Raw genomic sequence first — 41,162 nt, forward strand, 5'->3', positions numbered from 1 at the left:
GCGCACCGGCGGCGTAGGTCCGGACGCGCGCCCCGCCGCGGTCGAGGGGGTCGCCGCCGGCGTCGCGGTTAACGTCGAGGAGCCGCACGGCCTCGTCCGCGACCGCGTCCCCGCAGCGCTCGCTGAGCGCCCCGTACAGCCGGTGCCGGCTCGGGGTGCGGAGGCGAACCGCCTCGCCCTCCGCGAGGAGGCCGTCGTAGCGCTCGCGGAGCGTCGTGTCGGCGCCGATCCGGCACCACGTGCCGTGCGCGCCGTCGCCGTCGCGCTCCGCCTCGTGCCCCCGGTCGCCGTCTCGCTCGCCGGCGGCCCCGACGAGCACGCAGCCGTCGGAGCGCCCCGCGAGAACGGCGTTCGGCTGCGGTTCGGCGAGCGTTCGCAGGTCCCAAGCCCCCGCCTCGACGAGCGCCGCGAGCCGGCCCGCCGGACGGAACCGGTCGGTGAGCGCGTCGACCGCGCGGTCGCTCGCCAGCACCGTCAGCGTCGGGAGGTCGGCGACCGGCGACAGCGGATCCCCCTCCGCGCGGGCGGCGGCCCGCAGCGCGTCGAGACCGGGGTCGACGGCCTCGAGCGCGGCCTCCCGGTACGCGGCGGCGAGTGCCGCAAGAAGTCGGGGGTCGGGGTCGACGGCGATCGGATCCGTGAACGACCCGAGCGCGGTCGGCCCGTCCGCGAGCGGGAGGGTCGGTGGTGAGGGAGACGCCACTGCTCAGACTCTGCCCCGCGGGCGGAATAAGCGTGGTGGCGACGCGTTCGGTCTCTCGGGCCGATAACTTTCTGACCGCCCCTCACGCCACCTGCAGACGAGTGACGTGGCCGCCGCAGCCGCACCGCTCGACGTACTCCGGATCGAGGCCGTACTTGTCCTCGATCGCGTCGTAGAGGAACTCCTCGGGGTGGCAAAGGTCGCCGTGCGAGACCAGGTTGACGTGATTGCCCGCGGTCGTGTGGTCGATGGCGGCCAGCGCGTCGCGGGCCGCCGACGCGGCGTCGACCGCGAGGCCGCCGTCCGTCGCCGGGCGTTTGCGGGCGATCTCGTAGCGCCCGTGCGCCTCGCCGGCGAACTCGACGCAGACGGTTCCGGTGAACGCGCCCTTTTGTCGTCGGGGACGGAACCGACCGGTATGCCACCGCTCGAACTGCCGCTCGGACTCGGCACCTCCGGGCTCGACGACCCCGCGGAGTGTCGCGCCACCGTGACCGCCGCCCTGGAGGCGGGGTACCGCCACGTCGACACCGCGCAGATGTACGGCAACGAGGCGGCCGTGGGCGAGGGGATCGCCGCGGCCGACGTGGACCGCGAGGACGTGGTCGTGGCCACGAAGGTCCATCCCGACAACCTCGCGTCCGAGAGCGTCCGCGAGACCGCCCGGGAGAGCCTCGACCGACTGGGGGTCGACCGCGTCGATCTCCTGTACGTCCACTGGCCGATCGGAGCCTACGACCCGGACGAGACCCTCCCGGCGTTCGACGCGCTCCGGGAGGCGGGGCTCACCGACCACGTCGGCGTCTCGAACTTCACGCCCGAGTTGTTGCGCGAGGCCGAGGGGGTCCTCGACGCGCCGATCGCCGCCCATCAGGTTGAGTGTCACCCGCGGTTCCAACAGCCGGACCTCCGGGCGATCGCGGCGGAGCGCGACCACGCGCTGGTCGGGTACTCCCCGCTGGCGCAAGGGGAGATCCTCGACGACCCCGACTTCGCCGGTATCGCCGAGGAGCACGACCTCCGGCCCGCGGTCCTCGCGCTCGCGTGGGGGCTCGCCCGGGACGTGACTCCGATCCCGAAGGCGACCGGCGACCACGTGACCGAGAACCTGCGCGCGGTCACCGCCGAGGTCCCCGAGACCGCCCTCGACGCGGTCGACGCGCTGGAGGGCGGCGAGCGTCGGATCGACCCCGACGCCGCGGCGTGGAACCGGTGACCCGCCCTTAGAAACCGTTCACACCGCGTCCAGCCGCGCGCGCAGTTCGGTCTCCGCCCGCTCGACGAGCGACTCCAGCGGCTCGTCGAGGTACGTGGTCCACTGGTCGATGAACCCCGACCGGCCGAGCATCCGGACGACCTCGTACACCGGCCGCCGCTCGGCGAACCCCGGGGGGAGCCCGCCGGCGCGGTCGCGGTACCCCTGATAAAGGGCGTCGGCGTACCGCTCCGGTCCCTCGCTGTCGAACCCGTTGAGGAGCTGGTCCTCCGCGCGGACGAGGTCGCGGGCCGGGTCCCCGACGTGCGCCAGCTCCCAGTCGATCGGGACGATCCCGTCGGGGCCGGCGTCAGCGACCGAATCGGCGTCGGCGACCGTATCGGCGTCGATTCCCGCGTCCCCGCCGTCGACCGCGAACAGGTTCGGCTTCGCCACGTCGCCGTGGAGGAGCGCGGCCGGAGCGCCCTCCAACCGGTCCCGGTTCCGCTCGACGCAGTCGAACACGGCGTCGTAGTGGGCCGCCAGCCGCTCGGAGGTGCCGATCTCCCGGGTGCGCTCGATCGTCGCGCGGAGCACGTCTGGCCACGGGGCGCGCTCGATGTCGAGTCCGCCGGGCGCGTCGCGCCCGACTATCTCCCCGTGGGCCTCGAACCGCTCCGCGTGGAGGCTCGCGAGCGTGCCGCCGACCCGCCGGAGGAGCGCCTCACGGCGCGGCTCTCCCGCCGTCGCCCAGGCGTCGAGCAGTTCGCGCCCCGGCGCCGGCGCGGTGACGAGGGACGGGACGTCCGCGTCCGGGTCGGCGGCCAACACCGCGGGCCCCGTTACCGACCGCTCCGCGTCGAGGTAGCGCAGCACGGCCAGTTCGCGCGCGATCCGGTGCCCGTCCCCCGAGACGGCGACCTTGCAGAACGCGCGGCTCCCGTCGGCGAAGGCGACGCCGACCGTCTCGTTGGCGCCGTTCCACGAGGGCCCGACCCCGAACGTCTCGTCGACGGTCCGCCCCGGAAACGCGTCGCCGAGCGCGGTCGCGACCCTCTCGTCCATACCCGCATCTCGCGGACAGCGGATGTTAAAGTTGCTGTCACACCACTGGAGCACGGGGATATAACCCGGGTACTATCGGTCTAATACCGACTGTATCCGGGCTGACCGACAACGTCATACCTATCGTCGGATTATCAGATATCCGTGAGCGACGACGGGATCGACGGCCGGATCGGGTTCGAAGTGGAGGGCCGAACGCTGCGCATCCGCGATGCCCTCGAGGGCGAGGAGCTCCCGCTCTGCTTCGATCAAGAGCCGCGGCCACAGCCGGCACTGGACGAACTATTTCCGGCTCCCGTCGATCGAGCCGTCAGCTTCGAGGCCGAGTCGGTCTCGATCTCTTCCTACCATTCTATTTTACTCCGCGAAAGCGACGGGGAGCTCGTCGCCCGGCTCAACGAATCGATGGACTTCCAGCGCCAGACGTACTTCATCGAACTCAACGGCGTGACAAAGGCGTTTATTCGCACTCCCGACGTGGCGATCTCCGCGACAGGAATAACGGATTCACCGACCGTTGAGCTGAGCTTCGACCGCCCGACCACCGTCACGGTCGGCGCGCGGTCGCTGCACACCCGCCCGGAGGCGACGATCAGCGTTCCCGACGACCCGACCGCGCTCGCCGAGGCGGTGTCGGTGCTCGGCTCGTCGATCAAGGAGTTCACCCCCGAGCGCTCGTGGCCGACCCTCCGCGGGTACCCACCCCGGATTCGCGTCGGAACCGAACTCGACGTTCCGAGCCCGCTCGTCACCCCCGACACCGGCGTCGAGGTTGTCGTGCGCCCCACGTACGAAGACATCTACCGGCTCTCCACGCTCGCGTACTACCTCGGTGCGAACGTGGTCGTCGGCGACGGGCCGGCGATCCGGCTCGACAACGGCTACGTCGAGTCGCTCCCGACCGAAGGAGTCGCGTTGGAGGAGCGCGCCGAAGAGTTGCTCCGAACGTGGTTCTTCCTCGACACGCTGGCGCGGACGGAGGGGTACGTCAAGTCCGATCGGTACGAGTACGAACAAGTGGGGTCGGAACTCCCGTTTTATCCGCCGAACTTGGCCGACAGTTCGATGAGCGAACGGTTGATGGAGTACTTGGAGGTTGATCCGGAGACGGTCGCACCGTACACACCGGAGTGGCCGACCGAGGCGGTGCTTCGACCGGTACCCGCCGCCATGGAACTCCTCCCGCACCTCGCGCACGTCCTCGCACCGGTTCGCGTTCGCGGAACGGCGGATCCAGCGGCGGACGCTCCGATCGCGCTCGCAACGTCCCCGTGGATGAATCACGATCGAGACGGTTCGGATACCGATACGACCCCCGTGCCGGATGCTACCTCAACTCCATCAGGAACGACAATTCTGACGCCGAAAAGTTACGAGAACTCGCTCACCAGAGCGACGACAGCGCGGGGTGAGATCCGACTCGTCGTCCTGACCGATTCCGCAGCGCGTGCGAAGAGACTCAGTGATGCGATTTCCGACCCAGCGGTACCGGGTGGGATCGGCTCGTGGGAGGTGGTAAACAATCCTGACGTAGAGACCGTTACGGCGACCCTTTCCGATCCGGAGACCGACATCGCCTACTGCTGCCTGCCGATCGAAAACGGCGAGGTCGCCGCTTGCGATGGAGTGGTGTCGCTTGACGCTCCCGACGATTCACCGACGCTGTCTGTATTTGAGGGGGTTACGGATCCTGCGTTCGGGTACCGGATCGTCGAAAACGGTGGATTATCGGTGATCACTTCTGGGTCACTTTCCAGTCCAGAGAGATTCCGGTCGCTGATCGGGCTGCTGTCATCGGGGGTCTCGATAGCTCCGAGTGTCAGTTTATCAGGTGACAGCGCAGCAACCCGGATGCGGATCGTCGGCGATCCAGGTGTCGAAATCGCCTCTCACAGCCATGTGCTGATGCATGTGTACCGGGCTTGGTCAGAAAGCTCCGATTCACACCGCATCAAGCGCCGATCCATGCTCTCGCTGTCGGCACGGCCCGGAATCGAAGATAGTCAGCTGTATGACGGGTTTCAGCCGATGGAGGAACTGTCTGGCAAGAGTTGGGTTGAGGGCCCAACGATCGACTCCTCTGATCTCCTCACCGTGCTCGAGCAGGACGACTCGGTCGTCCAGCTCAACGGGCGCCTCCTGTTGCCGGAGGATGTCCAGACGGAGGCCGACATCGCGCGATTGGCTCGTCAACACCGCTCCGAGGACGCCGAATCCGCGGACAGCGCGTCTGAGCGTAGTTCCCAGTGACGACGCCGCGACCGCGCCCCCTCCCCGTTCTCACCGATAGTTTTTATTCGGCTTGCCGACGAAGCGTCAGGTATGCCCCAGATCCACCTCGACGAGGAGACGGTCGAACGGCTCGACGCGCTCCGGATGGACGACGAGGAGTACGACGAGATCGTCAGCGAGCTGATCAACATCTACGAGGCCGAGGAGCTGACGCTGTTCCGCGGCAGCGACCTCGAATAAGGCGTCGCGGGGAGTTCGCTCCCCGTTCGCCGCCCGAACTCACTCCTGATACGCGACCCGAACTTGCTCCCACTTACCGACGTCTTCCAAGTGCGCCTGTAGCTGGTCGGCGTACTCCTGGACGAGCCGCTCGGCCGCGTCGAGCTCCTCGTCCGAGGGGCCGTCGTCTCCGCCGCCGAGCCCGAGCGCGCCCTTGATCGAGTCCACGAGCCCGCCGCCGGACCCGCCCCTCCCGCCGGCGTCGCCGCCGGGGGCCCCGCCCATCGCCGCCACCTGCGACCGGACGTTCTCCAGCTCCGGCATGATCGCCGGGAGGCTGGAGGTGTCGGCGACGATCCGGGCGGCCTCCGGGTCGTCGGCGTCCTCGATCTCGAACTCGGTCGCGGTCATGATCAGCCCCCACTCCTGACTGGAGAACCGCGAGGCCGACACTCGGTCGGTGAACTGGTTGTCGACGGTCATACGCTCGCCGACGATCGCGTCGGTCCATTCGCTCATACGCCCTCCTTCGGCGGTAGCGGTAAAAGCCCCTTCCCTCGCGGTCCCGCCCGCCGGTCGCTCCCGCTCGACGGCGTTCGAGAGGGCATTTATACCGCGCACCGCGTCGATCCGGTATGACAGACCGACGCGTGACCAACCGACGCGCGACCGACCGACGCGTGACCGACTCGACCCGCCGCGCGGCGCTCGCCGGGACGGGGATCGTCGCCGCCGCGGCGCTCGCGGGCTGTCTCGACGCCGCGGTCCCGGGCGGCAACGAGGGGAGCGATCCGGAGCCGGTCGACCGGACGGGCGAGGAGGCGGTGACGGTCGCCGTCGGCGCGGACGCGGGGTTCGCCTTCGCGCCCGCGAACGTCGTCGTCACCGCCGGAACGACGGTGGTCTGGGAGTGGACGGGCGCCGGCGGGGCCCACAACGTGGTCGGTACGGACGGCGCCTTCGAGTCGGCCCTCACCGGCGAGGAGGGGCACACCTTCGAGCACGACTTCGACGAGGCGGGCGTCTTCGAGTACGTCTGCACGCCGCACCAGACGCGGGGGATGGAGGGGACGATCGAGGTCGTGGAGTGACCTGGCGGGGCGGCGAGGCCGGCGCGCCACCCGAGACTCCCGCACGGCCCGCCGCCGCGGAGCTACGGGAGGTCGGCGAAGGCGTCGCCCGCGAGGCCCGGACCGCTCGGCACCGCCATCGCGCCCGCCGTGACCGGACAGGGGTCCGGAGCGAGGTCCCCGTCGAGCAGCGAGCCGGTGGCGAGCCCGCAGGGGGCCACGTCGGGGACGGCGGCGGCGACGTGGACCGCCGCGGTGCGCGCGACCACCGCGTCGACCGTGGTGGTGACGACCGGCTCGACCCCGGCCGCTCGCGCGCGCGACGCCGCCGCCACCGCCCGGTCCGGCCCCCCGAGCGCCATCGGCTTCAGGACGACGGCGTCGGCCGCGTCGGCGTCGAGGACCGCGTCGAGCCCTCGGGCCGATAGCGACTCGTCGAGGGCGATCGGGACCGGCGGGTCGGCGTCGGTCTCGGGGTCGACACCGACAGTAGCGGCAGCGGTACCGGACCCGACCCCTCTGAGCGCGGCCGCCCCCTCGAGGTCGTCCGCCGGCAGCGGCTGTTCGAGGTACGCGAGATCGAGCGGCGCGAGCCCGGCCACCGCTTCCCGGGCGGTCTCCCGGTCCCACGCGCCGTTCGCGTCTGCTCGGAGGGCGACGCCGCCGCCGACCGTCCGCCGCACGGCCCGGAGGCGCTCGACGTCGGCCGCGAGGTCGCGCGCGCCGACCTTTATTTTTAAACAGTCGAACCCCCCGTCGACCGCGCGCTCGGCTGCGCTGGCGGTGGTCTCCGGGTCGCCGTCGCCGATCGTCGCGTTGACCGGAACGCTCTCGGCGGGCGCCGGCAGCCCCTCGCTCCGGGCGAGCCGCTCCGAGAGGGACCGGCCGGCGTCGCGGGCGGCGGCGTCCGCGAGCGCGAGCGCGAGTCCGTGTCGCGCGGCCGGGGTCTCTGCGGGGTCGAGCCGGGAGAGCGCGTCGCCCGGGATCCCCTCGTCACACCCGCCGCCGCCGCCGCCGTCCCCGTCGCTGTCGCCTCCGGTTCGGACCCCCCGAAGCGCCGCCTCGCAGGCCGACCGCGACTCGGTCCAGCCGGGGAGGGGCGTCGCCTCGCCGATCCCGGGTCCGGGGACGGCCTCGCCGTCGACCTCTGGGTCGACGGCGACGAGGAACCCCTCGCGCCGGTCGATGGCGCCGCGGGCGGTTCCGAGGGGGCTCGACAGTCCGAGCGAGAAGGCGCGGAGCCGCATCGATCAGACCGCGAGCCCGACGGCGAACGCGACCGCGTACGCCGCGAGGAGTTTCCCGGTCGATTCGAGGGCCGGGTTGAGCGCCTCGCCGGCCGTCTCGGTCAGCACGGTTCGGGCGACGCCGGCCGCGAGCGGGAGGGTCACGAGCGGGAGGAGCGCGGCGAGCCCGTCTCCCTCGGCGAGGAACCAGAAGGGCGTGAGGTACGCGAGCGCGAGCAGCGCGAGGTACTGCCCCCGCGAGAACCCGTAACCGAACCGGACCGCGAGGGTGCGTTTCCCCGTCTGCGCGTCCTCCTCCAGGTCGCGGACGTTGTTGACCACGAGGATGTTCGTCGAGAGCGCGGCGATCGGGAGGCTCGCGACGACGGCCGCGAGGGTGACGGTCCCCTCGGGGACCCACAGGGGGAACGTCTCGCCGGCGAGCGCGGCGGCCTGCACGTAGTAGGTGCCCGTGACGGCGATCACGCCGAAGAAGACGAACACGAACAGGTCTCCGAGCCCGTGGTAGCCGAGCGGGTAGGGGCCGCCCGTGTACGCGATCCCGGCCGCGACCGAGGCGAGTCCGATCACGAGGATCGGGACGCCGCCCACGTACACGAGGTAGCTCCCGACGAGGATCGCCGTCCCGAAGGTGAGCCACATCGCCCGCTTCACCTCTCCGGGGTCGATGAGGCCGCTGGCGACGACGCGGGTGAACCCCTGCCGGTCGTCGGTGTCCGCCCCCTGGATGGCGTCGTAGTAGTCGTTCGCGAAGTTGGTGCCGACCTGGATCAGCGCCGCGCCGACGAGCGCCGCGAGCGCCGGGAGCGGGGCGAACGCCCCCTCCCGAACCGCGAGGCCGACGCCGACGATCACCGGGGCCGCCGCCGCGGGGAGCGTCTGCGGCCGCGCGGCGATCACCCACGCCCGCCGCCGCGACACTTCGGTACTCATTGTCCGGTGTAGGGCCGTGCCGTCCCTTAACCTTACCATCCGGGCGGGCGGGGCCGGCGGAATCGGCCGGAGCGACCGACAGATACGACTTGGGCCGACCCGTACCACACGTATGAGCGACGCGACGGGGAGCGGTGGAAGCGGTATCGACGCGCGCTACGAGGAGACCGACGGTGAGCGACTGCTCACGTTTTCAGCCGACGGTCGCGAGGCGACCGTCGCCCAGAACGTCGACGGCTACGCGATGTTGAAGGTCAGGCCGGGGCCGACCGGCGACGAGTTGGAGCGGTACTACGGCTTCGACATGGCGCTCGACCACGCCGCCGAGCTGCTCGGCGTCGCCGTCGCCGACCTCCCGGTTCCCGAGGCCGCGGCGGACATGGGCATGTGACCCCGTTCGCGGACGTGAGCCCGCTCGCCGCCCTCAGATTCCGAACGTCGCGCGCAGCATGTCGCGGCTCCCGGGGCCCAGTCCGACCGCGAGCACGGTGATGAGCAACAGCAGCGTGTAGCGCGGCGACTCGTCGAACAGCTCGCCGTTGAACACCCAGACGACGAACGTCGCCGCCGCGAGCTTCACCAGGAGGAACGGCCACGCGTCCCCGGTCACGGAGACGATTGACTGCGGGAGCAGCCGGCCGGTCCAGTCGACGATTAGCGCGTTGACGACGTGCTTCGGGACGAGGTTCGCGGTTCCCGTCAGCGCCGGCATCCAGTTGAGCCCGATCACGTTGGCGACGCCGTCGATCGCGTGCCCCCAGATGATGACGATCCCGGCCGCGCCGGTCCCCTGTCGCACGTCGGGGACGAACGCGGTCGCGAGCTTCCACGTGACCGCGGTCGCCGCGGTCGCGATCCCCAGCGTCAAGACGAGAATGATCGGGTAGAACTGGACGTAGTCGGTCGCGACAGAGAGGAACGAGAGGTAGCCGAACGCCAGCGCGAGCGCGGCGGCCCCCATCGCGAACAGCGGGCGGGCGTAGTCGTCGACGACGCCCCGGTCCTCGAGCGAGTACGCCGCGAGGACGCACGCGAGCGTCACGCCGAAGACGGTGAAGTAGATGAAGGGGCTGATCAGCAGCGCGCTCGCCGGGAACGGGATCAGCGGCTCCACGCCGGCCCGCATCGCGGCGACGCCCGAGTCCTCGACGGTGCGGAGGGCGCCGCCGAGCAGCATGAACGGGAACAGCGCGTAGAAGAAGCGCAGCTCGGTGCCGATGTCCAGCCGGCGGAGGAGGAAGACGACGCCGATCAGCATCGCCAGCAGTATCACGACGTAGCTCACCGTCGAGACCGTGGTGTACCCCGGCTCGGCGACGACCTCGCCGGCCTCGACGGCCGCCGTACACGCCGCCGAACTCCCGAGCAGCTCGGTGCCGCCCGCGTCGCGGACGGCACACTGCGCGCCCTGCCCGTCGGCCGCGACCGGCCCCCAGAAGTACCGCCAGAGGAACCGGTCGTACACGATCCGCGGGAAGACGGCCGATCCGACGGCGAGAAGCGCCGTGACCCCGCCGATCACCGCGGCCCACGCGCGCACCGGCGACAGCCCGAACCGCTCCTCGACCCGTGTGCTCATGCTCTCCGTTGGGGGAGTCCCCGAATTGAGGGTTCCGGTCCCGCGTCGGCCCGCGCCCGGCGGGAGACGCTCAGACCGGCGGCCCCTCGGACGCGTAATCGGTTCCGAGGATGATCATCGTCTGGGACCGGGCGAACCCCTCCATCTCCGCGACGCGGTCGAACATCACCTCGCGGAGGCTGTCCGTGTCCGAGGCAACGAGCTTGAGCATCACGTCCCACTCGCCCGTGGTCAGGTGGATCTCGCAGACGCCGTTGATCTCTCGGAGCCGCTCCAAGGCGTCCTCCTCGCGCCCCTGTTCGACCCGGAGCCCGACGAAGGCGCTGACGCCGTAGCCGACGGACTTCGGATCGATCGACGCGTGGTACCCCTCGATGACCCCCGCCTCCTCCATGCGGTTCACCCGGTCGTGGACGGTCGCGCTGGACATGTCGATGCGGCGCGCGACCTCCGAGAACGGCGTCCGGGCGTCCTCCTGTAAGATGCGGAGGATCGATCGGTCCGTCTCGTCGAGTTCCATGCGCGGGCTACGTTGTCGGCGGACTTTGCACTTCCGACGCCGACGCCCCCGAATCAGTCAGCGAGCGGACGTGTCGTCCGCGGTCTCGGCGTTCGGGCCCTCGTCGTCCGGGGTCGAATCGCCCGGGGCCGATTCGTCCGGGACCGAATCGTCGGGCGTCTCGAATGACCCCTCGCGGATAGCGGCCTCCGCCTCGGCGAGCGCCGCCGCGGCGTCGAACGAATCGATCGCGTCGCGACGCGCCGCGGGGGACGCGTCGGCGAGGTCCCGCGCGTGGGCCGTCACGTTCGGCACCGCCCGGAGCAGGTTGTCGACGATCGGGATGTCGGCGGTGCGGGGCGACCGGCTACCGGGATTCAAGTCGACCACGATCTCCGTCTTCCCCATCGCGTCGAGCGCCTCGGCGCGGTCGCCGTCCTCCAGCGGGACGACGACCACGTCGGCCGTCTCGATCCCGTCGGCGTCGACGACGCCGCGGGCGTGGTCCAGTCCGGGGATCTCGCCGTCCCCCGCGAGGCCCTTCACCTCGTCGGCGCCGTGTTCGCGGAGGTGGTCGGCGATCCGGCGGACGCGCTCGTCGGTGTGGTTGAAGAGGTTCACCTCGACGTCGGCGCCGACCGCCTCGGCGAGTTCGACCGTCTCCGCGGGGGCGAGCGCCGCGACGTTGCCGTTCACCGAGAGCACCGGGCGGTCGGCCGAGAGCAGCGTCGCCGCCGCGGCGCGCGCGGCGCGGTCCGCGCTCGGGAGCGTCCGCTCGCCGAGGAGGTAGTCGAACGCCTCGCCGCGGCCCTGCGCGATGAGCCCCTGCTTCGAGGTGATCCCCTTTTCGACGCCCGCTTCGATCCGGTGGCGCGTCACGAGCGACGCGTAGCGCGGGTGATCCTCGGGGATCTCCGTCTCCGTCATACCGCGACGTGGGAGACGCGCCGATTAAAGTGGTCCGTTCGCGGCCGCCGTGTGTGGCCTTCGTGCCAGATAACCTAAACATTAACACGGATCACTGCGTAGCGTCAACCGTGATGGGACGGACTGGCAAGTACACCGTCGTGAGAGCGTGCAACGACCACGGAGCGATCACGCTCCGTGAATATCCGCGCAACGGGACGCTGTACGTCGTCGAGTACGACGACCCGGACGTGGAGGCCGAGCTGTCGTCGCTCGACGCCGGGTCGGTCGTCGAGCTCAACCTCCGGCGGGCGGGCCGCCGGGGCAACGCGTGGTGCGCGGAGTCCGCCCAGCCCGTCGACCCGGCGTAGCGCACGGGTCGCGAAGTCCGTCCGGTCGGTCCGTTTCCTCGTCCCCGTTTTCCCGTTCGCGGCGCTTCGATGCCCCGTTCGCCGATACACGCCGCCCTGCGGTGTTCGGTGTTTAAATGGCTGCGAACGGCGGCGGCGCTGCGCGCCGGCTGCCAGCGGCGCGAGCCGTCGCGGCAGTGGCATTGGAAGATGTTCACCGTCGATCCGGCGTCGGTCGCGCGTGAAACCACGCCGCCGACCGCCGTCACGCACGTCCGCCACCGCTCAGGGATCGGTCCGAATCGACTCGGTGTCCCCGACTGCAACTCGCCTGCAGAGCCGGGCTGTAACGGCGCCGCGCTCGCTCAAGCCACCCCGATCCGCTCGCGGTAGGTCCCGTACTCCGCCTCGAACACGGCCATGATCTCGCCCATCGTCGCGTACGCCTTCACCGCCGTTACGATCGCGGGCATCACGTTCTCGTCGGCGTCGATCGCCGCCCGGAGGTCGTCGAGCGCCGCCTCGACGGCGTCGTCGTCGCGCTCGTCTTTCACCGACTCGAGCCGGTCGAGCTGCCGCTCCCGGGTCGTCTCGTCGACGTGGAGCAGGTCCGGGCGCGTGTCGTCGTCGATCTCGTAGGCGTTGACGCCGACGACCGTCTCCTCGCCGCTGTCGACGCGCTCCTGGTACTCGTAGGAAGCCTCCTGGATCTCGCGGTGGAAGTACCCCTGCTCGATCCCGCGGAGGACGCCGTCGCGGACGGAGCCGTCGCCCATCTCTCGGATCTCCTCGATGTACGCCGTCGCCTCCGCCTCGACCTCGTCGGTGAGCGCCTCCACCGCGAACGACCCGCCGAGGGGGTCGACGATGTCGGCGGCGCCCGACTCCTCGGCGATGATCTGCTGGGTGCGGAGCGCGACCCGGACCGCCTGCTCGGAGGGCAGCGCCAGCGCCTCGTCGAAGGAGTTGGTGTGGAGGCTCTGCGTGCCGCCGAGCACGCCCGCCAGCGCCTGGAGCGTGACGCGGACGACGTTATTCAGGGGCTGCTGGGCCGTCAGCGACTGGCCCGCGGTCTGGGTGTGAAACTTGAGCCGCTTCGAGGCGTCGGCCTCGGCGTCGTACCACTCGCCCATGATCCGCGCGTAGATCCGGCGGGCGGCCCGGAACTTCGCCACCTCCTCGAAGATCGAGTTGTGCGAGTTGAAGAAGAAGGAGAGCTGAGGGGCGAACGCGTCGACGTCGAGCCCGCGGTCGAGGCAGTCCTCGACGTACGCGAACCCGTCGGCGAGCGTGAACGCGAGCTCCTGGACCGCAGTCGAGCCCGCCTCGCGGATGTGGTACCCCGACACCGAGATGGGCTTGAACTTGGGCGTCTCGTCGACCGCGAACTCGATCGTGTCGGTGACCAGATCGAGGGAGGGCTTCGGGGGGATAACCCACTCCTTCTGCGCGATGAACTCCTTGAGCATGTCGTTTTGCAGGGTGCCGCGGAGCTCCTCGCGGGGGACGCCCTGCCGGTCCGCGATGGCGACGTACATCGCGTAGATCACCGGCGCGCTCGGGTTGATCGTGAACGAGGTCGAGACCTCGCCCACGTCGATGCCGTCGAACAGCACCTCCATGTCGCGGAGGGTGTCGACAGCGACGCCCTCCTTCCCGACCTCGCCGAGCGACATCGGATCGTCGGAGTCGAGCCCCATCAGCGACGGCATGTCGAAGGCGGTCGAGAGCCCGGTCTGGCCCTCGTCGATCAGGTAGTGGAAGCGCTCGTTCGTCTCCTCGGCGGTGCCGAAGCCGGCGAACTGCCGCATCGTCCACGTCCGCCCGCGGTGCATCGTCGGGTAGACGCCGCGGGTGTACGGCTCCTCGCCCGGGAACCCGAGGTCCTCCTCGTAGTCCGTATCGGCCACGTCTTCGGGGGTGTACAGGCGTTCGACCTCGTGGTTCGACACCGTCGCGAACCGGTCCTTCCGCTCGCCGTGTCGGTCGAGGGTCTGGTCGAGCGTCTCCGCCTCCCACTCGGCGTGGGCCTCGCGGATCTCGGAGAGCTCCTCGTCGTCGTACATACCGTCAGCTACCCGCCGAACTCGTATAAATATTCATTATGGTTTGCCGCGCGGCCGGCCGGGTTCGCCGGCGGTCCGAATCGCCACCGACCGTTATGTGGACTCGGAGTCAATTCCCACCCATGACCGACCCATCGGAGTCCCCGACGCCGCCCGAAGGATTACCGCCGAAGCTCGTCAAGCAGCTGAAAAACTCCACGCCGGAGGAGCTCCGTAAGGCGATCGTCCACGCGCAGGAGCTGCTGCACTACCACGAGGAGACGGAGCTCCCGGTCGACGCGGAGGCCGGCGACGACATCCTGCGCGTCACCGAACACGATGGGTACACCGAAGTCGTGAAACAGTACTCCTGTCAGGAGGGCTGTGACGACTGTCCGCACGGACCGTACCTCTACCACGTCACAGAAGAGAGCCTTCCGAACGGGACTCACGAGACCCACTGGTCGTTCATCGGTCGCGTGAACGCCGACGGGGAGTGACCCCGACCGCGCCGTGGGTTCGATCGCCGTCCGGCGGTGACCGTCGGCGTCGATCCGGTCACGGGTTCAGCCCCCAGATGCCGGCCCGGAGGAACACGAGCACCGGGATGATCTCCAGGCGGCCGATCCACATGTGGAAGAGGAACATCGCCTCCGCCGCCGGCGACATCGACGGGCCGGTGATCCCGGACGAGAGGCCGACGTTCCCCTGTGCGCTCGCGACCTCGAACAGCGCGTCGGCGTAGCCGAACTCCGGGCCGGCGACGTTGACCAGCACGAGACTCCCGACGACGAGCGCGACGACCCACAGCAGCGTGACGATGGCGGCCTCGCTGAACTCCCGCTCCATCGTCTCGCGGTCCAGCGTGCGGTCGCCGATGCGCGCGGTGACGACGGCGTTGCTCGGGAGGAACACGCGGGAGAACTGCCAGATGATCCCGCGAGCGGCCGTGTACGCACGGATGATCTTGATGCCGCCGACCGTGGACCCGGCGGCGCCGCCGAGCACCATCGCGACGACGACCAACACCTTCGCGCCCGCGACCCAGCTCCCGATCGGCGCCGACTGGAAGCCGGTGGCGGTCAGCGCGCTGATCCACTGGAACGCCGAGTCCCGCACCGCGTCGAGCCCCGCGCCGTCGAGGAGGGGAACCGGGAACGAGAGGAACGACTCCGTCGCGAACGCGCCGGCGGCGACCGGCACCGACGCGACGTTCTGTACTGAGAGCACTGCGACGCCGGCTCCGAGCAGGATGAACAGCCACCGGGTCTGGAGGTCTCCCGCCAACCGGCGGAGGCTCCGATCCCGGAGCACGACGTAGTGGACGGGGAACGCGATCGCGCCGAGGACCATGATCGGCAACAGCACGACCTCGACCAAGGGGGAGCCGTAGGTCGCGATCGAGTTGTCGGTGACGGAGAACCCGCCCGTCGTCAGGCCGGTCATGGCGTGGTTGAGCGCCTGCCAGGCGGTCTCGCCGAGCGAGAGCGACTCGGCGTAGTCGCTCTCGCTCGCTCGGATCGCGACGAACAGCATCGCGAACGCCAGCAGGGTGTAGCCGACCACGAGCTTCCAGACCGTCCTGACCGTCGAGACGACACTCGGGTGGATCTTCTGCTCTCGGGCCTCGCTCCGGTAGAGCGCGTAGCTGCCGCTGCCGGGACGCGAGAGGATGGAGACGGTGAGGACGATGACGCCCACGCCGCCGACCCACTGGATGAACGACCGCCACCACTGCACCGCCCGCGGCAGCGACGGCTCGTGGACCGCCATCGTCAGGCCGCTCCCGGTCCAGCCGCTCATGCTCTCGAAGAAGGCGTGGAGCGGGTCACGAAAGTAACCGAGGCTGGAGAGCGTCGTGGCCCCGCCGACCCCGACCGGTTCCCACGACGACGTGTCCGCGGCGGCCGGAACGAACGCGTCCATGACGGCCGGCGGCGTCAGCCACGCCGTCAGAAACAGCGGGAGCGCGCCGAAGACGGCGACCATCAGCCATCCGCCGGCGGCGATCACCATCCCGTGTTTCATCTTCGGCTCCGGCGCGTCGGCGAACCGCCGATTCGCGAGCCCGCCGACGAGGGCCGTCACGCCGCCCGCGACGAGGAAGCCGAGCGCGGCGTGGAACTCCCGGAACCCGAGGGCGACGACCACCGAGACGGTCATCAGCGCCGCCTCCATCAGGAGGAGCGAACCGACGTCTCGGGCGATCACGTCCATGTCGGACGTAAGTCGGCCGCCGTTCCGTCCGGCCATCTCAGCCGTGGTCCTCCGTGTGCCCGAACACGTCGGTCACCTCCGGGGTCACGCCGCTCCCGGAGTACACCGTGAGCAGGTCGTCCGACTCGATGCGCGTGTTCCCACGGGGCGTTATCGGCGTCTCCTCCCCGTCCCGCTCGACGGCGACGATCAGCGTCTGGTCCCCGATGAGGCCCGCCTCGTCCGCTTCGCGGAGGGTCTTTCCGACGATCGGCGCGTCCGTGCCGACGCTGATCTCGAACACCTCCGCCTCCTCGCCGATGTGCATGAAGTCGACGACGGACGGGCGGCTCACCGCGCGGTAGAGGTACTCGGCGATCAGGCTCTGCGGGTTCTGCATCGTGTTGACGCCGATCTGCTCGAACACGTTCATGTGCTCGGGGTTGTGGACGACCGAGACGATGTTCGGGACCGACAGCTCCTGTGCGAGCAGACAGACCATGATGTTCGTCGCGTCCTGATCCGTCGTCGAGATGAGGGCGTCCGCGCGGTCGGCCCCGGCGTCTTGCAGCGTCTCCTTCGAGGTCGCGTCGTCGTTGATGACGAGGCAGTCGTACGTGCGGGACGCCCGCTCCGCCCGTTCCTCGTCGCTCTCGATGACGACGACCTCGTTGCCGCTCTCGGTCGCGAGTTTGACGAGCGGCGTCCCGATGTCGCCCGCCCCCACGACGATCAGATACATGTGACTGGCCTTCAGAAGCGACCACCGAAAGCCTACCGCTCCGCGCCGAAACGCGGGGACCGTGTCGGCCTCCACCACCCCCTCAGCGACCGCCGAACAGCCGCTCCCACAGCGACCGCGCGGACGGTCGCTCCGAGAGCAGCACCGGCGTGTCGAGGTTCTCGATGGTCTCGAACGCCAGCGACCCGCGGACGATCCGCGACAGCAGGCCGCGTTCGGTCGCGCCGACGATTACGAGGCTATACTCGCCGCCGACGCGGCCGATCGTCTCTTCGACGTCGCCCGTCTCGACGCGCAGGTCGGCGTCGGCGAGCCCGTGACCGCCCGCCCAGCCGGCGAGGAACTCCCGGCCGGACTCCTCTTCGCCCGAATCGGCGACGTACAGCAGCGAGACGTCGACGCCCAGCGTGTCCCGGAGCGCCCTCGCGACCTCGGCGGAGAGGTCCGAGGAGGGACCGCCGGCGGTCGGGACGAGCACGTCGGACAGGTCCAGCCGCTGGCCGTCCAACACGAGGAAGTCGCACGGGAGGTCGTGGGTGAGCTCGTCCAGCGACCCCTCGACGCGCCCGCCCGCGAACCGCGTCCCGCCGTAGCCCATGACGACCGTGTCGGCGTCGTTGGTCCGCGCGGCGTCGAACACCTCTTCGATCCCGCGGTGCGAGAGGATCGTCTTCGTCTCGATGGGCACGTCGAACGCCTCGGCGTCCGCGGCCGCCTCGGCGAGCAGCTCCTCCGAGGACTGGTCGAGGCCGGTCCGGTTCTCGGCCGCCGTCTCCAGCGACGTCTGGTCCGGCACGGTGACGATGTGCGTCGCCAGCACGCGACCGCCTTCGTGCTGAGCGAGCGCGCCCGCGAGCGTGATCAGCGCGCTCTCCGTCCGCGGGTTCGACACCGCGACCATGATCGTCGGGCCCTCGTTTTCGGCCCCGGTCCCGGTCGGCGCGACCGCGTCCGCGGCGCCGACGACCTGATCGGGGAGCTCGCCCTCGCGGCTCCGGATGAACTCAGAGAGCACGCCCTGCTGATCGGTCTTGTCCCGGGCGTAGAGGAAGTACCACGCCACGGCCGCGACGACGAACGCGCCGGACAGCGCGATCTCGATCCCGTCCATGAACGCGACGAGCCCGAGCGACAGCACCGCGCCGAGTATCGGCGTGATCGGGTACAGCGGGACGGTGAAGTCCGGGTCGTACTCCGGGGTGTCGGCCTCGCGGAAGACGATGAGTCCCACGTTCATCAGCGCGTACACGATGAGGTGGAGCACGCTGGCGGCCTTCGAGAGGATCTCGATGTCCTGGCCCAACAGCGCGATGAAGACCACGATGAGCCCGCCCGTCACGAGGATCGACCGGTACGGGGTCGCGTAGTTGGGGTGGATCTCGTTGAGCCAGTTGGTGACGATCTTGTCGCGCCCCATCGCGAAGTTGATCCGGGCCGACGCGAGGATCGAGGCGTTCGCCGAGGAGGCGGTCGCCAGCAGCGCGCCCACGGTCATCACGGCGGCCGCAGCGCCCGCGACGCCGGTGATCGGGCCGATCGACTCGGGGAAGGCGACCTGCGCCGCCTGCGCGACCGGCGCGTCCTGACTGAGCTCCGGCCACGGGACGACGCCGAGCATCGTCGTCACGAGGATCGCGTAGATCACGGTGACGATGGCGACGCTCCCGATGATCGCGATCGGGAGGTTCCGACCGGGGTTCTTCAGCTCCTCCGCGACCGTGGCGATCTTCGCGTACCCGAGGAAGGAGACGAACACGAGCGCGGTCCCGGGGAGGATCGCCCCGTAGCCGCCCGGGGCGAGCCCGCCCTCGTTGCCCGCGAGCGTCGCGTAGTCGAACGAGAAGAAGCCGGCGACGGAGAATATCGCCAGGATCGAGAGCAGGAGGCCGACGATCACCGTCTGTATCCCGCCGGTCTCCTTCGCGCCGATGTAGTTCACGCCGATGAATATCGATCCGGCGACGAGCGCGCCCACCTGTATCGCGTTGAGCCCCGGGATCGTCGGGAGGTCGACGAACACCGCGAGGTACTGACCGAACCCGATGGAGTAGAACGCGGAGGCGAACGCGAGCCCCATCCAGTCGCCCATCCCGGCGATCGACCCGAACATGGGCCCGAGCGACTTGTTGATGTAGTAGTAGCCGCCGCCGGCCTTCGGCATCGCGGTCCCGAGTTCCGAGACGGAGAGCGCGTTCACCATCGCGATCACGCCGCCGACGATGAACGACACGACGACGATGGGACCGGCGCCGCCGTCGGCGTTGACGGCGACGCCCGGGAGGACGAAGATGCCGGCGCCGATCATGGTGCCGATACCGATCGTCATCGCCGACACCAGCCCGAGGTCCTTGGCGAGTTCTTCCTCACTCATCCGTCTCCCCCCGCGTCTGTAGATCCGCCGTCGCCTCGCAGCTGCTCCGCGGACTCGCTTGCGTCGACCTCCCCAGTAGCGTCGGGGACGTTCGCGCTCTCCACGTTCGCCCGAGCGCCGCTCCCGAACAGCCGGTCACGGAGCCCGCGGTCGTCGCGCTTCTCCGCGAGCAGCACGGAACATTCCACGTCCTCGAGCACCTGCAACACGAGCGAGCCGCTCACCAGCCGCGAGAGCAGCCCCTTCTGGGTCGCGCCGATGATAACCATCGTCGCGTCCCGCGCCGCGCGTTCGATCGACGCCTCTACGTCGCCGTTCTCGATCCGCAGCGTCGCGTCCGCGAGGTCGTGTTCGGCGGCCCAGCCCATGAGGAACCGCCGCCCCGCCGACTCGTCGTCGGCCACGTGTAACAGGGTGACCTCGCTGTCGAACTCCGTCTGGAGCATCTTCGCGACCGCGCCAGAGAGGTCCGAAGACGGCCCGCCGGCGGTCGGGACGAGGATCCGCGACGGGTCGAACCCGCGGTCGCGGAACACGAGGAAGTCAGAGGGCAGCGAGTGCGCGAGCTCGTCGACCGCTGTCTCCGCGCGGCCGGGCGCCCCGTGGGAGTCCTCGCCCCACCCCATGACCGTCATGTCGGCGCCGTAGGTCCGGGCCGCGTCGAACACCTCCTCGAACACGCGGTGGGAGAGCACGACGTGGGTCTCCACGTCGACGCCGAACGTCTCGGCGTCGTCGCGGGCCTTGTCCAACAGGCTGTGCGCCGCCTCGTGGGCGCCGCGGTCGCGGGCGGCCTCGAGCGACGTCTGGTCGGGGACGTTCGCGATGTTGACCGCGACGACCGTCCCGTTCCGCTGCTTGGCGATGGCCGACGCGAGCGTGATCAGGTGCTCTTCGGTCGCCGGATTCGCCAACGGCACCATGACGCGGTAGTCGTCGCCGCTCGGCTGGACCGACGTGGCCGCCGACACGGCGGGTTTGGGCAGCTCGTCGGAGCGGTCGAGGATCCACGTTCCCAGCACGCCGCGAGCCTCGACGCGGGTGCGGGCGTACAGCAGGTACCAGAGCACGGCGAAGGCGACGAGCCCGGCCGACAGCGCGATGATCCGTGGCTCGATGTACGCGATCAGCGCGAACGAGGACAGCGTTCCGATTATCGGGACGGCCGGGTAGAAGGGGACCTGGAAGTCGGGGTCGTACCCCTCGACCTCCGACTCGCGCATCACGATGAGCGCGAGGTTGAGCAGCCCGTAGACGATGAGGTGGAGCACGGAGCCCATCGTCGACAGCGACTCGACGCCGCCGGCGACGAGGAACACGAGGATGAGCGCGCCGGTGAGCGCGATCGACTTGTACGGGGTGCCGAAGCGTTTGTGGATCTCGTTGAGCTTCGGGGTGACGATCTTTTCGCGGCCCATCGCGAAGTTGATCCGCGACGACGAGAGGATCGATGCGTTCGCCGAGGAGGCGGTCGCGAGCAGCCCGCCGATCAGGAGCATGCCGGCGCCGACGGCGCCGAGCGAGAAGCCGAACACCTGGTAGTTGCCGAAGAGGAGTCGGGCGGCGTCGACCACCGCAGTCTCGTTGTTCGCGACGAGCTCGTTCGGCACCGCCGCGAGGAGCACGACGAGGAACAGCGCGTACACGACCGTGACGATCACGACCGAGCCGAGGACCGCAAGCGGGAGGTTCCGCCCGGGGTTCTTGATCTCCTCGGCGACCGAGGTGATCTGCACGAACCCGAGGTACGAGACGAAGATGATCCCCGTCACCGGCAGGACCTCGCTCGTCGTTCCCGGCGGGGCGATCGGTCGCAGCGACTCCATGTCGGCGTTCAGCAGGCCGACGACGGTGAAGACGGCGAGGATGCCCAGAAGCGACATCACGATGACGATCTGGAGCCCGCCCGTCTCCTTCGCGCCGAAGTAGTTGACCGCGATGAAGAGGAGCGCGCCGGCGAGGCCGATCACCTGCGCGGCCTCTAACGTCACCGGTCCGAGCCCGATCGGTCCGAGCCCGACGAGCGCGTTGACGTACTCGCCGAAGCCGTACATGTAGAAGGCGGAGGCGAACGCGAGCCCGAGCCAGTTCGCCCACCCCGCGATCGAGCCGAACATCGGTCCGAGCGCCCGGTTGACGTAGAAGTACGCACCGCCCGACTTGGGCATCGCCGTCCCCAGCTCGGAGGCGGACAGCGCCGTGAACAGGGCGATCACGCCGCCGAGGACGAACGTGGCCGCCGCGAGCGGCCCGGCCCGCGCGACCGCGGTGCCGGGGAGGACGAAGATTCCGGCCCCGATCATCGTCCCGATCCCGATCGTGAGCGCCGCGAGTGGCCCGAGGTCCTTGGCGAGTTCCTCGTCGCTCATTCGGTCGATCCCTCGCGCGGGAGCGCGATCACGGGAACGTGTGACTTCGTCACGAGCTTCATCGAGAGATCACCTGAAAGGAACTGGACGAGTCGGTTCCCGCCCCGAGACTGGTAGGCGATGGCGGTCGCGTCGACCTCGTCAACGGCGTCGAAGATGGCGTCGGCGATATCGCGGGCGTACGCGGTGTGTTCGTCTGCGTCGGGGAACACGGTTCGAACCGCGGCGTACGACTCGGCGGCGAGCTCCTCGGACTGCTCGACCGGCGTCTTGTCCGGGACCCCCTCGCCCTTCTCGACCACGTGCAGCGCGGTCACGCGCTCCGGGTCGTAGGGTTCGAGCGCCCGCGCCGTCGCCAGCGCGTCGTCCTCGTGGGCGACGGGCAGGAGGACGTGGCCGAGCAGGTCCCGTTCGTCGGTCTCGTCGGTGCTCGTCATACCGATGGCTCACTCGCTCGCTAGTTAAGAATATACGCACTCCGAAACCGAGCGGCCAGCGCGTTCGAAACCGTATCTAAGCCGATCACGGCCCGCGGATCGACATCAGCGTCCCGACTTATCGGCTGTCCATCGCCGAGATGAACACCGCGAGCACCGGGACGATCTCCAGCCGACCGATCCACATCAGGAACACCATCAGCAGCTTCGACGTGTCGGGGAAGAAGAGGTAGCTCCCGAACGGCCCGAGCCGGCCGAACCCCGGTCCGATGTTCCCGATCGTCGCGAGCGACGCGCTCGTCGACTCCAGCATCGTCAGCTGGGTCCCGATCCGCGCGGCGTCGAGCGACAGGAACACAGCCGAGACCGCGAACAGGATGACGTACAGGATCGTGAACGACATGATGCCGCGGATGGCGTCCTCGTCGACGACCCTCCCGCTGAGGCGGATCGGCTGCACGACGTCCGGGTGCGCCGAGGTGAACAGCTCCCGGCGGATCGCCTTCCCGACGATGAGCCACCGGACGACCTTGACGCCCCCACCGGTCGACCCGGCGGAGCCGCCGATGAACATCGCGAACATGAGCAGGATCTGCGCGTCGGTGTCCCACTGCGCGAAGTCGGCCGTGGCGTACCCGGTGGAGTTCAGCAGCGACCCGATCTGGAACGCGGCCTGTCGGAGCGAGTTCTCGGTGACGCCCTGCGTCGCACCGCCGAGTTCGATGGGGGGCGCCGCGCCGCGGAACAGCATCACCGCGAGGACGGCCGTCACGACCGCGACGGCGCCGGCGTACGCGCGGAACTCCGCGTTCTTCAGCATGATCTCCGCCTCGCCACGTAACACGTGCCAGAACAGCGCGAAGTTGACGCCGGCGATGAGCATGAACGGGATGACCACCCACTGGACGACGGCCGAGAACGCCGCGATGCTGTCGGCCTGCGGGGAGAAGCCGCCCGTCGGGAGGGTGGTGAACCCGTGGGCGATCGCGTTGAACAGGTCCATGTTCGGCGCCATCCCAGCGAGGTGGAGCCCGTACAGGATAACGATGTAGACGATAGTAAAGCCGAAGTAGATCAGCCAGAGGGCACGCGCCGTCTCCGCGATCTTCGGCGTGAGCTTCTGGAGCTCCGGCCCGGGCGCCTCCGACTCCATCAGCTGGGCGCCGTTGACCGCGACCTCGGGCAGGATGGCAATCATCAGGACGATGATCCCCATCCCGCCGAGCCACTGCGTGAGCTGGCGCCACATCAGCACGGCGTGTGAGTGCTGGTCCGTGCTGATCTCGCCGAGGACGGTCGCGCCCGTGGTGGTGAATCCGCTCATCGACTCGAAGAGAGCGTTGACGATCGACTCCGTGAACGCGCCGAACGACCCGGTCTGAAGCCCGACCGTCGACGCCGTGCCGTACCCGGCGAGCAGGTACGGGACGGTACCGATCGCCGCGGCCGCGAGCCAGGCGAGCGAGACGAACAGCAGCGCCTCGCGCGGCCCGAGGTCCGGGTCCGGGTCGACCCGCTCTACCGCGAGGCCGATCCCGGCGACGAGCGCCATCGAGACCAGGAACACCCAGATGTCCTCGCCGTACGCAACCGCCACGACCAGCGGCACCAGCATCGTGACGGCGAGGTACTTGATCCCGACCCCGAGAAGCCCCACGCTCGCCTTCCAGTTGACGCCCCAGGACATGTGTGTTCGATCGATATGGGAGTTGCCCGTTCGGTGTATTAAACTGTCGAAGGGGCGGCGACGGGAGGCGAAAACGGGGTCACGACGTCCAGAACGCCTTCGTGAACAGCACGAGCACGGGGATGATCTCGATCCGGCCGATCCACATCAGGACGATCATCACGGCGCGGGTGCTCATCGGGAACGACGCGAACGTCCCGTACGGGCCCGCCTCACCGAACGCGGGACCGATGTTGAGGAACGTTGTCGCGGCGGCGCCGAGCGCCTCGAACTCCGTCACGCGGAGCCCGGTTCGCTCCGCGTCGACGACGATCACGACGGTGAGCAGGAAGAATATCACGATGCTCAACAGGAGGTACGCGTAGATGTCGCGGATCGCTCCCTCGTCGACCGGCTTTCCCGAGATGCGGACCGGCCGCACCGCCTCCGGGTGGATCGCGGTGTAGAGGTTCCGGCGGAACGACTTCAGCGCGACCAGCCACCGCAGCGACTTGATCGAGCAGGTCGTCGACCCGACCATCCCGCCGATGAACATCCCCATGAACAGCATGTGCTTCGCCGCAGGGGCCCACAGCACGTAGTCGGTGCTGGCGTACCCCGTCGTCGTCACGATGGAGGCGACGTTGAACACGGCGTGCCGGACCGTCGCCTCCGCGCCGAACGTGACGCTGGGATCGAGGAACAACGCGAAGGCGACGATCGACGCGAGCGTCCCCATCGCGCCGAGGTAGAAGTGGAACTCCTCGTTCTTTAAGAGGCGCATCGGCTCGCCGTTGATGGCGAAGTAGATGAGGACGAAGCTCGTCGAGCCGATCACCATGAACGGGACGACCGCCCACTGGATGAGCGGGTGGAACGCCCCGACGGAGAGCGGCTCCGGCGAGAACCCGGCGGTCGCGACCGACGTGAACGCGTGCGCGACCGCGTTGTACAGGTCCATCTGCGGATCGACGGCGAGCCCGAGCAGGAAGTAGACGGCGACCGCGAGCCCGGTAAGCCCGAAGTAGATCCCCCAGATGAGCTGTGCGGTCCGAGAGATCTTCGGCGTGAGCTTGTTGACGTCCTGCGTCTGGGTCTCCGTCTCCATCAGCTGGGCCCCGCCGACCCCGATCTCGGAGAGCACGGCGGTCGCCAAGATGAGGATGCCGAGCCCGCCGAGCCACTGGATCACCTGTCGCCACATCAGGACCGAGCGCGAGTGGAGCGAGAAGTCGACGAGGACCGTCGCGCCCGTCGTCGTCAGCCCGCTCATCGCCTCGAACATCGCGTTCACCGGGTGCGCGACCGTCCCGACGCCCGCGACGACGAAGGGGATGGCGCCGACGGCGGCGACGAGGAACCAGATCAGCGCCACCGCGAGGAACGCCTCGCGGGGACCGAGGTCCTCCGCCGGGTCCTTCACCGACCGGAACGCCGCGCCGACGGCGAGCGAGACCGCGATCGCCGCGAGGAACGGCAGGGGCGATTCGCCGTAATAAATGGCGATCAGCAGCGGGAACGCGATCGGAATCGGGAGGGCGGTGAGGACGTCGCCGGTGAGTCCGACGCTCGCCCGCCAGCTGACCCGGATCCTGGATGTCACGGACCGGTCACGCCATCGAGGTGATCTCGCTCACGGAGTCGGAGTCGACGAGCAGGATCACGTGGTCGCCCGGCTGGAGAACGGTGTCCCCGCGGGGCGTTACGAGCTGGTGACCGCGGGTGATCGCCCCGATGACGAACCGGGCGTCGATCTCGGAGACCATCTCGGAGATCGGTCGCCCGACGAGCGCGCACCCCTCGGTGAGTTCGAGCTCGAGGACCTCCGCCTGGTCGTTTTCGAGGACGGCGATGTTCTCCGCGACGCTCTCGTAAGTGAATCGCGTGATCTCCTCGGCGGTCACCGTGCGGGGGTTGATCGCGATGTCGATGCCGATCTCCTCGAAGACGGTGACGTAATCGGGGCTGTCCACCACGGCGATCACGCGATCGACCCCGAGCCGCTTCGCGAGCACCGCGACGAGGAGGTTCTGCTCGTCCGACCCGAGCGCGGTGACGACGATGTCGGAGTCGTCGACGTTCTCCCGCGTGAGGAACTCCGCGTCCGTCGCGTCGTGTTCCATCACGACCGATTTCGGGAGCTGCTCGGCGAGCCACCGCGCGCGCTCTTGGTCTTTCTCTACAACGCGGGGACGCAGTTCGCGCTCCCCGAGGAGTCGGGCCGTCTGATAGCCGATCTCGCTGCCCCCGACGATGACGATGTCGTCGGCCTCGTCCGGTGTCGTCTCCGGCGCGACGTCGGTCGCGAACGCCTGCACGCTCTCCGGGCTCCCGATCACCACCGCGCGGTCGCCGGCCTCGATGCCGGTGTCGCCGCGTGGAATCGTCAACTCCCCGTCGCGGAACAGCCCCACGAACGTGAGCGACTCGAAGCGGTCGGCCTCGGAGACGGTCTGCCCGGCGACGGGGCTCCCCTCGGCGATCTCGAACTCGGCCATCTGCACCAGCCCGCTCGCGAACGGGTCGACGTCGATCGCCGCCGGCAGGCCGATGACGCGGACGATGTTCTCGGCGGTCAGCAGGTCCGTACACACCATGAAGTCGACGCCGAAGGCGCCCTCGTTCCCCTGCCACGTCCGGAGGAAGTCGGTGCTCTTCACGCGGGCGATCGTAAACCCGTCGCCGAGCGTCTTCGCGGTACCGCAGGCGACGAGGTTCGTCTGGTCGTTGTCGGTGCAGGCGATAACCATGTCCGCGCGGCCGACGTCCGCCGCCGTCTGGATCTCGGAGGAGGTCCCGTCCCCGGCGATGGTGAGGACGTCGATCTCGTACTTGAGCTGTTCCGCGCGGTCGGGGTCGACGTCCACGACGACGACCTCGTGGTCCGACGCGAGGCTTCCAGCGATGCTCGTCCCGACCTCGCCGGCCCCGATGACGACCACATGCATGGGCTCAACGAGTTACCGGACCCTCAAGTTCGTTACTATCGGGAGCCGAGGGGAGCGCCGCCGTGCGGGACGTCCGAGAGCCGCCACCGGCGCTCGGCCGGGCGCCTACGCCTCCCCGCCGAACGACGAGGGGTCCGTCCACTCGTTCCGCCCCGAGACGGTCCGCTGCGGGAACGGGATCGAGATGCCCTCCTCGTCGAACCGCGCCTTGACGGCCTTCACGTAGTCGGCGCGCGCCTTCACGAAGTCGGCCCGCGACGGATCGTCGATCCAGATCCGCGACTGCAGGCCGACGTACGAGTCGGCCAGTTCGGTCAGACGGACCGACGGCGCGGGGTCGTCTAAGATGGCCTCGCTCTTCTCGGCCTCCTCGACGATGATGTCGGTCGCCTGCTCGACGTCGTCCTCGTAGTCGATCCCGAAGACGAACTTCAGGCGCAGCGTCTTCTTCGCGACCGGGTTCTTCACCACGTCGCCGGTGAGCACGGCGTTCGGTACCGTGAGCAGTTCGTTGTCGAACGTGCGCACGCGGGTGACCCGGAAGGAGATGTCCTCGACGACGCCCGAGTTGTCCTGCCACTCGATCCAGTCGCCGATGCGGAACGGCCTGTCCGTGTAGATGAACACGCCGGCGACGAAGTTCTTGATCACGTCCTGCAGCGCGAAGCCGATCGCGAGCGTCGCCGCGGCGGCGATCGTCGCCAGCGATCGCAGGAACCCCTGATACCCCGCCGCGCCGAACGCGACCGTGACGCCCGCGAACAGCACGAGGAACGCGATGATCTTCTGCAGCGGCCGCCGCGCGTGCTCGTCGAGGCCCTGCCTGTCGAACACCCGCCGAACGAGCGGCGTGATGACCGCCTTATAAAGGACGTACGTCGCAGCGACGACCGCGACGAAGATGGCGGCGTCGATGACGAGACCGGTCAGCGGACCGAGGAACGGCTCCAGCGTCCCCGAGACGGCGACGACCCCGCCCGCGTCGCCCGCGGCGCTCATCAGTGGAGCACCGCCGTGTTCCCGCGGGTCTCGATCAGGTCGGCATTGACGGCGTCCGCGAGCTCCGCGGCGAGGTCGTCGGTCGTGGTCCCGCCTCGAGCCGCTCGGAGGAACTTCACCTTCACGAGCTTGGCGTCGTCGAGCTGGTCAGCCGTCTCGTCGACGACCGAGTCGATACCGTGTTTCCCGACCCAGACGGTGACGTCGAGGTCGTGCGCCTCCTTGCGAAGCTGTTGGTCGCTCATACACCGTGGAGTCGGTCGCGCGCATTGAAGCTTGAGGTTCGCGGACCGACCCACGAGCCCTGCCAGTCCCTATAAATGCCGCCGACGGTTCAGCGCTCGCGCTCGACGTCGCGCTCCGTCTCCACCCAGGCCCGGTGGTTCCGTTCGACGTACTCCGCGGCGTCTTCCGGCGTCTCCGTCTCCAGCAGCCGGTCGAGCTTCCGATCGAACTGCTCGTCGGTGAGGTCGCCCTCGGCGTACCGGGCCCGGAGCCGATCGAGCGCGTCCTGCACGGGCTCGGGCTCCTCCCCCACGCCGGCCTCGGCGGTCGACTCGCGCCTGCCGGCCTCGGATCGTTCGCGCCTACCGTCATCGACGCGCTCCGCCTCCTCGTCCTCGTCGAACAGCATCGAGACCACCGGTACGATCACGATGTAGCCGAACAGCATGAACGGGAGCCACCAGCCGAAATCGAGCAGCAGCGCCGCGAGCCACGTCCCCGTCACGACCGTCGCCGCGATACCGCTCGCGTTCCGTCTGAACCGCTCGCGCGTGGAGGAGTCCGCCATCGACGTAGCGGTCGGCGGCCGGAGACAAAGTCGTGTCGGCGGAGCGACCGCATCGCCTGCCGAAGTGAATTAGACTAGTCTAAACTTTTTCTTTGACCAGAAGTGTATTATATACTCCTGTTCTAAACGCCGGTATGCACACTGACGCGAACGGCCCGCCGTCCGTCTCTCGGCGCCGGTTCGCCGCGCTCGGCGGCGGCGCGCTCGCGGGAGGACTCGCGGGTTGCATCGGGAACGCGACCGACGCTGGCTCGACCGGACCGGGCGACGGGACCGGTGACGACGCCGACGGCTACACCGTCGTCGCCTCGTTTTTCACCTTCTACGACTTCGCCGACTCGCTCGCGGAGGGGACGGACGTCTCGGTCGAGAACCTGGTTCCGACCGGGCTGCACGGCCACGGCTGGGAGCCGGACCCCTCGATCCAGCGCCGGATCACCGACGCCGACGCCCTCGTCCACGTCGGCCCCGACTTCCAGCCGTGGGTCGACCGGGCGATCGACACGCTCGCGGCCGAGTCGACCGAGACCGAGCTCGTCAACGCTCGGGCGGGGGTCGACCTCATCGACCTCGCCGACTCGCTGACGGAGGACGAGGCGGTCGAGGGGGCGAAGGACCCGCACTTTTGGCTCGACCCGCGCCGCGCGAAGGAGGCGGTCGCGAACATCGCCGACGGGCTCGCCAGGGTCGACCCGGACCACGAGGCGGCGATCCGGGAGAACGCGACCGCCCTCGACGCGGAGCTCGACGCCCTCGACGAGGAGTGGCGGGCCGTCTTCGACGCGGCCGAGCGCGACGTGGCGTTCCTCGCCGCGCACAACGCCTTCGCGTACGTCTCCGAGCGGTACGGCGCGACGATCGAGCCGCTCGTCGTGAACCTCGCGGCCAGCAACGACGTCCGGCCGGCCGACATGCAGCGAGCGCAGGACACCATCGCCGAGCACGGCATCGAGCACATCGGCGCCGCCGTCTTCGAGCCGATCCGCCCGGCGCGCCAGCTGCTCGACCAGACCGACGTGACGGCCTACTACCCCGTGACGCCGTACGCCGGGACCGCGGAGTCGTGGGTCGAGCGGGGGTGGGGGTACTTCGACATCGCCCGGGAGGTGAACCTCCCGACGTTCCGGATCCTGCTCGGCGTCGACGACCCCGAGGACGTGACCTTCGCCGACTACGGGCGCAACTTCGAGCCATGAGCGGGTCACGGACCGGGGGCGACGACGGCCCCCTCGTCGAGGCCCGAGACCTGACGTTCGGCTACGCGGCGTCCCCGGTGGTCGAGGACGTGGACCTCCGGGTCGAGCGCGGCGAGTACGTCGGCATCGTCGGGCCGAACGGCTCGGGGAAGAGCACGCTGCTCCGGCTTCTCCTCGGGCTCCACGAGGCCGACGCGGGGTCGGCGGAGCTGCTCGGTCACCCCGCTCGGGCGTTCGCGGAGCGCGAGCGCGTCGGCTACGTCGCCCAGGACGTGACGGAGGACGAAAAGCGGATGCCGATCACCGTGGCCGAGGTCGTCCTGATGGGTCGGTTCCCGCACGCCGGGTTCGGCCGCGTGACCGCCGCGGACCGCGAGCACGCACGCGAGGCGCTCCGGACCGTCGGGATCGAACACCTCGCGGACCGGAAGATAACCGCGCTCTCCGGCGGCCAGCGCCAGCGGACCTACATCGCCCGGGCGCTCGCCGGCGAGGCGGAGCTGCTCGTCTTGGACGAGCCGACGGTCGGCGTCGACGCCGAGTCCGTCGACGCTTTCTTCGACCTCCTCGACGGGCTCGTCGCGGACGGGCTGACCGTCCTGCTGGTCGAACACGACATCGGCGCCGTCATCGAACACGCCTCGCGGGTCGTCTGCCTCAACCGCGAGGTGTACTTCGACGGCGACCCGGTCGCGTTCGCCGAGAGCGACGCGCTCGACCGCGCCTACGGGACGAACGTCCGCCGCGAGGAGGGAGGGATCGTCACGTGACGCCGGCTGCGCTTTCCGCCGTTCTCCTCTCCGTTCCCCTTGTGTCCGCCCCCTACGACCTCCTCGCCCGGCTCGTCGGGCTGTGGAGCGACGGGCTCGGGTGGGTCGGCGAGCGGTTGGGGATCGAGATGCTCGACTACGTGTTCATGCACCACGCGTTCCTCGTCGGCGCGCTCATCGCGGTGATGGCGCCGCTGATCGGCACCTTCCTCGTCCACCGCCAGCTGGCGCTGATCGGCGACGCGCTCGCGCACACCGCGTTCGCGGGCGTCGCCGTCGGACTCTTTGTCAACTCGCTGCTCGGAACCGGGATCTCCCCGTACGTCACGGCGATCGTCGTCGCCGTGATCGCCGCGCTGGCGATCGAGCTGATCTCGGAGACGACCGACGCGTACAACGACGTGTCGATGGCGATCGTGCTCTCGACCGGGTTTGCGCTCGGCGCGGTCCTCATCAGCCTGAACACCGGTGGGCTCGCGGTCGGCATCAACCAGTACCTGTTCGGGAACCTCTCGACCGTCTCCCGGGAGAACGCCGTCCTGCTGGTCGTCCTGTTCGCGGTCGTCGCGCTGGTCGTCACGGTGACGTACAAACAGCTGCTGTACGTGACCTTCGACGAGACCGCCGCCCGGGTCGCCGGCGTCAACGTCCCGTGGTACAACCGGCTGATGACGACGCTGACCGCCCTCGTCGTCGTGGGCGCGATGCAGATCATGGGCGTCATCCTGGTCGCGGCCATGCTCGTCGTCCCGGTCGCGGCGGCGGCCCAGCTCGCCCGCGGGTTCCGCGAGGCGCTGCTCGCGTCCGTCGTGCTCGCGCAGATCGCCGTGCTCGCGGGGATCACGCTATCGTTCCACTACAACACAACCGCCGGCGGCACCATCGTTCTCGTCGCCGTCGCGGTGTACATCGCGTCGGTGCTCGCCGGGAAGGCGCAGTCGCGACGGGCCGGTGAGGAGCCGCTCCCGACCCCGGAGGACTAGTCCGCTCGCCCGCCGGTCGATTCGCGGAGCCCGCCGTCGAGGCCGAGGCCGACCCGGTCCCCGTAGCGGTCCCAGACGACCACCAGCGAGGGGACGAGCAGGATCGAGCAGAGGTACGCGTACAGCACGCCGAGCGCGAGCAACACGCCGAAGTCGCGGAGCAGCGGGATCACCGCGAGCCACAGGACGCCGAGCCCGCAGACGGTCGTGAGCATGCTCCCGGTGAGCGCGCCCCCGGTGCCGGCGATGGTGATGTCCAGCGCCTCGTCGACGGGGGACCCCGCCTTGTACTCGTCGACGAACCGGTGGACGAAGTGGACGGTGTAGTCCACCCCGAGCCCGATCGACACCGAGAGGATCGGGGCGTTGATCGGCGTCAGCGGTATCGAGAACAGCCGCATCGAGCCCACGAGCAGCCCGACCGTGACGAGCACGGGCACCAGATTGAGCAGGCCGTAGACCGCCTTCCCCTCCAGGTAGGCGTACGACAGCGCGAGGAAGACCGCCGTGAGCCCGAACGCGGCGAAGAGGCTCCGGATCGCGGACTCCGTGAGCCGGTCGATCACCGCCTCGTTGACGACGAGTTCGCCGGTCGGGACCGTCTGTAGGGGCGTGCGCTCCGAGAGCTCGCGGACGTCGGCGACCGCCTCGGAGTTGTCGACGCCCGGCTGGATAGTGTAGTCGATCCGCGCGCTCCCGCGGTCGTCGGCGAGGTAGCCGCGGGCCTGTCCCTCGGCCGGCGAGTCGAGCAGGGCGTCGTACACCTCGTCGACGTTGCGGTCGGGCACGCCCGTTCCGAGCCGGTCGTTGCGGTCGACGACGTCGGCGAACTCGGGGTCCCTCGCGGCCTGGTCCTCGATGACGGTGACGACGCTGGTCGATGCCGCCCGCCGCTCGTCGGTCGTCTCGAAGGTGTCGGGCGGGTTGCGCGTGGTCCGGTCGATCAGCTCCAAGGCGTCGTCGTCTCTCACCGACTGGTCGACGTACAGCGTCACGCTCCCGACGAAGTCCTGCTCGAACTCCTCCTCGAACAGCGTGAGCACCTGCAGGAACGTGTACTCGGTCGGCGCGAACGGCTCCGGGAGGTTCGAGTACGTCTCCAGCCGGTCCTCGTCCGGGAAGAACGCCTCCTCGGAGAACTCCGTGTTCACTCCGGTGCCGTACGCGCCCCCGGCCGCGCCGCCGAGGAGCAGCACGACGACGACGGCGACCGGCGCGACCGTCGAGAGGTCGACGCCGACGCGGAGGACGCGACCGAGCCGCGACCCGCCGGTCCCGAGCGCGGTCGTCCCGAACTCCGGGATCGGGAGCCGCTCGCGCCAGCGGTCCACCAGCACCTTCGCGGCGGGCAGGAAGACCCCGAAGACCGCGAGCGTGAACACGATCCCCGCGGCGGCGACGAGCCCGAAGTCGCGGTTGGGCTCGAAGGGGCTCACCACGTTCGAGGCGAGCCCGAAGACGGTGGTGATCGTCACGAGCAGGAAGGCGATGAGCAGCTGGTCGGTCGTCGTCCGCATCGCGTCTTCGATCCCCAGCCCCTCGCTCCGCTCCTCCCGGTACCGGTTGACGATGTGGATCCCGAAGTCGATCCCGACCGCGAGCAGCAACGGGAAGACGGTGATGAGGGAGTCGGAGAAGGGTATCCCCGCGTACCCCATGAACCCGAACGTCCACAGAAGCGCCATCAGGAGCGCCGCGAGGCCGATCCCCATGTCGATCGGGTCGCGGTACGCGAACACCAGGAACCCCAAGATCAACAGCAGCGCCGCGGGAAACACGATGATCGCGGTGTCGGTGAGCAGCGCGGTGATCTCCGACTGGAGCACGCCGTCGCCGAACAGGATGGCGTTGTCGCCGGCCTCGTTGCCGGGCACCGAGTCGACGACCTCGACGCTGCGCGTCTGCAGCTCCGTCACCCGAGCGGTCGTCGCCGCGTCAGGCACGTCGTACGTGATCCCGACGATCGACGCGTCGGCGGTCTGCGCGGTCGGGTTGTAGTCGACCGACACCTGCGACTCGACCGCGCCAGACGCGTCGGCGTCGTCGATGGCCGCCCGCAGCTCCCGCGGGGTCGCGTCGGCGACCGCGTCCCGCCGCTGGGCCGCCGTCTCCGCGCTCGGGTCGAGCTGGCGCGCGATCGCGTCCGCGTGGCTCGACGTCGAGCTCACCCTGAGCGTCGACCGCGACTCCAGTCGGTCTTGGGTCTCTAAGATCCGGATCAGCGTCGACCGAGAGAGCACGTTGTCATCGGTGACGATCAGCTGTGCGGCGGTGGCCGACCCGCCGATCGACGTCTCGAACTCCTCGTCGATGTCGTCGAGGGCCTGTTGGGCCGGGATGTCCTGCGTGAACTGGTCGGCGCCGGCGCTCGTCTCGATCCCGCCGACCCCGCCGACGGCGACGACGCTGATGAGTAGGAAGACGGCGATCACCGCGGCCGGCCGCTCGGTGACGAACTCGTCGACGCGCTCGACGAGCCGATCAGCGGCGGTCACGGTCGCCTCCGGGCGTCGCGTCGGCCGCCGGTCGGCAGCGGACGCCCCTCGTGTGGCCGTTCGGAAATGCGGTCCGTCATCCGGTTACCGCCGCCGGTACCAGACGACCGCGCCCGCGGCGGCGACCACGACGAGCAGGGCGACGGCGAGCGTCGCGATCGGGAGCCCGCCGTCGTCGGTGGACTCGGTCACCTCGATCGGGAACTGGGTCACGTCCGAGATCCGGTCGTTGCCCCGCTCGTCGTTGTACCGGAAGTCGAGCTCGATCGGGTGGGTCTCGACGCTGGCGTCGGACGCGGCCGACACCTCGAACCAGATCTCCGTCGACTCGCCCGGTTCGAGCTCGTCGACGAACGCCTCGTCGTTGGGGGCCGACAGCGGGCTGTCGGCGTACAGTCCCGCGTTGATCGACGAAAGCGTCTCCGGCCGCTGGTTGGTGATCTCGAAGGAGACCCGCCGCGTCTCGCCCGCCGGTACCGTCGTGTTGTCGGCGGCGAGGTCGAACTCGGGCTGGCGCGGCGCGACCTCGATCCGCCTGGTCTCGTCGACCGCGATCGTCGAGTCGCCGCTCTCGTACTCGGTCGTGAACCGGAACTGCCGCGGTCCGGGGTCGGCGTTGCCGTTCACGTCCGCGTCGAAGGAGAACTCGACCGACTCGCCGGCCGGGATATCGGGGAGCGCATACCGGCTCTCACCGAGGCTCACGCGCTGGCTCTGCGGGTCCGCGACCAGCACCGCGTCGTCAACGTCGAGGGGCCCCTCGTTCGTGAGGGTCCCGGAGACGGTCCCCGAGTAGCCGACTTCGAGGGTGCCCTCGACGTCCTCGACCGAGAACGACTGCTCGGGCGCCGGCACGACGCCCGCCCGCGAGGAGGGCGCGGTCTCCTCGATCCCGTCGCGGTCGCGGTAGTCGACGGTCGAGACGAACGCGTACGCCCCGCTGCCGAAGTCGGGCGAGACGGTCGAGTCGAACGTCACGGTCCGGTTCTCGCCGGGCTCCCAGTTCCCGACGAACGCCTCGCCGCTGCCGTCGCCGCCGATCACGGCGCCGCTCCCGGTCGTGCTCCCGGTGACGACCGCGTCGCGGGCGACCTCGTCGCCGACGTTCCGGAGGGTCGCGGTCACGTCGCCGCTCCCGCCGACCTGCGCGTCGGTCTCGGTGTCGAGGATCGCGAACCGCGCGCCGTCGTCGACGACGATCGTGACGTCGAAATCGTCGCTCGCAGGGCGGTCCTTGTGATTGTTGAGACTGGACGATGGGTTAATCTCGGAGGTGTACCGGTAGTCGGCCGTAACCTCAATATCGTACGAACCGTCGGGCACATCGTCGGGGACCGTGACATCGAGCGAGACGGGCATCGGCCCGCCCCGCGTCGAAACGTCGCCCACCGCCGTCTCGCCACTTTCGACCTCAATAGGTACGTCATCGGCGTCGGCTTTCAGTGTCAGTCCGCGAGCCGTCGTCACGCGCTCGTCGAGTTCCTTGCCGAAGTCCATCTCGCCCGTGTTGAGGATCTCGATCTTCACCGACTGCCGACTTCCGCTGGCGACCGTCGGCTGTGAGACGTACACGTCGAGGTCGGGCTCTCCCCGAACCAACCCGCTTCCCGAGCCGTCAGACTGTGCGACAGCGTCGCCGCCGGCCACATCGCCCCCGACCAGCGCCGCCTGTCCGCCGTCGAGCGCGCCGCCTGTCGCGGGCGCGGCAGCTCCGGAGAGCGCGACAGCGGCGACGAGCGCTCCGGCCGCGACGAACGCGAGGACCAGCGTGCCGATCCGCGCGGCCCGGCTCATCTCCGCCCTCCGACCGCCGGTCCGCTGCCCGCGGCGCCGCGGGACCTAGCAGACCGCTCACCGACCGCATCGAATCGAGTCATACACTCGTGTCGAACGCTCGCAACATAAGTATGTTGAATGAACGTTCAATCAAGATCGATATATACTCGGCGCCGGTAGGGAGAGCATGAAAGACCCGTTCGCGGAGCCGGCCGACACCCGTCAGGCCATCCTCGGCGCGGCGTTTCGCGCGCTCTGCGAACACGGGTACGCCGACCTCACGATCAGCCGGATCGGCGAGGAGTTCGACAAGAGCCCCTCGCTCGTCTACCACCACTACGACGGGAAAGACGAGCTGTTAGTCGACTTGCTCGAGTTCCTCCTCGACGGCTTCGAGGCGTCCGTCTCGGAGGGCGCGTTCGACATGACGCCGCGCGAGCGACTCGACAGCTACCTCGCGGCGACTACCGACCCCGACTCGCTCCCCGGCGAGTACGGCCCCGACGAGCGGTTCGTGACCGCCATCGTCGAACTCCGCGCACAGGCCGCGACCGACGACGCCTACCGCGACCACTTCGACCGCAGCGACCGAGTGTTCGGCTCGTTCCTCGAACGCGCGGTCCGCGAGGCGGCGGCCGAGGAGCGGGATGGAAGTGTAGAAACCCAGAACGACGCCGAGACGTCCGCTCCCGACGACGCGGTCTCGCCCGTCGAAGTCGCATCGACGCTCCAGACGCTGGCGACCGGTGGCATGTTACGGTGGGCGACGACGACCGACCGCGAGTGGACCGGTCACACGCGTCGAGGGGTGCGTCGGTATCTGGAGATGGTGCTTCCGACGGTCGATCCTGACGCCTGAGCGGAACCGGGCGACGTCGATCGGGTCGGCGGATAGCGGTCAGCGTTCGGACGGACCGTGGTCAGCGTTCGGTGACGCCGTCGGCGTCCATCCGCGACACCTCCTCTTCGAGCCACTCGCGAAGCCATTTCACGCGCTTGATGCGCTGGTGGGCGATGCTCTCGGCGGTGTCGGAGACGACGCGTTCGGTGTGGTCGTGAGCACGCTGGAGCACCCGCTCGACCATCTTCGCGGCGTCCATGTGGGTCCGCGACTCGTAGCCCATCCGGAGCAGCATCAACACGGCGCCGTTCGCGCCGACCTTGTCGAGCACGTCGGCCTCGATCAGACACCGGCTCTCCAGGGACACGTTCGCGAGGTCGCCCGTGTACGAGTGGTCGACGACCGCGCCGCACACCTCCTCGATGAACGACTCCGGGTAGTTGCCGCGGCTCTGTAAGTACTCGCGGGCGACGCGCGCGCCGGCCTCGGCGTGGACGTCCTGTTCGGCCTCCAACTTCGCCACGTCGTGGAACACCGCGGCCACGCGGACGACGTCCACGTCGGCGCCCTCCTTCTCGGCGATGTCGGCCGCGAGGTCGACGACGTTGAGAATGTGGTTGAACCGGTAGTCCGCCGAGTGCCACGGGTACCAGCGCATCCGGCCGCCGTCCTCCTCGCTCTCGACGCTGGCAGCGAGGTAATCCCTCACAAACCCCTTCATCTCCTCGAAGTCCTCGTCGCTCACCTCCGTTTCCTTAATCTCGACGCCCACGGGAACCACCTCGGGCAAAAAGCTCGTCGTTCATTACCGTAACCGAGGAGCGTTTCGTTCTTAGTCGTTACGACGGGCTTATCGGCCGACGTTCGTCGGGATCGGTCGCGGATTTCGTCAGTCTCGCGGGGGTCGATCGGAGTCTGGCCTCGTCGATAGAAGCTGGCCTCACCGGTCGAGTCTTGTCTCACCGGTCGAAATCGACTTCGACGACGTTCTCGCTCACGTGGAGATACGTGATCGGGTTCTGTCCCGAGCCGCCGGTGATCCGGATCTCCTGTCCCTTGAGGCTCTCGTCGTACTCGACCTTCGCGTTGCCCTTCGTCGAGAGTGAGTTCGTAATGAACGCGCCCCTGAGGGTCGGATTCCCGTTGGTCTCCACGTCCGCGTTCGGCGCGTAGACGACCCCCTCGAGGGTCGGGCTCCCGTCGCCCCCGCTCCCGTCGAGGAACCCCTCGTTGACGTAGAACACGTTCCGGCTAGCGGAGTCGACGCTGACCGTCGGGTCGCCCTGCATGTCGAGCGAGCCGTTGATGTAGTAGGTGACGTTGTTGGTCCCGTCTTCGACGGTGACGTCGTTTTCCCCGATGTCGAAGTCGCCGTCGACCGCGACGACGACGTCTCCGTCGGTGGTGTTGAACGTGAGGTCGCCGGTGACGTCGGCGTCGCCGCCGAAGTAGTACACGCCGGAGCCGACCGCCCCGGACCCGGTGGTCTCGCACCCGTCGAACCCGCTCGCGACGACGCAGGACTCCGTGCCGTTGTCGTTGTCGCCTTCGGCCGCGGCGATCTGGTCGGCGATCAGCGACTCCGGCGACGGGAAGCGCTCCCCCTCGACGTAGTCGCCCTCACTCAGCTCGTTCTCCTTTTTCCCGGAGTGGGAGTAGCCGTCCGTTTTGCTGACGGCCAGCGTCCTGTCGAAACTCACCTCCTCGGGCACCACCAGTCGGGCGGTCGTCGTCCGGTTCGCGTCGTCCTTCGTCACGGTGCCGTCGGCCCGCTGGGTGAAGAAGTCGTACCACCCCTCGTAGTACTCGCTTTGGACCTCGACGACGACGGTCCCGTTCCGGAGGGGGTTCTCGGTCTCCGTGACTCCGTCGGGACCGCCCTCGGTCCGCCGGACGACGCCGGTGCCGCTCGCGGGCGACGACTCCGTCCCGGTTAGCCGAACGATGGGGAAGGTGAGCGTCTCCCCGCGGTAGTGGTACTCCGGCGGCGAGATCATCCGCCCGCGGCCGCCCTCCGTCGCCCAGACGCCCCCGCCCTGCATCGCGACGGTGCGCCGGTCGCCGACGTACTCCAGCGTCCCGATCGACCCGTTGTACGTGGTGGTGGTTTCGGTCTCGTTCTCGATGCGTACCTCGACGCGCCCCGCGCTTTCGTCGAGGCGGAGCTCCCCGCCGTCGACGGATCCGAGGTCGAACTGACGCGCGTCCGTCTCGCCGAGCGCGACGAGACTCGACTGCGAGCTGAGCTGTGACATCCCGTTCTCCACGCTCGCCGAGCGGGCTTCATCGGTGACCAACCCGAGCGCGGCGCTCCCGGTCGCCACGGTCACCCCAACGGCGCCGATCGTGATCGCCAACAGGAGCACGACGCCGATCACCTCGCTCTGGCCGCGCTCGCTGTGGCTCATACGGCGGAGTTCAGCGCCGAGCTATTTAACATCCCACCGCCGACAATCAGCGTTGATACCAGGGAGCAGGCGCGGCGGCCCCGATGCGGTGCTCGACTCGGCGCGGTCAGAGCGCGGGATTCGGATTGCGGCGACGAATCGAGACGCTCGCGACGACGAGGCGCTTAAGGTCGGGGGGTGACGACCGGAACGTATGTGGCGGCCTTGGGGGAGCGACGAGAAGGCGCGGTTCCAGCGCGCCGCAGGGGTGAACGTCCTCGGCAACGCGGTGAAAATCGCCGTCGAGGGGTCGGTCGGAGTCTACTTCGGGAGCGTCGCGCTGGTGGCCGACGCCGCCCACTCCGTCGCGGATCTGGTCGCGAGCGCCGTCGTGTTCATCTGGGGCGGGTCACGGTACGACGCCGCCGACGAGACCCACCCCCACGGCCACCAGCGGATCGAGCCGCTGACCGCGCTGCTCGTCGGCGCGACGATCGTCATTCTCGGGCTCCTACTGCTACGCGAGTCGATCCGCGGCGTGATCGGCGCCCACAGCCCGCCGCGTCAGAGCCTCCTCCTCATCGGCGCCCTGCTGTTCGCGATGGCCGACATGTACCTGCTGTACTGGTACACGGAGCGGGTGAACGCCGACCTCGGCTCGACCGCGCTGGACGCCCTCGCCGTGGACTGTCTCAACGACATCTACACTACGATCGCCGCCTTGGTCGGCATCTTCGGCGTGTTCCTGAACGTCCCGATCCTCGACCCGGTCGCCGGGGCGCTCGTCAGCGTCCTCGTCGTCTATCAGGGGGTCGAGATCGGCCGCGAGAACGTCACCTACCTCGTGGGGGCGGCGCCCCCCGCCGCCGACCGCAAGCGCGTCACCGCCGCGCTCCGCGAGAACCCCGCCGTCGAGGGCGTCCACGACCTGACGGTGTACTACGACGGCACCGACCTCGAGGTCGAGGTCCACGTCGAGGTCGACGGCGAACTGACGCTCCGGGAGGCCCACGACATCGAGACGGAACTGGTCACGGGGCTCCGCAACCTGGAAGACGTCGGCGACGTCCACGTCCACCTCGACCCCTCGGGCGTCGGCGAGTGGAAGGACGCCCCGGACGCCGTCGACGGCGGACACGAGGCCGGCGTCGAAGAGCCCTAACGGCCCGTTTCGTGCCGCTTCGCCTCGCCGGGGCGTGCGGGTTAACCGGTCGGCGCCCGTACCGATCCCATGCTCGAACGGCGCTGGTTGGAGATGACGTGGCGCGACGGGCTGTTCTGTCACTGGCCGGTCGATCCCGCCGTCGTGGCCGAGACGCTCCCCGACGGGCTCTCGGTCGCGACCTACGAGGGCGACGCCTACCTGAGCGTGGTCGCCTTCGTGATGGACGACATCCGCCCGCGTGGGACGCCCATCGGGCTCTCGTTCCCGGAGCTCAACCTCCGGACCTACGTCGAGGGCCCTAACGGGCCGGGCGTGTACTTCTACAACCTCGACGCCGACGACCGGATCGGCGTCTCGGTCGCGCGAAGGCTGTTCGCGCTCCCGTACTACCGCGCGGAGATGGACGTCTCGCGTCCCGTGACCGCCGATCGGTCGGGCGACGGGGGCGATTCTGTTCGGTTCGTCAGCCGCCGAACCCACCCCGGCGTCCCGCACGCGCGGTTCGACGCGACCTACGAGCCGACCGGCGAGGCGTTCGCCGCCGAGCCCGGGTCGCTCGACGCCTTCCTGGTGGAGAACTACCGGTTTTACGCGGCCGGTAAACGGCTGTACCGCGGAGAGATCGCTCACGAGCCGTGGACGCTTCGGGAGGCCGCGACCGAGGTGCGGGAGAACACGCTGTTCGAGGCGAACGGCTTCGATCGGCCCGACGGCGACCCGATCGTCCGGTACGCGGAACCGATCGACGTGGGCGCGGACCGGATTCGATCGGCCCGATAAACCTCGTCGTCAGCGGGCGTACTCCCGCGCGAAGCGGCCGGTCGCTGAAGTCCCTCGATCGAAAGCGGGAACGGATATGTCTGGTTGGTTGAGTGGTTGTGTATACATAATCGAGCGGCGTTGCTGTCGGCTATTTACGGAGGTGCGAGGAGAAAGCCCCGCCGTTCACGGCGGGGATGAATCCGACAACCCCTCTACGAACTAC

General features: G+C 69.3%; 38 protein-coding genes and 1 pseudogene (1 of these 39 cut by a window edge). 13 read left to right on the plus strand and 26 right to left on the minus strand.

The window, feature by feature from the left end:
• Window positions 1-703: the 5' portion of a transcriptional regulator TbsP domain-containing protein gene (locus C468_RS16835; RefSeq protein ID WP_008850114.1), read on the minus strand. Its footprint begins 233 nt before the window's first position; the window shows 703 of its 936 coding nt (coding positions 1-703); its start codon is at window positions 701-703; its stop codon lies off the left edge, out of view.
• 82 nt (window positions 704-785) lie between these two features.
• Window positions 786-995 (minus strand): annotated as a pseudogene (locus C468_RS19370) (CGCGG family putative rSAM-modified RiPP protein); the annotation flags it as partial.
• A gap of 126 nt (window positions 996-1,121) precedes the next feature.
• Between C468_RS19370 and C468_RS16845 the strand changes: the two are divergent.
• Entirely contained in the window at window positions 1,122-1,919 is a 798-nt protein-coding gene (locus C468_RS16845) for an aldo/keto reductase (protein WP_049912345.1), read from the plus strand.
• Window positions 1,920-1,937: 18 nt separating this feature from the next.
• On the opposite strand, the gene C468_RS16850 is transcribed toward C468_RS16845, so the two are convergent.
• A complete protein-coding gene (locus C468_RS16850) occupies window positions 1,938-2,963 on the minus strand; it encodes a phosphotransferase family protein (RefSeq protein WP_008850117.1) in 1,026 nt (341 codons plus the stop codon).
• A gap of 344 nt (window positions 2,964-3,307) precedes the next feature.
• Window positions 3,308-3,619 (minus strand): hypothetical protein, encoded by a 312-nt coding sequence (locus C468_RS19055; RefSeq protein WP_241431031.1) that lies wholly within the window; start codon window positions 3,617-3,619, stop codon window positions 3,308-3,310.
• On the opposite strand from C468_RS19055, the gene C468_RS16855 reads away from it, so the two are divergent.
• Both C468_RS16855 and C468_RS18770 read left to right on the plus strand, forming a co-directional pair.
• A complete protein-coding gene (locus C468_RS16855; protein WP_241431032.1) occupies window positions 3,600-5,213 on the plus strand; it encodes a hypothetical protein in 1,614 nt (537 codons plus the stop codon). The two genes, C468_RS19055 and C468_RS16855, sit on opposite strands and share 20 nt — an antisense overlap.
• 72 nt (window positions 5,214-5,285) lie before the next feature.
• Window positions 5,286-5,435 (plus strand): DUF7557 family protein, encoded by a 150-nt coding sequence (locus C468_RS18770; RefSeq protein WP_008850119.1) that lies wholly within the window; start codon window positions 5,286-5,288, stop codon window positions 5,433-5,435.
• Between the two features lie 39 nt (window positions 5,436-5,474).
• On the opposite strand, the gene C468_RS16860 is transcribed toward C468_RS18770, so the two are convergent.
• Complete coding sequence (locus C468_RS16860) at window positions 5,475-5,933, minus strand: DUF5799 family protein (RefSeq protein ID WP_008850120.1); 459 nt, start codon at window positions 5,931-5,933, stop codon at window positions 5,475-5,477.
• 116 nt (window positions 5,934-6,049) lie between these two features.
• Between C468_RS16860 and C468_RS16865 the strand changes: the two genes are divergently transcribed.
• Window positions 6,050-6,505 (plus strand): halocyanin domain-containing protein, encoded by a 456-nt coding sequence (locus tag C468_RS16865; RefSeq protein WP_008850121.1) that lies wholly within the window; start codon window positions 6,050-6,052, stop codon window positions 6,503-6,505.
• Between the two features lie 62 nt (window positions 6,506-6,567).
• Here C468_RS16865 and C468_RS16870 read toward each other — a convergent pair whose 3' ends face one another.
• Window positions 6,568-7,731, minus strand: a complete 1,164-nt coding sequence (locus C468_RS16870) for a mandelate racemase/muconate lactonizing enzyme family protein (protein WP_008850122.1) — start codon at window positions 7,729-7,731, stop codon at window positions 6,568-6,570.
• 3 nt (window positions 7,732-7,734) lie between these two features.
• Window positions 7,735-8,664: a 1,4-dihydroxy-2-naphthoate polyprenyltransferase gene (locus C468_RS16875; RefSeq protein ID WP_008850123.1), complete on the minus strand. Its 930-nt coding sequence runs from the start codon at window positions 8,662-8,664 to the stop codon at window positions 7,735-7,737.
• 112 nt (window positions 8,665-8,776) lie between these two features.
• Here C468_RS16875 and C468_RS16880 point away from each other — a divergent pair, with 112 nt between their 5' ends.
• Entirely contained in the window at window positions 8,777-9,055 is a 279-nt protein-coding gene (locus tag C468_RS16880) for a DUF7111 family protein (protein WP_008850124.1), read from the plus strand.
• Window positions 9,056-9,088: 33 nt separating this feature from the next.
• Here C468_RS16880 and C468_RS16885 read toward each other — a convergent pair whose 3' ends face one another.
• The 3 genes from C468_RS16885 to C468_RS16895 form a co-directional block, all read right to left on the minus strand.
• A complete protein-coding gene (locus C468_RS16885; protein ID WP_008850125.1) occupies window positions 9,089-10,243 on the minus strand; it encodes a DUF63 family protein in 1,155 nt (384 codons plus the stop codon).
• Window positions 10,244-10,313: 70 nt separating this feature from the next.
• Complete coding sequence (locus C468_RS16890; RefSeq protein WP_008850126.1) at window positions 10,314-10,763, minus strand: Lrp/AsnC family transcriptional regulator; 450 nt, start codon at window positions 10,761-10,763, stop codon at window positions 10,314-10,316.
• Window positions 10,764-10,820: 57 nt separating this feature from the next.
• Complete coding sequence (locus C468_RS16895; protein WP_008850127.1) at window positions 10,821-11,669, minus strand: 4-phosphopantoate--beta-alanine ligase; 849 nt, start codon at window positions 11,667-11,669, stop codon at window positions 10,821-10,823.
• A gap of 113 nt (window positions 11,670-11,782) precedes the next feature.
• On the opposite strand from C468_RS16895, the gene C468_RS16900 reads away from it, so the two are divergent.
• Window positions 11,783-12,019: a hypothetical protein gene (locus C468_RS16900; protein WP_008850128.1), complete on the plus strand. Its 237-nt coding sequence runs from the start codon at window positions 11,783-11,785 to the stop codon at window positions 12,017-12,019.
• Window positions 12,020-12,363: 344 nt separating this feature from the next.
• On the opposite strand, the gene C468_RS16905 is transcribed toward C468_RS16900, so the two are convergent.
• A complete protein-coding gene (locus tag C468_RS16905) occupies window positions 12,364-14,064 on the minus strand; it encodes an acyl-CoA mutase large subunit family protein (RefSeq protein ID WP_008850129.1) in 1,701 nt (566 codons plus the stop codon).
• A gap of 122 nt (window positions 14,065-14,186) precedes the next feature.
• Between C468_RS16905 and C468_RS16910 the strand changes: the two genes are divergently transcribed.
• Complete coding sequence (locus C468_RS16910) at window positions 14,187-14,543, plus strand: hypothetical protein (RefSeq protein ID WP_008850130.1); 357 nt, start codon at window positions 14,187-14,189, stop codon at window positions 14,541-14,543.
• 58 nt (window positions 14,544-14,601) lie between these two features.
• Here C468_RS16910 and C468_RS16915 read toward each other — a convergent pair whose 3' ends face one another.
• The 11 genes from C468_RS16915 to C468_RS16965 all read right to left on the minus strand — a co-directional run bounded on the left by C468_RS16915 (window position 14,602) and on the right by C468_RS16965 (window position 28,564).
• A complete protein-coding gene (locus C468_RS16915) occupies window positions 14,602-16,296 on the minus strand; it encodes a potassium transporter TrkG (RefSeq protein WP_049912335.1) in 1,695 nt (564 codons plus the stop codon).
• A gap of 1 nt (window position 16,297) precedes the next feature.
• The gene (locus C468_RS16920; RefSeq protein WP_008850132.1) at window positions 16,298-16,981 is read right to left on the minus strand and encodes a potassium channel family protein; all 684 of its coding nucleotides are present in this window, start codon (window positions 16,979-16,981) and stop codon (window positions 16,298-16,300) included.
• Between the two features lie 82 nt (window positions 16,982-17,063).
• A complete protein-coding gene (locus tag C468_RS16925; protein WP_008850133.1) occupies window positions 17,064-19,352 on the minus strand; it encodes an amino acid permease in 2,289 nt (762 codons plus the stop codon).
• Window positions 19,349-21,721: an amino acid permease gene (locus tag C468_RS16930; RefSeq protein ID WP_008850134.1), complete on the minus strand. Its 2,373-nt coding sequence runs from the start codon at window positions 21,719-21,721 to the stop codon at window positions 19,349-19,351. The genes C468_RS16925 and C468_RS16930 overlap by 4 nt, the downstream gene beginning before the upstream one ends.
• Window positions 21,718-22,158: a universal stress protein gene (locus C468_RS16935; protein ID WP_008850135.1), complete on the minus strand. Its 441-nt coding sequence runs from the start codon at window positions 22,156-22,158 to the stop codon at window positions 21,718-21,720. The genes C468_RS16930 and C468_RS16935 overlap by 4 nt, the downstream gene beginning before the upstream one ends.
• 118 nt (window positions 22,159-22,276) lie before the next feature.
• A complete protein-coding gene (locus C468_RS16940; protein WP_008850136.1) occupies window positions 22,277-23,845 on the minus strand; it encodes a TrkH family potassium uptake protein in 1,569 nt (522 codons plus the stop codon).
• 79 nt (window positions 23,846-23,924) lie between these two features.
• Complete coding sequence (locus C468_RS16945) at window positions 23,925-25,427, minus strand: TrkH family potassium uptake protein (protein WP_008850137.1); 1,503 nt, start codon at window positions 25,425-25,427, stop codon at window positions 23,925-23,927.
• Window positions 25,428-25,434: 7 nt separating this feature from the next.
• Window positions 25,435-26,772, minus strand: coding sequence for a Trk system potassium transporter TrkA (gene trkA / locus C468_RS16950; RefSeq protein WP_049912337.1), 1,338 nt, complete (start codon window positions 26,770-26,772; stop codon window positions 25,435-25,437).
• A 105-nt stretch (window positions 26,773-26,877) separates the two neighbouring features.
• Window positions 26,878-27,771: a mechanosensitive ion channel family protein gene (locus C468_RS16955; RefSeq protein ID WP_008850139.1), complete on the minus strand. Its 894-nt coding sequence runs from the start codon at window positions 27,769-27,771 to the stop codon at window positions 26,878-26,880.
• Window positions 27,771-28,016, minus strand: a complete 246-nt coding sequence (locus C468_RS16960; protein ID WP_008850140.1) for a YhbY family RNA-binding protein — start codon at window positions 28,014-28,016, stop codon at window positions 27,771-27,773. The genes C468_RS16955 and C468_RS16960 overlap by 1 nt, the downstream gene beginning before the upstream one ends.
• Before the next feature lie 89 nt (window positions 28,017-28,105).
• A complete protein-coding gene (locus C468_RS16965; RefSeq protein WP_008850141.1) occupies window positions 28,106-28,564 on the minus strand; it encodes an SHOCT domain-containing protein in 459 nt (152 codons plus the stop codon).
• Between the two features lie 134 nt (window positions 28,565-28,698).
• Here C468_RS16965 and C468_RS16970 point away from each other — a divergent pair, with 134 nt between their 5' ends.
• The 3 genes from C468_RS16970 to C468_RS16980 are packed head-to-tail and all read left to right on the plus strand — an operon-like array spanning window position 28,699 to window position 31,513.
• Window positions 28,699-29,760: a metal ABC transporter substrate-binding protein gene (locus C468_RS16970; protein WP_008850142.1), complete on the plus strand. Its 1,062-nt coding sequence runs from the start codon at window positions 28,699-28,701 to the stop codon at window positions 29,758-29,760.
• Complete coding sequence (locus C468_RS16975; protein WP_008850143.1) at window positions 29,757-30,530, plus strand: metal ABC transporter ATP-binding protein; 774 nt, start codon at window positions 29,757-29,759, stop codon at window positions 30,528-30,530. Before C468_RS16970 ends, C468_RS16975 begins: the two co-directional genes overlap by 4 nt.
• Window positions 30,527-31,513, plus strand: coding sequence for a metal ABC transporter permease (locus C468_RS16980; RefSeq protein WP_049912339.1), 987 nt, complete (start codon window positions 30,527-30,529; stop codon window positions 31,511-31,513). Before C468_RS16975 ends, C468_RS16980 begins: the two co-directional genes overlap by 4 nt.
• Here the strand turns inward: C468_RS16980 and C468_RS16985 are convergent.
• Window positions 31,510-34,008, minus strand: coding sequence for an efflux RND transporter permease subunit (locus C468_RS16985; protein WP_008850145.1), 2,499 nt, complete (start codon window positions 34,006-34,008; stop codon window positions 31,510-31,512). The genes C468_RS16980 and C468_RS16985 overlap by 4 nt on opposite strands.
• An 84-nt stretch (window positions 34,009-34,092) precedes the next feature.
• A complete protein-coding gene (locus C468_RS16990) occupies window positions 34,093-35,802 on the minus strand; it encodes a COG1361 S-layer family protein (protein WP_008850146.1) in 1,710 nt (569 codons plus the stop codon).
• Between the two features lie 169 nt (window positions 35,803-35,971).
• On the opposite strand from C468_RS16990, the gene C468_RS16995 reads away from it, so the two are divergent.
• The gene (locus C468_RS16995) at window positions 35,972-36,643 is read left to right on the plus strand and encodes a TetR/AcrR family transcriptional regulator (protein ID WP_008850147.1); all 672 of its coding nucleotides are present in this window, start codon (window positions 35,972-35,974) and stop codon (window positions 36,641-36,643) included.
• A gap of 61 nt (window positions 36,644-36,704) precedes the next feature.
• Here the strand turns inward: C468_RS16995 and C468_RS17000 are convergent, their stop codons facing one another.
• Window positions 36,705-37,406, minus strand: coding sequence for an HD domain-containing protein (locus C468_RS17000; protein ID WP_008850148.1), 702 nt, complete (start codon window positions 37,404-37,406; stop codon window positions 36,705-36,707).
• A gap of 178 nt (window positions 37,407-37,584) precedes the next feature.
• A complete protein-coding gene (locus C468_RS17005; RefSeq protein ID WP_008850149.1) occupies window positions 37,585-39,033 on the minus strand; it encodes a DUF7289 family protein in 1,449 nt (482 codons plus the stop codon).
• A gap of 193 nt (window positions 39,034-39,226) precedes the next feature.
• Here C468_RS17005 and C468_RS17010 point away from each other — a divergent pair, with 193 nt between their 5' ends.
• Both C468_RS17010 and C468_RS17015 read left to right on the plus strand, forming a co-directional pair.
• Window positions 39,227-40,174 carry a cation diffusion facilitator family transporter gene (locus C468_RS17010; protein ID WP_008850150.1) on the plus strand — a complete coding sequence of 316 codons (948 nt, stop codon included), beginning with the start codon at window positions 39,227-39,229 and terminating at the stop codon, window positions 40,172-40,174.
• 69 nt (window positions 40,175-40,243) lie between these two features.
• Complete coding sequence (locus C468_RS17015) at window positions 40,244-40,957, plus strand: YqjF family protein (protein ID WP_008850151.1); 714 nt, start codon at window positions 40,244-40,246, stop codon at window positions 40,955-40,957.
• Window positions 40,958-41,162 lie beyond the last annotated feature (205 nt).

Origin of the sequence: Halorubrum kocurii JCM 14978 (genome assembly GCF_000337355.1) — an archaeon.
GTDB lineage: Archaea > Halobacteriota > Halobacteria > Halobacteriales > Haloferacaceae > Halorubrum > Halorubrum kocurii.

Bases quoted from the DNA above. Each gene is read 5' to 3' on its own strand.
- C468_RS16845 (WP_049912345.1), top strand. From the start codon at position 1,122: ATGCCACCGCTCGAACTGCCGCTCGGACTCGGCACCTCCGGGCTCGAC.
- C468_RS16850 (WP_008850117.1), bottom strand. From the start codon at position 2,963: ATGGACGAGAGGGTCGCGACCGCGCTCGGCGACGCGTTTCCGGGGCGG.
- C468_RS18770 (WP_008850119.1), top strand. From the start codon at position 5,286: ATGCCCCAGATCCACCTCGACGAGGAGACGGTCGAACGGCTCGACGCG.
- C468_RS16860 (WP_008850120.1), bottom strand. From the start codon at position 5,933: ATGAGCGAATGGACCGACGCGATCGTCGGCGAGCGTATGACCGTCGAC.
- C468_RS16865 (WP_008850121.1), top strand. From the start codon at position 6,050: ATGACAGACCGACGCGTGACCAACCGACGCGCGACCGACCGACGCGTG.
- C468_RS16870 (WP_008850122.1), bottom strand. From the start codon at position 7,731: ATGCGGCTCCGCGCCTTCTCGCTCGGACTGTCGAGCCCCCTCGGAACC.
- C468_RS16875 (WP_008850123.1), bottom strand. From the start codon at position 8,664: ATGAGTACCGAAGTGTCGCGGCGGCGGGCGTGGGTGATCGCCGCGCGG.
- C468_RS16880 (WP_008850124.1), top strand. From the start codon at position 8,777: ATGAGCGACGCGACGGGGAGCGGTGGAAGCGGTATCGACGCGCGCTAC.
- C468_RS16885 (WP_008850125.1), bottom strand. From the start codon at position 10,243: ATGAGCACACGGGTCGAGGAGCGGTTCGGGCTGTCGCCGGTGCGCGCG.
- C468_RS16890 (WP_008850126.1), bottom strand. From the start codon at position 10,763: ATGGAACTCGACGAGACGGACCGATCGATCCTCCGCATCTTACAGGAG.
- C468_RS16895 (WP_008850127.1), bottom strand. From the start codon at position 11,669: ATGACGGAGACGGAGATCCCCGAGGATCACCCGCGCTACGCGTCGCTC.
- C468_RS16900 (WP_008850128.1), top strand. From the start codon at position 11,783: ATGGGACGGACTGGCAAGTACACCGTCGTGAGAGCGTGCAACGACCAC.
- C468_RS16905 (WP_008850129.1), bottom strand. From the start codon at position 14,064: ATGTACGACGACGAGGAGCTCTCCGAGATCCGCGAGGCCCACGCCGAG.
- C468_RS16910 (WP_008850130.1), top strand. From the start codon at position 14,187: ATGACCGACCCATCGGAGTCCCCGACGCCGCCCGAAGGATTACCGCCG.
- C468_RS16915 (WP_049912335.1), bottom strand. From the start codon at position 16,296: ATGGCCGGACGGAACGGCGGCCGACTTACGTCCGACATGGACGTGATC.
- C468_RS16920 (WP_008850132.1), bottom strand. From the start codon at position 16,981: ATGTATCTGATCGTCGTGGGGGCGGGCGACATCGGGACGCCGCTCGTC.
- C468_RS16925 (WP_008850133.1), bottom strand. From the start codon at position 19,352: ATGAGTGAGGAAGAACTCGCCAAGGACCTCGGGCTGGTGTCGGCGATG.
- C468_RS16930 (WP_008850134.1), bottom strand. From the start codon at position 21,721: ATGAGCGACGAGGAACTCGCCAAGGACCTCGGGCCACTCGCGGCGCTC.
- C468_RS16935 (WP_008850135.1), bottom strand. From the start codon at position 22,158: ATGACGAGCACCGACGAGACCGACGAACGGGACCTGCTCGGCCACGTC.
- C468_RS16940 (WP_008850136.1), bottom strand. From the start codon at position 23,845: ATGTCCTGGGGCGTCAACTGGAAGGCGAGCGTGGGGCTTCTCGGGGTC.
- trkA (WP_049912337.1), bottom strand. From the start codon at position 26,772: ATGCATGTGGTCGTCATCGGGGCCGGCGAGGTCGGGACGAGCATCGCT.
- C468_RS16955 (WP_008850139.1), bottom strand. From the start codon at position 27,771: ATGAGCGCCGCGGGCGACGCGGGCGGGGTCGTCGCCGTCTCGGGGACG.
- C468_RS16960 (WP_008850140.1), bottom strand. From the start codon at position 28,016: ATGAGCGACCAACAGCTTCGCAAGGAGGCGCACGACCTCGACGTCACC.
- C468_RS16965 (WP_008850141.1), bottom strand. From the start codon at position 28,564: ATGGCGGACTCCTCCACGCGCGAGCGGTTCAGACGGAACGCGAGCGGT.
- C468_RS16970 (WP_008850142.1), top strand. From the start codon at position 28,699: ATGCACACTGACGCGAACGGCCCGCCGTCCGTCTCTCGGCGCCGGTTC.
- C468_RS16975 (WP_008850143.1), top strand. From the start codon at position 29,757: ATGAGCGGGTCACGGACCGGGGGCGACGACGGCCCCCTCGTCGAGGCC.
- C468_RS16990 (WP_008850146.1), bottom strand. From the start codon at position 35,802: ATGAGCCGGGCCGCGCGGATCGGCACGCTGGTCCTCGCGTTCGTCGCG.
- C468_RS16995 (WP_008850147.1), top strand. From the start codon at position 35,972: ATGAAAGACCCGTTCGCGGAGCCGGCCGACACCCGTCAGGCCATCCTC.
- C468_RS17005 (WP_008850149.1), bottom strand. From the start codon at position 39,033: ATGAGCCACAGCGAGCGCGGCCAGAGCGAGGTGATCGGCGTCGTGCTC.
- C468_RS17010 (WP_008850150.1), top strand. From the start codon at position 39,227: ATGTGGCGGCCTTGGGGGAGCGACGAGAAGGCGCGGTTCCAGCGCGCC.
- C468_RS17015 (WP_008850151.1), top strand. From the start codon at position 40,244: ATGCTCGAACGGCGCTGGTTGGAGATGACGTGGCGCGACGGGCTGTTC.